General features: G+C 70.6%; 51 protein-coding genes and 1 pseudogene (1 of these 52 only partly in view). 25 read left to right on the top strand and 27 right to left on the bottom strand.

The genetic code is table 11. From position 1 onward, the window contains the following. A protein-coding gene (locus VNT59_RS03935; RefSeq protein ID WP_325496827.1) for a hypothetical protein crosses the window boundary here: on the top strand, positions 1-233 show its 3' portion. It extends 298 nt beyond the left edge of the window; the window shows 233 of its 531 coding nt (coding positions 299-531); its start codon lies beyond the left edge, outside the window; the stop codon is at positions 231-233. Between the two features lie 52 nt (positions 234-285). On the opposite strand, the gene VNT59_RS03940 is transcribed toward VNT59_RS03935, so the two are convergent. The 5 genes from VNT59_RS03940 to VNT59_RS03960 form a co-directional block, all read right to left on the bottom strand. Then, positions 286-738 carry a hypothetical protein gene (locus tag VNT59_RS03940; RefSeq protein ID WP_325496829.1) on the bottom strand — a complete coding sequence of 151 codons (453 nt, stop codon included), beginning with the start codon at positions 736-738 and terminating at the stop codon, positions 286-288. 90 nt (positions 739-828) lie between these two features. Further along, on the bottom strand, positions 829-1,200 hold the full coding sequence (locus VNT59_RS03945) for a chaperone modulator CbpM (RefSeq protein ID WP_325496831.1): 372 nt from the start codon (positions 1,198-1,200) through the stop codon (positions 829-831). After that, positions 1,197-2,108 (bottom strand): DnaJ C-terminal domain-containing protein, encoded by a 912-nt coding sequence (locus VNT59_RS03950; protein WP_325496833.1) that lies wholly within the window; start codon positions 2,106-2,108, stop codon positions 1,197-1,199. The genes VNT59_RS03945 and VNT59_RS03950 overlap by 4 nt, the downstream gene beginning before the upstream one ends. A 22-nt stretch (positions 2,109-2,130) precedes the next feature. After that, positions 2,131-2,925 (bottom strand): fumarate/nitrate reduction transcriptional regulator Fnr, encoded by a 795-nt coding sequence (fnr, locus tag VNT59_RS03955; RefSeq protein WP_325496835.1) that lies wholly within the window; start codon positions 2,923-2,925, stop codon positions 2,131-2,133. 21 nt (positions 2,926-2,946) lie between these two features. Beyond that, positions 2,947-3,330 (bottom strand): response regulator transcription factor, encoded by a 384-nt coding sequence (locus VNT59_RS03960; protein WP_325496837.1) that lies wholly within the window; start codon positions 3,328-3,330, stop codon positions 2,947-2,949. A 157-nt stretch (positions 3,331-3,487) separates the two neighbouring features. On the opposite strand from VNT59_RS03960, the gene VNT59_RS03965 reads away from it, so the two are divergent. Together VNT59_RS03965 and VNT59_RS03970 are read left to right on the top strand one after the other, a co-directional pair. Further along, on the top strand, positions 3,488-4,618 hold the full coding sequence (locus tag VNT59_RS03965; protein WP_325496839.1) for a YeeE/YedE family protein: 1,131 nt from the start codon (positions 3,488-3,490) through the stop codon (positions 4,616-4,618). Between the two features lie 128 nt (positions 4,619-4,746). Further along, complete coding sequence (locus VNT59_RS03970) at positions 4,747-5,088, top strand: metalloregulator ArsR/SmtB family transcription factor (protein WP_325496841.1); 342 nt, start codon at positions 4,747-4,749, stop codon at positions 5,086-5,088. A 9-nt stretch (positions 5,089-5,097) separates the two neighbouring features. Here the strand turns inward: VNT59_RS03970 and VNT59_RS03975 are convergent, their stop codons facing one another. Then, the gene (locus tag VNT59_RS03975) at positions 5,098-6,204 is read right to left on the bottom strand and encodes a YeeE/YedE family protein (RefSeq protein WP_325496843.1); all 1,107 of its coding nucleotides are present in this window, start codon (positions 6,202-6,204) and stop codon (positions 5,098-5,100) included. Positions 6,205-6,323: 119 nt separating this feature from the next. Here VNT59_RS03975 and VNT59_RS03980 point away from each other — a divergent pair, with 119 nt between their 5' ends. From VNT59_RS03980 to VNT59_RS04025, 10 genes are all read left to right on the top strand, one after another. Beyond that, a complete protein-coding gene (locus VNT59_RS03980; protein WP_325496845.1) occupies positions 6,324-7,292 on the top strand; it encodes an MBL fold metallo-hydrolase in 969 nt (322 codons plus the stop codon). Further along, positions 7,289-7,789 carry a hypothetical protein gene (locus VNT59_RS03985; RefSeq protein WP_325496847.1) on the top strand — a complete coding sequence of 167 codons (501 nt, stop codon included), beginning with the start codon at positions 7,289-7,291 and terminating at the stop codon, positions 7,787-7,789. Before VNT59_RS03980 ends, VNT59_RS03985 begins: the two co-directional genes overlap by 4 nt. A gap of 105 nt (positions 7,790-7,894) precedes the next feature. Next, positions 7,895-9,241, top strand: coding sequence for a sulfite dehydrogenase (gene soxC, locus VNT59_RS03990; protein WP_325496849.1), 1,347 nt, complete (start codon positions 7,895-7,897; stop codon positions 9,239-9,241). After that, a complete protein-coding gene (locus VNT59_RS03995; protein WP_325496851.1) occupies positions 9,225-10,307 on the top strand; it encodes a c-type cytochrome in 1,083 nt (360 codons plus the stop codon). Before soxC ends, VNT59_RS03995 begins: the two co-directional genes overlap by 17 nt. 122 nt (positions 10,308-10,429) lie before the next feature. Next, complete coding sequence (gene soxY, locus VNT59_RS04000; RefSeq protein ID WP_325496853.1) at positions 10,430-10,888, top strand: thiosulfate oxidation carrier protein SoxY; 459 nt, start codon at positions 10,430-10,432, stop codon at positions 10,886-10,888. Between the two features lie 53 nt (positions 10,889-10,941). Beyond that, entirely contained in the window at positions 10,942-11,253 is a 312-nt protein-coding gene (gene soxZ / locus VNT59_RS04005) for a thiosulfate oxidation carrier complex protein SoxZ (RefSeq protein ID WP_325496855.1), read from the top strand. 40 nt (positions 11,254-11,293) lie between these two features. After that, positions 11,294-12,085, top strand: a complete 792-nt coding sequence (gene soxA, locus VNT59_RS04010) for a sulfur oxidation c-type cytochrome SoxA (protein WP_325496930.1) — start codon at positions 11,294-11,296, stop codon at positions 12,083-12,085. Positions 12,086-12,100: 15 nt separating this feature from the next. Then, positions 12,101-12,778, top strand: coding sequence for a sulfur oxidation c-type cytochrome SoxX (gene soxX / locus VNT59_RS04015; RefSeq protein WP_325496857.1), 678 nt, complete (start codon positions 12,101-12,103; stop codon positions 12,776-12,778). Positions 12,779-12,857: 79 nt separating this feature from the next. Further along, complete coding sequence (gene soxB, locus VNT59_RS04020) at positions 12,858-14,600, top strand: thiosulfohydrolase SoxB (protein WP_325496859.1); 1,743 nt, start codon at positions 12,858-12,860, stop codon at positions 14,598-14,600. Continuing rightward, positions 14,597-15,109: a heme-binding protein gene (locus VNT59_RS04025; protein ID WP_325496861.1), complete on the top strand. Its 513-nt coding sequence runs from the start codon at positions 14,597-14,599 to the stop codon at positions 15,107-15,109. Before soxB ends, VNT59_RS04025 begins: the two co-directional genes overlap by 4 nt. Positions 15,110-15,119: 10 nt before the next feature. On the opposite strand, the gene VNT59_RS04030 is transcribed toward VNT59_RS04025, so the two are convergent. From VNT59_RS04030 to VNT59_RS04045, 4 genes are all read right to left on the bottom strand, one after another. Further along, positions 15,120-15,509 carry a DUF302 domain-containing protein gene (locus VNT59_RS04030; protein ID WP_325496863.1) on the bottom strand — a complete coding sequence of 130 codons (390 nt, stop codon included), beginning with the start codon at positions 15,507-15,509 and terminating at the stop codon, positions 15,120-15,122. Positions 15,510-15,543: 34 nt separating this feature from the next. Continuing rightward, positions 15,544-16,053: an aspartate carbamoyltransferase gene (locus VNT59_RS04035; protein WP_325496865.1), complete on the bottom strand. Its 510-nt coding sequence runs from the start codon at positions 16,051-16,053 to the stop codon at positions 15,544-15,546. A gap of 76 nt (positions 16,054-16,129) precedes the next feature. Then, the gene (locus VNT59_RS04040; protein WP_325496867.1) at positions 16,130-17,527 is read right to left on the bottom strand and encodes an ATP-binding protein; all 1,398 of its coding nucleotides are present in this window, start codon (positions 17,525-17,527) and stop codon (positions 16,130-16,132) included. After that, the gene (locus tag VNT59_RS04045) at positions 17,527-18,252 is read right to left on the bottom strand and encodes a response regulator (RefSeq protein WP_325496869.1); all 726 of its coding nucleotides are present in this window, start codon (positions 18,250-18,252) and stop codon (positions 17,527-17,529) included. Before VNT59_RS04045 ends, VNT59_RS04040 begins: the two co-directional genes overlap by 1 nt. 203 nt (positions 18,253-18,455) lie before the next feature. Here VNT59_RS04045 and VNT59_RS04050 point away from each other — a divergent pair, with 203 nt between their 5' ends. From VNT59_RS04050 to VNT59_RS04065, 4 genes are all read left to right on the top strand, one after another. After that, positions 18,456-19,040 carry a Spy/CpxP family protein refolding chaperone gene (locus VNT59_RS04050; protein WP_325496870.1) on the top strand — a complete coding sequence of 195 codons (585 nt, stop codon included), beginning with the start codon at positions 18,456-18,458 and terminating at the stop codon, positions 19,038-19,040. Between the two features lie 380 nt (positions 19,041-19,420). Next, on the top strand, positions 19,421-19,936 hold the full coding sequence (locus VNT59_RS04055; RefSeq protein WP_325496872.1) for a general secretion pathway protein GspB: 516 nt from the start codon (positions 19,421-19,423) through the stop codon (positions 19,934-19,936). A gap of 140 nt (positions 19,937-20,076) precedes the next feature. Further along, a complete protein-coding gene (locus VNT59_RS04060) occupies positions 20,077-20,505 on the top strand; it encodes a DsrE family protein (protein WP_325496874.1) in 429 nt (142 codons plus the stop codon). 97 nt (positions 20,506-20,602) lie between these two features. Beyond that, the gene (locus tag VNT59_RS04065) at positions 20,603-20,905 is read left to right on the top strand and encodes a c-type cytochrome (RefSeq protein ID WP_325496876.1); all 303 of its coding nucleotides are present in this window, start codon (positions 20,603-20,605) and stop codon (positions 20,903-20,905) included. 266 nt (positions 20,906-21,171) lie between these two features. On the opposite strand, the gene VNT59_RS04070 is transcribed toward VNT59_RS04065, so the two are convergent. From VNT59_RS04070 to VNT59_RS04105, 8 genes are all read right to left on the bottom strand, one after another. After that, entirely contained in the window at positions 21,172-21,582 is a 411-nt protein-coding gene (locus VNT59_RS04070; RefSeq protein WP_325496878.1) for a host attachment protein, read from the bottom strand. A gap of 68 nt (positions 21,583-21,650) precedes the next feature. Then, positions 21,651-24,236, bottom strand: a complete 2,586-nt coding sequence (gene mgtA / locus VNT59_RS04075; protein WP_325496880.1) for a magnesium-translocating P-type ATPase — start codon at positions 24,234-24,236, stop codon at positions 21,651-21,653. Between the two features lie 9 nt (positions 24,237-24,245). Further along, positions 24,246-25,088, bottom strand: coding sequence for a universal stress protein (locus VNT59_RS04080; RefSeq protein ID WP_325496882.1), 843 nt, complete (start codon positions 25,086-25,088; stop codon positions 24,246-24,248). Between the two features lie 93 nt (positions 25,089-25,181). Continuing rightward, the gene (locus VNT59_RS04085; RefSeq protein WP_325496884.1) at positions 25,182-25,826 is read right to left on the bottom strand and encodes a response regulator transcription factor; all 645 of its coding nucleotides are present in this window, start codon (positions 25,824-25,826) and stop codon (positions 25,182-25,184) included. Beyond that, positions 25,823-27,304, bottom strand: a complete 1,482-nt coding sequence (locus VNT59_RS04090; RefSeq protein ID WP_325496886.1) for a PAS domain S-box protein — start codon at positions 27,302-27,304, stop codon at positions 25,823-25,825. Before VNT59_RS04090 ends, VNT59_RS04085 begins: the two co-directional genes overlap by 4 nt. 61 nt (positions 27,305-27,365) lie before the next feature. Next, positions 27,366-27,953 (bottom strand): hypothetical protein, encoded by a 588-nt coding sequence (locus tag VNT59_RS04095; RefSeq protein ID WP_325496888.1) that lies wholly within the window; start codon positions 27,951-27,953, stop codon positions 27,366-27,368. A 76-nt stretch (positions 27,954-28,029) separates the two neighbouring features. After that, entirely contained in the window at positions 28,030-28,689 is a 660-nt protein-coding gene (locus VNT59_RS04100; protein ID WP_325496890.1) for a phosphoribosyltransferase, read from the bottom strand. 63 nt (positions 28,690-28,752) lie between these two features. Continuing rightward, the gene (locus tag VNT59_RS04105; protein ID WP_325496892.1) at positions 28,753-31,293 is read right to left on the bottom strand and encodes an HAD-IC family P-type ATPase; all 2,541 of its coding nucleotides are present in this window, start codon (positions 31,291-31,293) and stop codon (positions 28,753-28,755) included. Between the two features lie 137 nt (positions 31,294-31,430). On the opposite strand from VNT59_RS04105, the gene VNT59_RS04110 reads away from it, so the two are divergent. Next, a complete protein-coding gene (locus VNT59_RS04110) occupies positions 31,431-31,754 on the top strand; it encodes a DUF883 family protein (protein WP_325496894.1) in 324 nt (107 codons plus the stop codon). A 67-nt stretch (positions 31,755-31,821) separates the two neighbouring features. Further along, the gene (locus VNT59_RS04115) at positions 31,822-32,301 is read left to right on the top strand and encodes a universal stress protein (RefSeq protein WP_325496896.1); all 480 of its coding nucleotides are present in this window, start codon (positions 31,822-31,824) and stop codon (positions 32,299-32,301) included. Positions 32,302-32,317: 16 nt separating this feature from the next. Here the strand turns inward: VNT59_RS04115 and VNT59_RS04120 are convergent, their stop codons facing one another. The 9 genes from VNT59_RS04120 to VNT59_RS04160 form a co-directional block, all read right to left on the bottom strand. Further along, positions 32,318-32,599 carry a hypothetical protein gene (locus tag VNT59_RS04120; RefSeq protein WP_325496897.1) on the bottom strand — a complete coding sequence of 94 codons (282 nt, stop codon included), beginning with the start codon at positions 32,597-32,599 and terminating at the stop codon, positions 32,318-32,320. A 35-nt stretch (positions 32,600-32,634) separates the two neighbouring features. Next, positions 32,635-32,892: a FixH family protein gene (locus tag VNT59_RS04125; protein WP_325496899.1), complete on the bottom strand. Its 258-nt coding sequence runs from the start codon at positions 32,890-32,892 to the stop codon at positions 32,635-32,637. A gap of 9 nt (positions 32,893-32,901) precedes the next feature. After that, positions 32,902-34,338 carry a cytochrome c oxidase accessory protein CcoG gene (gene ccoG, locus VNT59_RS04130; RefSeq protein ID WP_325496901.1) on the bottom strand — a complete coding sequence of 479 codons (1,437 nt, stop codon included), beginning with the start codon at positions 34,336-34,338 and terminating at the stop codon, positions 32,902-32,904. 9 nt (positions 34,339-34,347) lie between these two features. After that, entirely contained in the window at positions 34,348-35,265 is a 918-nt protein-coding gene (ccoP, locus tag VNT59_RS04135; RefSeq protein ID WP_325496903.1) for a cytochrome-c oxidase, cbb3-type subunit III, read from the bottom strand. Positions 35,266-35,279: 14 nt separating this feature from the next. Next, entirely contained in the window at positions 35,280-35,420 is a 141-nt protein-coding gene (locus VNT59_RS04140; protein ID WP_325496905.1) for a cbb3-type cytochrome c oxidase subunit 3, read from the bottom strand. Positions 35,421-35,438: 18 nt separating this feature from the next. Continuing rightward, positions 35,439-36,068, bottom strand: a complete 630-nt coding sequence (ccoO, locus tag VNT59_RS04145) for a cytochrome-c oxidase, cbb3-type subunit II (RefSeq protein ID WP_325496907.1) — start codon at positions 36,066-36,068, stop codon at positions 35,439-35,441. A gap of 13 nt (positions 36,069-36,081) precedes the next feature. Next, entirely contained in the window at positions 36,082-37,515 is a 1,434-nt protein-coding gene (gene ccoN / locus VNT59_RS04150; protein ID WP_325496909.1) for a cytochrome-c oxidase, cbb3-type subunit I, read from the bottom strand. A gap of 68 nt (positions 37,516-37,583) precedes the next feature. Beyond that, positions 37,584-37,721, bottom strand: a complete 138-nt coding sequence (gene ccoS, locus VNT59_RS04155; protein WP_325496911.1) for a cbb3-type cytochrome oxidase assembly protein CcoS — start codon at positions 37,719-37,721, stop codon at positions 37,584-37,586. Between the two features lie 140 nt (positions 37,722-37,861). After that, the gene (locus VNT59_RS04160) at positions 37,862-40,216 is read right to left on the bottom strand and encodes a cation-translocating P-type ATPase (RefSeq protein ID WP_325496913.1); all 2,355 of its coding nucleotides are present in this window, start codon (positions 40,214-40,216) and stop codon (positions 37,862-37,864) included. A 115-nt stretch (positions 40,217-40,331) separates the two neighbouring features. On the opposite strand from VNT59_RS04160, the gene VNT59_RS04165 reads away from it, so the two are divergent. The 6 genes and pseudogenes from VNT59_RS04165 to VNT59_RS04190 form a co-directional block, all read left to right on the top strand. Beyond that, entirely contained in the window at positions 40,332-40,775 is a 444-nt protein-coding gene (locus VNT59_RS04165) for a universal stress protein (protein WP_325496915.1), read from the top strand. 37 nt (positions 40,776-40,812) lie between these two features. Then, complete coding sequence (locus VNT59_RS04170) at positions 40,813-41,235, top strand: universal stress protein (RefSeq protein ID WP_325496917.1); 423 nt, start codon at positions 40,813-40,815, stop codon at positions 41,233-41,235. A gap of 45 nt (positions 41,236-41,280) precedes the next feature. Then, positions 41,281-43,179, top strand: a complete 1,899-nt coding sequence (locus VNT59_RS04175) for a type IV pili methyl-accepting chemotaxis transducer N-terminal domain-containing protein (RefSeq protein ID WP_325496919.1) — start codon at positions 41,281-41,283, stop codon at positions 43,177-43,179. After that, positions 43,176-43,871 carry a response regulator gene (locus VNT59_RS04180; RefSeq protein ID WP_325496921.1) on the top strand — a complete coding sequence of 232 codons (696 nt, stop codon included), beginning with the start codon at positions 43,176-43,178 and terminating at the stop codon, positions 43,869-43,871. The genes VNT59_RS04175 and VNT59_RS04180 overlap by 4 nt, the downstream gene beginning before the upstream one ends. Positions 43,872-44,076: 205 nt before the next feature. Further along, the gene (locus VNT59_RS04185; RefSeq protein WP_325496924.1) at positions 44,077-45,429 is read left to right on the top strand and encodes a nitrate/nitrite transporter; all 1,353 of its coding nucleotides are present in this window, start codon (positions 44,077-44,079) and stop codon (positions 45,427-45,429) included. A 2-nt stretch (positions 45,430-45,431) separates the two neighbouring features. Beyond that, positions 45,432-45,836 (top strand): annotated as a pseudogene (locus VNT59_RS04190) (nitrate/nitrite transporter); the annotation flags it as partial.

Raw genomic sequence — 45,836 nt, forward strand, 5'->3', positions numbered from 1 at the left:
GCACGCTGGTGGTCGGCAACGAGGGATTCACGGCGCGGCTGGCGATGCCGCTGGCGCAGTGGCTCGCGGCGCACCAGCCGCAGCGAGTCGAGGTCGAACTGCTGCGGCCGGAAGTGGCGCTGCCCAGGCTGGTGCCCGACGCCGGCTTCACGCTGCTGGCCGGCCACACGCCGGTCGGTGCCGGCCGGGTGCTGGCGGTGCGGCCGCCGGGCGCCGAAGGAAGCGCCAAGTGAATCGCGTCGCGCGCGGCGGGACGCGTTCAGCGCTTCCCGGGGCGCCCCTGCTTCAGGCGAAGCGCTTGGCGCCGCGTGCCGGGTCGTCCAGCAGCGCGTCGAGGGCGCTGGTCAGGTGCTCGGGCATCTCGGCCATCACCGCGGCCTTCTCGCGCAGCCAGGCGGTCACTTGCGGGTTCTCGATCTCCACCGGCGCATCGAAGTAGGCGCCTTCGGCGCGCTCCATCGGCCTGGCGGCGTTCTTGAACTTGAAGCGCTCGCGCCAGAGCCCGCCGCCGGCCGGCGGGTATTTCTCGAAGGCCCGGTACTTGTAGCCCAGCCAGAACGAGCGCGGGCTCTTGGGTTCGCCGCGGACCTCGATCACGTAGACGATGTTGCCCAGCGCGGCATCGCTCGCCTCCGGCTCGCAGGAGGCATAGGAGTACGGCGTGCGCCGCACGTCCTTCATGATCCGGGTGAGCAGACCCTGATCCTCGACGATGTGTTTGACGGCAAAAGCTGGCACGACATTCTCCTGGTGGTGGGCCCACGTTAGCACGGGGCGGCGGCCAGCCACCGGTCAGGGGTCAATATTTCGCCGGCCCGTGCGCTGGGGTCAGCCGTGCGGCTCGCGCCACGGTTGCGGCCCTTCGCGCGGCACCGTCGGCGCGTGGAACGGCAGGTGGGCCCGCAGGGTGCGCACCTGGCGCTCCAGTTCGTCGATGCGGTTCAGGTACTGCAGCAGTACGGCGACGGCGAACAGGTCGAGGTCGAAATCGCGCCGCACCCGGCTGGCCCGGCGCAGCGGCGACAGGCATTCGGCGCTGAAGACCGGCTCGGCGGCGCCGGCGGACAGCACCTGCAGGGCACCGTACTCCACGAGTTCGGTGATGTCGGCCTCGCTCAGGCCGCTCGCGCGGGCCAGCTCGGCCCGGGTGACGGTCTCGCGCCCGTCCAGCCAGGCGACGTCCACCGGATGCGCGGTCATGGCGCTTTCTCCCTGGCGGCCAGCGCGCGCGGGTCGAACCGCGAGGCGGCGGCCAATTCCTTGAACAGTCCCCGCTCGCGCTCGGTCAGCGTGCCCGGCACGTCGATGTGCACATGGGCGTACAGGTCGCCGTGGCCGCCGCGGCCGTTGGCCAGGCCGCGCCCGCGCAGCCGCAGCTTGCGGCCGGCACGGGTGCCGGACGGCACCGTCAGCAGCAGCGGCCCGTCGAGCGTGGGCACCTGCACTTCCGCACCGAGCGCGGCCTCCCAGGGCGCGAGGGCGAGGTCGAGGTGCAGGTCGTGCCCGTCCGCCCGGAACACCGGGTGCGGCGCCAGCGTCACATGCAGGTAGATGTCGCCATCGGCGGCGCCACCATGTCCCTTGCCGCCCTTGCCGCGCAGGCGCAGCCGCTGGCCCTCGCTGACGCCGGGCGGGATCGTCACTTCCAGCGTGCGGCCACCGTCGCCGCCATCCAGCTGCAGGTTCAGCGTCGCGCCGCGGTGCGCATCCTCGAGGCCGATGCGCACGGTGCTCTCGTAGTCGCGCCCGGGCACGGGCACCGGGCCGCGGTGGCCGCGCTGGCCGGGGCCGCGGCCGAAGGCCGCCAGCAGGTCGGCCAGGTCGAGGTCTTCGAAGGAGCCGGCGCCGAATTCGCGGGCCCACTGCGGCGGCGGGGCGAACTCCTCGCCCGCCGGGCGGCGGCCCAGCTGGTCGTAGGCCGCCCGCTTCTCCGGGTCCCTGAGGGTCTGGTAGGCCTCGGCCACGTCCTTGAAACGGGCCTCCGACGCGGGATCCGTGGAGACGTCCGGGTGGTGCTCCCGGGCCAGCTTGCGGTACGCCTTCTTGATCCGCTCGGCGTCCGCGTCGCGGGGCACGCCCAGGGCCGCGTAGTAGTCCTTGTACTTCATCGCTGCCCCGGCTGGCGCGCTCCTAGTGCACGCGGACCTCGAAGCGGCGCTTGAGCGCGTTGAGGTCGGTGATGCGGATGTGGCGCTTGTCGACTTCGAGCATGCGCTGCTGCTGGAACGCGGAGAAGGTGCGGCTCACCGTCTCCAGCTTCATGCCCAGGTAGCTGCCGATTTCCGCGCGGCTCATGCGCAGGTGGAATTCGCGCTCCGAGTAGCCGCGGGCGGCATAGCGCTGCGACAGGTTCAGCAGGAAGGCGGCCAGCCGCTCTTCCGCGTTCATGCTGCCCAGCAGCATCATCAGGCTGTGTTCGCGCAGGATCTCGCGGCTCATGAGCCGGCTGATGATGTGCTGCATGCCGGTGGCGCCGGCCGCCAGGTCGGACAGGCTGGCGTAGGGGATGGCGCACAGTTCGGTGTCCTCGAGCGCCATCGTGGCGCTGGCGTGCTGGCCCTGCGCCACGCCGTCCAGGCCAACCAGCTCGCCGGCGATGTGGAAGCCGCTCACCTGCTCGCGCCCGTCGGACAGCATCAGGCTGGACTTCAGCGTGCCGGTGCGCACCGCATGGATGTACTGGAACTTGTCGCCTTCGCGGTACAGCGTCTGGCCCGCCTTCACCTTGCGCCGGGTGAACTTCATGCTGTCGAGCCGGTCCATGTCGACGCCGTTCACGCCGCACGGCAGGCACAGGTCGCGCAGGTGGCAGGTCGAGCACTGCGTCGTGGCGGGCGCGACGGGCGCGCAGGCGGTGGCGGCGGCGGTTTCGGTCACGATGCGCACGGTGCGGTTGGCAGATTTTTCGAGTGCTGCGGCGGGCATGAGTTCCTCCGGGGATGGTTTTTAGTGTGCATGGGACGCGTGCTCGACGGCCGTCACCAGCTGGTCGAACTCGGTGGTCTTGTCGAGGAAGCGCTGCGCCCCCTCGCCCAGGTAGCGCTTGCGGTAGGCGGGGCCGGCGTTGTTGCTGAAGACGACGAAAGCGATGCCCGGTTCGAGCTGGCGCACGGCGCGCAGCACCTGCAGGCCCGTGCCGCCCTCCAGCTGCACGTCCAGCACCACGACGTCGGGGTGCATCGCCAGGATGCCGTCGATCGAGCCCTGCGGCGTCTCGGCTTCGCCGACGATGTTCATGGCCCGGGCCGACAGCATGGCCGCGACCCGCTCGCGGATCATGGCCGAGTCGTCGGCGAGGAACACCTTCACTGGAACGTGACGCTCTGTCATGCGCATCACTGTCGCAGGCCGGGGCCGCGGCGAACATCGGCAACGGCTGAATCTGGTCCTCGGACTTCGCTGAAAGGCGTGCCTCCTGCGCGCCGGGTCCCCCTAGGACGATTCCGAGCGCCGCCGCTGGCCGGGGCCCGCCGCCTAGAATCGAGCCATGAGCGCCGACGCCCTCGCCTCACTGACGCAGCAGGTGCTGTGGGCCTCCTTCCTGGTGGCCCTGGCATTCGGCGCCATCGTCCAGAAGACCGGCTTTTGCACCATGGGCGCGATCACCGACGTGGCCACCATGGGCGACTGGACGCGCTCGCGCCAGTGGGCGCTGGCGGTCGGCGTCGCCACCGTCGGATTCGGCCTGCTGGCCTGGTCCGGCCTGGTCGACCCCGAGGGCACGCTCTATTCCTCCAACCGCTGGAGCTGGCTGTCGGCGCTGGTCGGCGGCGCGATCTTCGGCTTCGGCATGGTGCTGTCGTCCGGCTGCCCCAGCAAGACCCTGGTGCGGGTCGGCGGCGGCAACCTGAAGTCGCTGGTGGTGGTGCTGGTCGTGGCGGTGTCCGCCTTCGCCACGCTCAAGGGTTTCACCGCCGTCTGGCGGGTGGCGACGGTGGATCGGGTCGCGATCGAATTCGCCACCAGCGCCCGGCTGCCGTCGTGGGCCGCGCAGGCGCTGGGCATCGCCCCGCGTGCGGCCGGGCTCGCGCTCGCGCTCGCGGTCGGCGGCGCCCTGCTGGCGTGGTCGCTGGGCGGGCGCGACTTCCGCCGCGCCAACAACCTGCTGGCCGGGGCCGGGATCGGCGCGACGGTGATCGCCATGTGGTGGGTCAGCGGCGCGCTGGGCTACCTGCCCGAACATCCCAACACGCTGGAAGCGACCTACCTCGCCACCAATTCCGGCCGGGCCGAGGCGTTCAGCTTCGTCTCGCCGATCGCCTACACCCTCGACTGGCTCCTGTTCTACAGCGACCGCAACAAGCTGCTCACCGTGGGCATCGTCTCGGTCTTCGGCGTGGTCGCCGGCTCGGCCCTGGTGGCGCTGGCCACCGGACGCTTCCGCTGGGAGGGGTTCGGCGGCACCGAGGACCTGGCCCACCACCTCGCCGGCGCCGTGCTGATGGGCGTGGGCGGCGTCACCGCCATGGGCTGCAGCATCGGCCAGGGCATCTCGGGCGCGTCGACCCTCAGCGCCACCAGCCTGGTGGCCGTGTTCGCCATGATCGCCGGCGCCCGGGCGGCCCTCAACTACCAGGGCTGGCGCCTGGAGCAGCTGGCCGCGACCAGCCATCCCTAGGAAGAACGGGTCCGGCAGCGCGCGGCGCGATCCGACCGCGCTGCGCCGGGCCGGCGCGGGTTCCGCCCTCTTCCATCGTCGGGCTGGGATCGCTTATATTGGCGAGCAACGATATTGCGGACGGCACCATGGCGAAACGTTCCCCCAAGGAAGAAGCGGCTTCCCCGATCGAATCCGACGAGGTGTTCGAGCTCGCGGCGGAAGTGTTTCGCGTGATGTCGGCGCCGATGCGGCTGAAGATCATCAGCTGTCTGTGCAACGGCGAGAAGAACGTGAGCCAGCTGCTGGGGGAGATCGACACCACCCAGCCCAACATGTCGCAGCACCTGAACACGCTGTACCAGGCCGGCGTGCTGGGCAAGCGCCGCGACGGCGTGCAGATCTACTACCGCATCATCAACGACCGGGTCGTGACGCTGTGCCGTGCCGTGTGCACGCAGATCGCGATCGAGGCCGAGGTCGCGCGCTGACCGGCGCGTTCAGGGCGCCACCAGCGCCGGGGCGCGCTCGTCCGCCGGCGCCGGCCCGCTGGCCGCGCCGCGGCGGTCCAGCCAGCGGTCGGTGAGGCCGGCGCCGGTCCACATCCCCACCAACGTCAGCCAGGACGTCAGCGCGAAGACCGCGCCGCCGGTCACGCCGGCCCCGACGGCGCAGCCGCCGGCCAGCATCGCGCCGAATCCCATCAGCACCGCCCCGGCGATGTAGCGGCGCATGCCGTAGCCGTCCTTGAAGCCTTCGAGCCGCAGGCCGCCGCCCAGCCAGGCCGCGACGAACGATCCGGCGAACACGCCGGGCAGCAGTCCGAAGTCGAATCCCGGACGCGGCGCTGGCAGCGCGAGCACTCGCATCAGCCATTCGGCGGACGGACCGCTGAAGGTGACGCCCTGCACCGGCACCACATCGAACGACTCGGCCGCCACGCTCGCGGTGAACCACCAGGCGGCGGCGATCATGAGCCCGGTCCCGACGCCGCCGACCCACTTCCACAGGCCCCAGCCGCTGCGCAGCGAATACCACAGCGCCGCGGCCAGCCACACGCCGCCGCAGGCGAGCCCGCCCCAGTGGCCCAGGCCGGTGACCGCCAGCAGATCGCGGGCCGGTCCGCCGTCGACCGTCCACCACTGGCTGATGGCGTGGCGCAGCGGCGCCAGCACCCCGCCCAGGGAAGCCTGGGCGGTGACGGCGAAGATGAGGCCGGACAGCAGGGCCCGCAGGTTGCCGTTGGCGGCCAGCACCAGCAGCCGGCTGGCGCAGCCGCGCGTCATGATCATCCCGGCGCCGAACACCAGCCCGCCCAGCAGCGCGCCCGAGAGGCTGCCGCGGGTGGCCAGTTGCCGCGCGCCGCTGACATCCATCGCACCCGACAGCACCAGCACCTGGACCGCGACCACCGCGGCGGAGAAGGCCAGCAGCCAGACGGCGAGCTTCTGCCCCGGCTGGCCGCGCCAGAACTCGATCACGGCCGCGCGCAGGCAGAATGCGGAGCGCTGCGCGAAGAAGCCGAACAGGATGCCGATCGCCGCGCCGCCCACGGCGAGCAGGGCAGGTTCTCCGAGCAGTTCGATCAGGCGGGCCAGCATCGGCATACATCCGTAATTAATAAATCGCTTATATTTATCCTACCGGAGACGCGGCCAGCTCGAGCTTGATTTTCGTCAAGGCTGCCCGCGCCCCGCACGCCACTCCAGCAAAGGTGATCACAGGTATGCGTTCCGCGCTCGTGCTGCTCCGTGTCCTCGCCGGCCTGCTGCTGGCACCGGTGGCCGCGGCCCCGGCCCTCTGCGCCGAGGCGACCGCCGCCGTCGTGCCCCTGCCGGCACGCCAGGTGTCGCCTTCCGCCTGGTACGTCGAAGGCCAGTCGGCGCTCGGCTCGCCGGCCAACCAGAACTTCATCTCCAACGCCGCCTTCGTCGTGACGCCGGCCGGCGTGGTGGTCATCGACGCGCTTGGCTCCCCGGCGCTGGCGCAGCGGCTGCTGGCCGAGATCAGGCGCCACACGGCGCTGCCGGTGACGCACGTGATCCTCACGCACTACCACGCCGACCACATCTACGGCCTGCAGACCCTGCAGGCCGCCGGCGCCACCGTCGTCGCCCACGAGGCGGCGCGCGAGTACCTCAATTCGGACACGGCCCGGCTGCGGCTGGAAGCTTCGCGCAAGGAGCTGGCCCCCTGGATCGATGCCGGCACGCGCCTGGTTCCGGCCGACCGGTGGCTGGCCGGCGACACCGACCTCGTGGTCGGCGGCGTGCTGTTCCAGATCCGGCACGTGGGCCCCTCGCACACGCCCGAGGACCTGGTGGTGTACCTGCCGCAGGAGAAGGTGCTGTTCGCCGGCGACCTGGTGTTCCGCGGCCGCATCCCCTTCGTCGGCCAGGCCGACAGCGGCCAGTGGATCAAGGCGCTCGACCGGCTGCTGGCGTTCGACGCGGCCGCGATCGTGCCGGGCCACGGCCCGATGTCGTCGCAGGCCCGCGCCGACATGGAACTCACGCGCGATTACCTTGCCTACCTGCGCCAGGTGATGGGCGGCGCCGCACGGGCGATGGAACCCTGGGAGGCCGCGTACCAGGCGGCCGACTGGAGCCGGTTCGAGCGGCTGCCGCTGTTTCGCGTGGCCAACCGCATGAACGCCTACAACACCTACCTGCTGATGGAGCGCGAGGCGCAGTGACGAGGACACGACAGCGCCGCGGCCAGCCGGCGGCCGCGGCTTCGATCGATCGCCGCGCGACCCTGCTGGCGCTTGCCGCGGGCCTGCTGCCGTCCCCGCGGGCCGCCGCCGCCACCCTGCCGGCGCCCGGATCGCTGGCCGGCGCCCTCGCCGCCGCGCTGGGCCGCGGCCAGCCGCTGGTCGTGCTGGCCAGCCTCCAAGGCTGCCCCTTCTGCCAGCTGGTGCGCGACAACTACCTCGCGCCCCTGCGTCGCGACAGCGGCCTGCCGGTGGTCCAGCTCGACCTCGGCAGCCGCGCCGCGCTGGTCGACTTCCAGGGCGGCGCCGGCACCCACGACGAGCTGCTGCGGCGCTGGCGCGTCGACGTCGCGCCCACGGTGCTCTTCTTCGGCCGCGACGGCCGCGAAGCGGCGCCGCGCCTGGTCGGCATGGCGCCCGACTTCTACAGCGCCTACCTCGAGCAGCGGCTCGCCGCAGCGCGCCGCGGCCTCGGCTGAACGGTCGCGCCGGCCTTCTCGTAAACCCCAGCTCGCGCCAAGGCCCGGACCTGATACATTCGCGCATTCGCATATAACCATCTTCTTGTTTCGAACGCTGTCACCATGAACGCCGGCCGCTTGCGCAAAGCACCTGAACACTTCATCGACCGCGACGGCGTCGCCCAGGTCTTCGCCCAGGCCAGGCAGGGCCGGCGCGACTTCCTGCGCGGGGCGTTCGCGGCCGCCGCCGCAGGCGCGGCCGCCCTGCCCGCGGCGCGCGCCCAGTCGCCCGCGCCGAACGACGGCGATCCGAACATCCTGAACCTGCCGGAGCACTCGAAGGGGCTGGGCCAGGCCGTGATCACCGACGGCTACGGCAAGCCGTCGAAGTACGAGGCCAACGTGCAGCGCCGGCGCAGCCCGGGCCTGACGCAGACGACGCAGGCGTCGGTGTCGTTCGCGCCGCTGCAGTCGCTGTTCGGCATCGTCACGCCCAGCGGCCTGCATTTCGAGCGGCACCACCAGGGCTGGTGGGACATCGACCCGTCCAAGCACCGCTTCATGGTCAACGGCATGGTGAAGAACCCCAAGGTCTTCACCATGGACGAACTGATGCGCCTGCCGTCGGTGTCGCGCTTCCATTTCATCGAATGCGGCGCCAACACCGGCATGGAATGGGGCAACGTCGCGGTGCCGACCTGCCAGTACACCCACGGCATGCTGTCGTGCAGCGAGTTCACCGGCGTGCCGCTGATCACGCTGCTGGAGCTGGCCGGCGCCGACCTGAAGAACGGCAAGTTCGTGCTGGCCGAGGGCGGCGACGGCTCGTCGATGACGCGCACCATCCCGATGAGCCTGATCCGCTCCGGCGAGGTGCTCGTCGCCTACGGCCAGAACGGCGAGATGCTGCGCCCCGAGCAGGGCTACCCGCTGCGCCTGGTGGTGCCCGGCGTGCAGGGCGTGAGCTGGGTCAAGTACCTGCGCCGCGTCGAGCTGGGCGACCAGCCCTACGGCACCAAGGACGAGACGGTGCACTACGTCGACCTGATGCCGGACGGCCAGCATCGGCAGTACACCAGCATCCAGGAATGCAAGAGCGTCGTGACGACGCCGTCGGGCGGCCAGCAGCTGCTGGACAAGGGCTTCTACAACGTCACCGGCCTGGCCTGGTCGGGGCGCGGCAAGGTCAAGAAGGTCGACGTGTCGGTGGACGGCGGCCGCAACTGGCGCCCGGCCCGGCTCGAGGGGCCGGTGCTGAGCAAGTGCCTCACCCGCTTCAACATCGACTGGGTGTGGGACGGCAAGCCCGCGATCATCCAGAGCCGCGCCACCGACGAGACCGGCTACGTGCAGCCGACGTACCGCCAGCTGCGCGCCGTGCGCGGCACGCGCTCGATCTACCACAACAACGCCATCCAGTCCTGGCTCGTCGAGGAGAGCGGGGAGGTCAAGAATGTCCAGCTTTCCTAAGTTCGCCACGGCCTTCGTGCTGACCGCCGCCGCGGCGGCTTGCTTCGCCGCCCCGGGCGCGACCTATCCGGGCATCGGCCGCGACGCCACGCCGCGCGAAGTCGCGGCCTGGGACATCGACGTGCGCCCGGACTTCAAGGGCCTGCCCGCCGGCGCCGGCAGCGTCGACAAGGGCCAGGAGGTGTGGGAGGCCAAGTGCGCGTCCTGCCACGGCGTGTTCGGCGAGTCCAACCAGGTGTTCAACCCGATCGTCGGCGGCACCACCAAGGAGGACATCAAGAGCGGCCATGTCGCGATGCTCAACCGCAAGGACTACCCCGGCCGCACCACCTTCATGAAGCTGGCGAACCTGTCGACGCTGTGGGACTACATCAACCGGGCGATGCCGTGGAATGCGCCCAAGTCGCTCAGCACCGACGAGGTCTATGCCGTCACGGCCTACCTGCTCAATCTGGCCGAAATTGTGCCCGGCGACTTCACGCTGTCGGACAAGAACATCCGCGACGTGCAGCGCAAGCTGCCGAACCGCGACGGCCTGACGACGGCGCACGGCATGTGGCCGGGCACCGAGTTCACGGCCAGGCCGCGGCCGGACGTCGCGGCTGCCGCCTGCATGAGCAACTGCGACGTCGAGCCCAAGGTCGCTTCCATGCTGCCGGCGTTCGCCCGCAACGCCCACGGCAACCTCGCCGAACAGAACCGGCTGGTCGGCGCCCAGCGCGGCGTCAATACCGCCGGTCCGGCCACCGCCGCAGCCGCCGGCAGCGCGCCCGCCGCCGCGCCCGCCAAGGCGCAGCCGACGGCGGCGGCGAAGGACAGCGCCGCGGCCCAGTCGCTCACGCAGAAGAACAACTGCACCGCCTGCCACGCCGCCACGACCCGCATCGTCGGCCCGAGCTGGGCCGAGATCGCGCAGAAGCACCAGGGCAAGGCGGACTACCTGGTCGGCAAGATCCGCTCCGGCGGGTCCGGGGTCTGGGGCGCGATCCCCATGCCGCCGCAGACGCTGGCCGACGAGGACATCAAGCGCATCGCGGGCTGGCTGGCCGCCGGCGCAGGGCGCTGAATGACAGCCCGGCGCCGGCGCCGACTTCCCCCGGGATATCCCCCATTCCGGGCGCGAGCGAAGGCTCGCACCGGCCGTTAATATCAGTGGTTGCTTACAGATTTTTCAGGGAGCACTTTTTCATGCATACGCGTCGAGAGATTCTCAAGCGCAGTGCCACCGTGGCCGGCCTGCTGGCCGCCACCGGCCTGTTTCCCCAACACGCCCTGGCCGCCTTCAACAAGGGCGCCTTTGACGCCAAGAGCGTGGCGGACGCCGTCAAGGCCTACGGCGGCAGCGCGCCGACCGAGAGCAAGGACGTGACGCTGACGGCGCCGGACATCGCCGAGAACGGCGCCGTGGTGCCGATGGGGGTGGCGACCACGCTGCCCAACGTCAAGCAGATGCTGATCCTGGTCGAGAAGAACCCGAGCGCCCTGGTCGCCAAGTTCGACGTGACCGACGCCGTCGACGCCAACTTCTCGACCCGCGCCAAGATGGGCCAGTCGTCCGACGTCTATGCCGTGGCGATCACGGCCGACGGCAAGGCGCACTTCGCCAAGAAGGAAGTGAAGGTCACCCTCGGCGGCTGCGGCGGCTGAGACCGGCCGCCCTTCCCCGCTTCCAACGTTCACCCCAGATCCAGGAGTCCGACATGGCAGACCCGATGCGCATCCGCGCGCAAGCAGCAGGTGGCAACGCCACCGTTCGTGTGCTCATGAGCCACGAAATGGAAACCGGCCAGCGCAAGGATGGCGCCGGCAAGATCATCCCCGCCTGGCACATCACCGAAGTGACGGCCAGCCACAACGGCAAGCCCGTGATGACGGCCGAGTGGGGCCCCGCCGTTGCCAAGAACCCGTTCCTGCAGTTCACCGTGAAGGGTGCCAAGGCCGGCGACAAGATCGCGATCACGTGGAAGGACAACCGCGGCGACACGCGCACCGACGAAGCCACCGTGTCCTGAGCCGGCGAATCTCGAACAACAAAAGGAGGCAACCGTGAGGATGAAGACCGTCTTGCTGGCGCTGGCCGGCGTGGCAGCGACCGCAGCCATGGCCCAGAAGTCCGCCACCCAATCCATCGAGGAGTACCGCGCGATGCTGGCGGACGGCAATCCGGCCGAGCTCTTCGAGGCCAAGGGCGAAGACTTGTGGAAGCAAAAGCGCGGGCCGAAGAACGCGTCGCTGGAAAGCTGCGACCTGGGCAAGGGCCCGGGCGTGGTCAAGGGCGCGTTCGTCGAGCTGCCCCGCTACTTCGCCGACACCGGCAAGGTGCAGGACCTCGAGTCGCGGCTGGTGACCTGCATGGAGCGCCTCCAGGGCCTGAACGCCGCCGAGATCGCCAAGACGCCCTTCGGCAAGGGCGAGCAGAACAACGTGACGGCGCTGGCCACCTGGATCGCCGCCGAATCGAAGGGCCTGAAGTTCAACCTGCCGCAGTCGCACCAGCAGGAGAAGGTGGCCTACGAGGTGGGCAAGCGCCTGTTCTTCATGCACAGCGGGCCGCACGACTTCGCCTGCGCGTCCTGCCACGGCGAGGAAGGCAAGCGGATCCGGCTGCAGGACCTGCCCAACCTGACGAAGAACCCCGGCGACGGCATCGGCTTTGCCGCCTGGCCGGCGTACCGCGTGTCCAACGGCCAGATGTGGGGCATGCAGCAGCGCCTGAACGACTGCTACCGGCAGCAACGCTTCCCGTACCCGACGTTCGGCAGCGACGCCCTGACGGCCTTGTCCACCTACCTGGGCGTCAACGCCCAGGGCGCGAAGTCGATCGCGCCCGCCATCAAGCGCTGACGCGAGGAAGTCCCCATGAACAAGACCGCAATCACGACCTTTGCCGCCGCGCTGGCCGCCGCCCTGGTGGTGGGCTGCGCCACCGGCGGCAGCGCCTCCGGCACGGCGATGCCCAGCGACAGCGAGCTCGATCGCCTGGCGATGACCATGGCCAAGGCCTCGTTCCGCGACCAGGGCCTGGTGAAAGTCGACCGGCTGCAGCAGGACGACACCAACCGCGAATGCAGCGCCGCGCAGGCGGCCGGCCGGCCCCTGACCGAGGCGCGCGCCAAGGCGATCGAGGCCGCCAACATGAAGACCATCAAGTGGCCGGCGGACGGCAAGTTCCTCGGCGACTGGAAGGAAGGCGAGAAGATCGCCCAGAACGGCCGCGGCCTGACCTGGACCGACGACGCGAAGGTCACACCGGGCGGCAACTGCTACAACTGCCACCAGATCACCAAGGAGGAGATCTCCTTCGGCACGATCGGCCCCAGCCTGTACAACTACGGCAAGCTGCGCGGCGTCACCGATCCGAACAGCCCGGCCGCCAAGCCGATGGTGGAATACACCTGGGGCAAGATCTGGAACGCCAAGGCGTACAACGCCTGCTCCAACATGCCGCGCGCCGGCCATGGCGGCGTCCTCAACGAACAGCAGATCCGCCACATCGTCGCGCTGCTGCTCGATCCGAAGTCGCCGGTCAACCAGTGACGCGCGCCCGACGGCGCCAGCGGCTCCAGCCCGGCCCCGGCCGGGCTTTTTTCCCCCCGAACACGAGTCTTCGTCGATCATGAACCTCAGCAAGCGCGAATTCCTGCAGGTGCTTTCGGCCGCGTCCGTCGCCGGCATGGGCCTGGGCCGCTGGTCGCAGGCCGATGCCGCCACGGCCGCCGACGGCCTGTACGACCTCCCCCGCTTCGGCAACGTGTCGTTCCTGCACATGACGGACTGCCACGCGCAGCTGCAGCCGATCCACTTTCGCGAGCCCAGCGTGAACCTGGGCGTCGCCGGCATGACCGGCAAGCTGCCGCACCTGGTGGGCGAGCACCTGCTGCAGGTCGCCAAGGTGCCGGCCGGCTCGGCCAGCGCGCACGCCCTCACCTGCCTCGATTTCGAACAGGCCGCGCGGCGCTACGGCAAGGTGGGGGGCTTCGCGCACCTGGCGACGCTGGTCAAGCGCATGAAAGCCAGCCGGCCCGGCGCGCTGCTGCTGGACGGCGGCGACACCTGGCAGGGTTCGGCGACGTCGCTGTGGACCAAGGGCCAGGACATGGTCGACGCCTGCAAGCTGCTGGGCGTTGACGTGATGACCGGGCACTGGGAATTCACGTACGGCATGGACCGGGTGAAGGAGATCGTCGAGAAGGAACTGGCCGGCCGGATCGAGTTCGTGGCGCAGAACGTGAAGACCACCGACTTCGGCGATCCGGTCTTCAAACCCTACGTGATGCGCACGATCAACGGCGTGCCGTGCGCGATCGTCGGCCAGGCGTTCCCCTACACGCCGATCGCCAATCCGCGCTACATGGTGGCCGACTGGGAATTCGGCATCCAGGACCAGCACATGCAGAAGGTGGTGGACGAGGCCCGCGCCAAGGGCGCGCAGGTCGTCGTGGTCCTCAGCCACAACGGGATGGACGTCGACCTGAAGATGGCCAGCCGCGTGAGCGGCATCGACGCCATCCTGGGCGGCCACACGCACGACGGCATGCCGGTGGCCACCGTGGTGGGCAACCGGGGCGGCCAGACGCTGGTGACCAACGCCGGCTCCAACGGCAAGTTCCTGGCGGTGATGGACTTCGACGTGAAGGGCGGCAAGATCGCCGATTACCGCTACCGCCTGCTGCCGGTATTCGCCAACATGCTGCCGGCCGACCGCGAGATGGAAGCGCTGATCACGAAGGTCCGCGCCCCGTACGAGGCCAGGCTGGCCGAGAAACTGGCGGTGACCGAAGGCACGCTGTATCGCCGCGGCAACTTCAACGGCAGCGGCGACCAGCTGCTGCTCGATGCGCTGATGGACGTGCAGGGCGCCGAGATCGCGTTTTCGCCGGGCTTTCGCTGGGGCACCAGCCTGCTGCCCGGCCAGGCGATCACCCGCGAGTGGCTGATGGACATGACCGCCACCACCTATTCGTACGCAACGGTCGCCCCGATGAGCGGCGAGATGATCAAGACGGTGCTGGAAGACGTCTGCGACAACCTGTTCAACCCCGACCCCTACTACCAGCAGGGCGGCGACATGGTGCGCGTGGGCGGCCTCGAGTACAGCTGCAATCCGCTGGAAAAGATGGGCAGGCGCATCTCGGACATGCGGCTGAACGGCAAGCCGATCGAAGCGGCCAAGCAGTACAAGGTGGCGGGCTGGGCGCCGGTCGCCGAGGAAGCGGCCAAGGCCGGCAACAAGCCGGTGTGGGAGCTGGTCGAGCAGTGGCTGAGGGCCCAGGGCGGCACCGTGAAAGCCCGCAAGGTCAACATGCCCAGGCTCACCGGCGCCGTGCCCAACCCCGGCCTCGCGCAGGTGCCGGCGTGAAGCTGCCCTGCCCGTCCGCCAGGCGCTGCGCCATCGCCGTCGGCGCGCTCGCCGCGGCGACGCTGGCGATCGCGCAGCAGGCCACCTACGAAGCGCGATCGATCACCCCCGAGGCGGCGCTGAAGGCGGCGCGGGCGGCGCTCGCCGCGTGCGGCAGGAACGGGCACCAGGTCGCGGTGGCCGTGACCGATCGGGCCGGCCATCCCTTGGTGATGCTGCGCGACCGCCATGCCGGGCCGCACACGCCGCAGACGGCGGTCGGCAAGGCCTACACCGCCCTGAGCTTCAAGCTGGACACGACGTCGTTCTCGCGCGTGACGCAGGCCGGCCAGCCGGCCTCGGGCATCCGGCAGCTGCCGGGCGTCGTGGCGATCGGCGGCGGCTGGCCGCTCGAGGCGGCCGGCTCGCTGGTCGGCGCCATCGGGGTGTCGGGTGCGCCCAACGGCGACGCCGACGACGTCTGCGCCAAGGCCGGCATCGCCGAGATCCGGGACGACCTGGACCTCTGAGCGGCGCCGGTCAGACGGCGGCGAGCGCCTGCTCGAGCTTCTGCCGCACTTCGCCGGCCAGCGCCGGCACCGCCGGATGGTCCACCAGCTGCAGCACCGCGTTGGGGTCCATCACGTCGACGTGGACCTGGCCGCCGGCGTCCTGCCGCACCACCACGTTGCACGGCAGCAGCGCGCCGATCTGCGGGTCGGCCGCGATCGCCTGGCTCGCGTACCGCGGATTGCAGGCGCCGAGGATGCGGTACGGCGGCATTTCCAGCCCGATCTTCTTCTTCATGGTGGCCTGCACGTCGATGTCGCTCAGGACGCCGAAGCCGACCTTGCCGAGTTCCTCGGTGACGCGCTGCACCGCCTGCTCGAATCCCATTGCCACTGCCTTGCCGAACACGTACTTGCTCATGGTTTCCCTTGGTGGTCGATGATGAAGAACGGCGTCACTGGCCGTGCATGCCGTGCTGCCCGTGCTGCCCGGCCATCGCGTCGCGGCCGTGGTCCGACAGCTGGGCGTCGAACCAGGAATGCAGCGCGGCGACCAGCGCCGGATCGTCGGTGCGGTAGGCCAGCTCGGCCCCGCCCGGAACATCCTTGTAGCCGATCGCCACCGCGCCGGGTCGCGCGGCCCCGAGTTGCGCCAGCCCCGGCATGTCCTCGCCGTGGATGTGGGCCGGCCCCGAGAAGTCGCCCTGGCGGAAGCGGGCCTCGATCTCGCGCAGGTGCGCGCGCACCAGCTGCACCTGCTGCGCGTCCGAAGCGCGGCGCGCCACCACCCGCTGCAAGCCGCCCGCCGCCGTCTTGGTGAAGACGTGCCGGGTCGCGGCCAGGCTGAAGGGCATCACGTCGGCGCCACGGCGCGCCACGTCCGCCTGCCGCGCCGCATCGGCAGCGTGGACGGCGCCGACGGCCGCGAGCAGGGTCAGGGAGAGGATCAGGGCTGGTTTCTTCATGCGGGTGGCGCCTGTCGTTCTGGTTGGCTCCTTGGATGCGCGTGCCGGCCGGAGGTTCAACGCTGCCGCTGCGGACTCAGGACCGGCGCGGCAAGGTCAGCACCGCTTCGAGGCCCCTCGTCGCCCGGTTGCGCAGCGCGATGTCGCCGCCGTGCATGTGCGCGATGTTGCGCGCGATCGCCAGCCCCAGGCCGGAGCCGCCGGTTTCGCGGCTGCGCGACTGCTCCAGCCGGTAGAACGGCTCGAACACCTTTTCCAGCTCGGCGGCCGGGATGCCGGGGCCCTCGTCCTCGACCCGGATCGTCAGCAGCTGGGGCGTGTCGTCCACCCGGACCGTCGCGCGCTCGCCGTAGAGCACGGCGTTGTCGATCAGGTTGCCCAGGCAGCGCCTGAGCAGCGCCACGCGGGCCGGGTACGGCGCCAGCGCCCGGCCCACGATGCGCACCGTCCGGCCCATCGCCTCGTTGTCGGACTGCAGGCTCTCCAGCAGCGCCGTCACGTCGACCTCCTGGCACGCCTCGCCGCCGCCCATGCCGCGCATGAACTCCAGCGTGTGGCTGACCATCGTCTCCATCTCCTTCAGGTCGGATTCCATGCGCCCGCGCAGTTCCTCGTCGTCCAGCAGGTCGGCGCGCAGCCGCAGGCGCGTGAGCGGCGTCTTCAGGTCGTGCGACATCGCCGCGAAGATCCGCGTCCGGTCCTCGATGAAGCGCGCCAGCCGCTGCTGCATGGTGTTGAAGGCCCGCGCGGCCTGCCGGATCTCGAGCGGCCCCTCCTCGGCCAGCGGCGGCCGGTTGATGTCGCGGCCCAGCGCCTCGGCTGCGTCGGCCAGCACATGCAGCGGCCGCGTCACCCAGCGCACGGCCACGTACGACAGCAGCAGCACCGCGGCCAGCAGCACGGCGAGCGTCAGCGCGAGCCGCCACGGCAGCGTCCCGTCGGCGGCCGGCAGCGCGCTGTCGAAGCGGGCCCAGCGGCCGTCCTGCAGCTGCACCTGCGTGCGCAGCACCGGCCCCGGCGGTCCGGCGGTCCGGGCGAACCCGGGCCCGCCGCCCATCATGCGGTGGTGGCCGGCGCCCGGCGGCCAGGGCCGATCCGGCGCGGCGGCGGGATCGACCCGCACCTCGCGGCCGGCGCCGAGCGACGCGCGCAGCATCGCGGTGAACATCGCGGCACGCGGGCCGGGCTGCGCGCCGCCCAGCGGCGCCCGCGGCGCGTCCTGCAACGAGAGCACCAGCGGCGGCACGTTCAGCACCGCGGCGATGCGCTCGCGCTCGGACGGGCCGAGCGAGTCGAGGAGCCTGACCACGTCGGCGATGCGCTGCGCCTGCTGCATGCCGCTTGCGTTGAGCAGCAGCCGGTCGCGTTCGGCGAAGTTGATCGCCGCGCTGAGCAGCTGCGCCACGAGCAGGCCGCCGGCCAGCACCAGCAGCAGGCGCCCGAACAGCGATCGCGGCAGCAGCCGGGCCGGCATCAGCGCCGCTCCTGGGCGACCGGGACCGTGAGCACGTAGCCCTCGCCGCGCACGGTCTTGATCATCGCCGCGTCGCGCGGGCCGTCGCCCAGGCGCCGGCGCAGGCGGCTCACCTGGACGTCGATGCTGCGATCGAGCGCGTCGGCTTCGCGGCCCTGCGTCATTTCCATCAGCTGGTCGCGGCTCAGGACGCGGTTCGGGTGGCCGAGGAAGATGCGCAGCAGCCGGTATTCGGCGCCGCCGATCGGCGTCACCACGCCCTGGGGAGACATCAGATGGCGGTGCACCGTGTCCAGGCTCCAGTCGCCGAAGCGGATCGTGCGCTCCTCCTGCGGCTGCAGGTTGGGCGGCAGGCTGCGGACGCGGCGCAGGATCACCTTGATGCGCGCCAGCAGCTCGCGGGCGCTGAACGGCTTGGGCAGGTAGTCGTCGGCGCCCATTTCGAGGCCGACGATGCGGTCGGTTTCCTCGCCGCGCGCGGTCAACATGATGACGGGAAGGTCCGAGCGGGCGCGCAGCGTCCGGCACAGCGTCAGGCCGTCGTCGCCGGGCAGCATGACGTCGAGCATGACCAGGTCGAACGCGCCGCGGTCGAGCGCCTGCCACATGGCGCGCCCGTCGGCCACCGTGGTCGCGCGCAGCCCGTTCTTTTCGAGGTAGCGGCCCAGGAGCGTGCGGATCTCGGCGTCGTCGTCGACGATGAGGATGTGGTCCGGGCGATCCATGGCCGTATTACATCCGCTCCCGCCGGGGGGCGGCCGGTCCAAGGTAACACAGCATGTCACGCGCGGCCCTTGTCGCACTGGGCGACAAATCGGCCGGCGTTTGACATCCGCTGCACACGCGCGCGCGCTTCAATGCATGCATGGCAGCACGGTGCTGCCACCCGGCGCGCGGCGCCGGCCCTCGCCACCGACAGGAGTTGATCATGAAGACCACCACCACGATTCTCGCGGCGCTCGCCGCCACGGCGTCCCTCGCCCTCTCCGGTGCGGTCTGGGCCCACCCCGGCGCCGGCATGGGCGGCTGGGGCATGGGGCCCGGGTCCGGGATGGGCCCCGGCTTCGGGATGGGCCCCGGCTTCGGCCCGGGCATGATGGGCGGCATGGGACCCGGCATGGGGCCGGGCGGGCGCGGCGGCTGGGGCCCGGGTGGCGGCGGCTTCGACATGGCCGCAGCGGCGGCAGGCCACCTCGCCGCGCTGAAGGCCCAGCTGAAGATCACGCCGGCGCAGGAATCCGCCTGGAAGGCCTACGAGTCGGCGGTCACGCAGCAAGCGGCCGCGATGCAGGCCCAGCACGAGCAGTTCCGCGCGCAATGGCAGAGCGTCAAGCCCGGCGACCCCGCGCCCGACATGACGGCCCAGCACGAGGCGATGACCAAGCTGCGCGCATCCAGCTGGCAGGCGCGCAGCGCGGCGCTGAAGGAGCTCTCGGCCGTCCTCACGCCCGAGCAGCGCGCGATCGCCGACCGCAGCGGCCCGATGGCCGGCCGGCGCTTCGGCCCGCGCTGAAGCGCGGCGCGCTCTGCAGTCATGGGGCGGCTAGGATGGGGGCCATTGCCGCGGCGCGCCACGGCCGGCGCGCCCCATGAGAGGATCACGAGATGCAGTCTCCCCCGAGCCGCCCACCTCGAACCGCCGCCGCGCGCCGCCCGGCGACCGGGCCCGGCCGCCGCCGGCATCCAGCCGTCATTGCCGCCTGGCTGAGCGCCGCCCTGCTTGCGACGCCCCTGGCCGGCGCGCAGGCGCCGGCCGCGGGCCTGCCGGGCGCCGTCGCGCCCGCCGCACCGGCCGCCTCGGGCACCGTGGCCCCAGGCGGGGTCATCCCCGGTGGGGTCGTGCCGGGTGGAGTCGCCCCTGGCGGGACGGTCCCCGACAGCGCCACCCAAGGCATGGGTGCGCCCGCCGCGGCGCCGGCGACGGTGCCGGGCGCCGCGCCGGCGGTGCCGCCACCGGGCGCCACCGGCCGTGTCGAGCGCTCGATCGGCAGCACGCCGCCGCCGGTGCCCGGCAGCCCGCTCGGCGGTCAGCCGGGGACGATGCCGGCCCCGCGCGGCTTCGCCGTCCCGCCGGCCACTGCGCCCTCACCCGTGCCCGCGCCGGCGCCCGTGCCGGTGCCGCCCGGCGTGCCGCCCATGACCGTGCCCCCGGCGCCGCCGGCAGCGGCTCGGGTCCCGGTCCTGCCCACCGTGCCCACGCCCCCGGTCACCGGCCTGCCGCCCGATGCGCCCAAGCTGGTGATCAACGGCGGCGTCTATTCGCCCCGGCGCGAGCACCGGATCGTGATCGTCAACGGCCAGATCGTGCGCGAGGGCGCGGACCTGGGCTCGGGGGTCCTGCTCGAGCAGATCCGCCCGACCAGCGTCGTGCTCGCCTTCCGCGGCACCCGCTACAACGTCAACTACTGAGCGCACCGGTCGCGGCGGATGCAGGCAAACCCTGAGCCAGCATATTTGTCAGTGGTGATGTAATGATTCATGGACAGGGCCGGCCGTGCCGCCGCACGCGCCGCCTTTTTTTTGACGACAACGCCGGGAGGGAATCCATCGTGAACCGCATCGCCACCTTCATCGCCGCGCTGGCGGCCAGCTTCCTGCTCTGGGGCACCGCCTTCGCGCAGGACAAGGTCGTCTACCACATCGACAACGCGGAGGCGCAGGCGACCAAGGGCTTGCGAAACATCCGCAACCACCTCGACGTCGCACCCGACACCAAGATCGTCGTGGTGACGCATGCCGAGGGCGTGGACTTCCTGATGGAGGGCGCCAAGGACAGGAAGAATCCCAACATCGACTACGCCTCGCTGGTGAGCGCCCTGAAGGCGCGCGGCGTGCGCTTCGAGGTGTGCGAGATCACGCTGCGCAACCGCAACCTGAAGAAGGACCAGTTCTCCATGGACGCGGAGTTCACGCCCTCCGGCGTGGTCCGCATCGGCCAGCTGCAGACGCGCGAGGGCTACGCCTACATCAAGCCCTGAAGGCCTGCGGCACGCTGTGCGCCGGCGCCCGCGTGGGCTCTGTTATATTGCCGTACGCTTATATCTAGGCGTATTCAACACACACAGGGAGTGATGCATGAAGTTGGTTGTTCTCGCCGCCGCCGCGCTCGTCGCCGTGCCGGCCTTCGCCAGCAAGGAACTGGCGCAAAAGCACGCCTGCCTGGCCTGCCATGCGGCCGACAAGAAGATCGTCGGCCCGGCCTTCCAGGACGTCAGCAAGAAGTACAGCGGCCAGCCGGAAGCGCAGGCCATGCTCATGAAGAACATCAAGGCCGGCGGCGCCGGCAAGTGGGGCCCGGTGCCCATGCCGGCCCAGGCCGCGCTCAGCGACGCCGACGCCAAGGCCCTGGCCGCCTGGGTGCTGGCCGGCGCCCAGTGAGGAGGGTCGCCGCGGCGGCGAGCGCCTGACGCAGATCAAGGAAATACGGGTCCCGGCGCCTAGAGTTTGCTGGCACCGGGGGCGAAATCCTTCGGTGCAGGCTGCGGGACAAAAGTCCCGAAAGCCGGGTTCCGGCGTCCTGATCCGCCGGGATGGATGGAGACGACATCAGACTGCAAGCTCTCCCTCAAGGCTTGCCGGGTCTCCGCCCAGCCCGCCGACCGCGTCATGCGGCGGCGGGCTTTGCTTTTCGGGCGTCGCCCGCGTCAGTGATGCGCCGCGAGCTCGTTGGCGATGCGCTCTTCGATTTCGCTGACGGTGCAGCGCGTGAGATCGGCCTCGTGGATGGCCGCCAGCCGCTGCCGCGTGGCCTTGCCGAGTTCCTGCTCGAGGTGGGCCAGGAAGGGGCTGGCAGCGAAGACCGTCAGTGCGTGGAAGTGGTCCAGCTGCGCCTCCTGCTCCAGCAGGTGCGCCAGCTCGCGGGCAAAGTCGGTGTGCTGGTGCGCGACGGTCCAGTCGGCCTCGAGGCGGCCGAACACGCCGGGGCCGGAGGCCGACTCATCGGCCTGCTGCAGGGGATGGATGAAGCTCTCGAGAATCACCATGGGCGCGCCCGGCTCCTGCTGCAGCAGCCGGGCCCGCGTGCCGTTCGCGACCAGGGTCCAGTCGGGTTTCATGATGGTCCCGCCATGAGGTCGACAAGGATAGACGAAGCCCCCGACGGCCGCGTTGACCCGGGTCAAGGTCAGCCGGGTGTGGCCTGCTCCGGCGTCTTGCTGGCCCGGCGCGCCCGCCACGGGTTCGATGCACCCGGCCAGAACCGGCGCTTGACCAGCTCCAGCACCGCCAGGTAGCCGAGCGTCATGGCCGCCAGGGCCGCGTAGAACGGTGCGGGCAGCGCGACCAGCCCGAACAGCGGCGCCAGGGGGGTCCACGGCAGCAGCGCGGCGAACAACAGCACGGCGGCGGCGGCGGCGGCCAGCGCCGGGTGCGGGCGCCCGGCCAGGGCCGCCCCGCGGGTGCGGATCACGAACACGGCCAGCACCTGGGTCGCCAACGACTCGATGAACCAGCCCGAGCGGAACTGCGCGGTAGTCGCCCCGAGCCCGTACAGCAGCAGGCCGAACGTGGCGAAGTCGAACAGCGAACTGAGCGGACCGAAGGTGAACATGAACCGGCGCAGCTGCCCCATGTCCCAGCGCTGGGGCACCAGGGCCTCGGCCGGTTCGACCCGATCGAGCGGCAGCGCCGCCGACACGCCGTCGTACAGCAGGTTGTTCAACAGGATCTGCACCGGCAACATCGGCAGGAACGGCAGGAACAGCGCCGCCGCCGCCATGCTGGCCATGTTGCCGAAATTCGAGCTGGTGCCCAGCAGCAGGTACTTGCGCGTGTTGACGCAGGTGCGGCGGCCCTCGGTCACCGCGGCATCGAGGACGGCCAGGCTGTGGTTCAGCATGATCAGGTCGGCGGCGGCGCGCGCCGTGTCGGCCGCGCTGTCGACGGAGATGCCCACGTCGGCGCTGTGCAGGGCCGGCGCATCGTTGACGCCGTCGCCGACGTAGCCGACGACGTGCCCGCGCGCGCGCAGTGCCTGGATGATGCGGTTCTTCTGGATCGGGTTGACGCGGCAGAACAGGTTGGCCCGACTGGCGCGCCGGGCGAGCGCGCGCACGTCGAGCCGGTCGATCTCGGTGCCCAGCACCACGCCTTTGATCCGCAGGCCCAGCGCCCGGCAGACGTGCTGCGTGACCAGTTCGCTGTCGCCGGTGAGCACCTTGACCTCCACGCCCTTGGTCAGGAGGTCGGCGATGGCCGCGTGGGCGTCGGCCTTCGGCGGGTCGAGAAAGGCCGCATAGCCCAGAAAGACCAGCTCGTTCTCGTCGTCCAGGCCGGCATCGACCAGGCTGGCCGGCACCGCCTTGGAGGCGATCCCCAGCACCCGGAAGCCCTCGGCCTCGAGCCGCTGCAAGGTGGCGTCGGCCAGCGCGCGGGCCTCCGCGGTCCAGGCGGGCGCGACCGCACCGTCCTGGAAGCGGTCGCAATGCACCAGCACGTCGTGCGGCGCGCCCTTGACGATCAGGCGCCGGTCGCCGTCCCGGTCCGCCAGCACCGACAGCCGCCGCCGCTCGAAGTCGAACGGGATCTCGTCGATCTTGCGCCAGCCGGCGGGGTCGACCTGGCCGTGCGCCAGGATGGCCTCCTCCAGCGGCGTGTGGATGCCCGATTCGAAGAAGCTGTTCAGGAACGCGGCCTCGACCACCGGCCCGCTGTCGCGGCCGGCGATGTCAACGTGCCGCACCAGTTCGATCTTGGCTTCGGTGAGCGTGCCGGTCTTGTCGGTGCACAGCACGTCGACGGCGCCGAGGTTGTGGATGGCCGACAGCCGCTTGACGATCACCTGCTCGCGCGCCAGCCGGAGCGCGCCGCGCGACAGGCTGATGGTCACCACCATCGGCAGCAGTTCCGGCGTGAGCCCCACGGCCAGCGCCACCGCGAACAGGAACGACTCGACCCACGAGCGATGCGCCAGGCTGCTGACGAACAGCACCAGCAGCACCAGGAACAGCGTGATGCGCAGGATGAAGTGGCCGAACTGGCGCAGGTCGTGCTCGAAGGCCAGGTCTTCGCGTCCGCCCGCCAGCACGCCCGACATGCCGCCGATCTGCGTCGCCGCGCCGGTGCGGCACACCACCATCGTCGCCGCGCCCGAGAGCACGCTGCTGCCCATGAACAGCGCCCCGTCCTGGCCGGCGCCGGCAACCCGCTTTTCCGCCGGGAACGATTCGCCGGTGAGGGTGGACTCGCGCACGAACAGGTCCTGCGCCGCCAGCAGCAGGCCGTCGGCCGGCACCAGGCAGCCGGCGGCCAGCCGCACCACGTCGCCGGGAACCAGCGCCGCGACGTCGATGTCCTGCTCGCGGCCGTCGCGCAGCACGCGGGCGCGCACCGCGACACTCTCGCGCAGCCGCCGCGCCGCCGATTCGGCCTGGCCCTGCTGGATCTGGTCGAGCGCGACGCTCAGCAGCACGACGACGGCGATGATCCCGGCGCTGGCCGGCTCGCCGGTGGCCAGCGAGACCGCCCCCGCCACCAGCAGCACCAGCACCAGCGGGTCGCGCAGCCGCCGCGCCAGCTGATCGAACAGGCGCCACCGCGGCGGCGGCGCCAGCCGGTTCGGACCGTGCCGCTGCAGGCGCGCGCGCGCCTCGTCCTCGGTCAGGCCCTGGGCCGACCCGGCGAGCGCCGCGACCGCGGCTTCCGGCGGCTGGCGCCACCAGGCGTCGGCCCCCGCTGGCGCCGCGGCCGCAGGCGGGGACGACCGGGCCATGGCGGCGCCTCAGTGCGCCATCAGGACCGGCAGCGTCATCGAGCGCAGGATGGTGCGGGACGTGCCGCCCAGCACCCATTCGCGCGCCCGGCCGTGGCCATAGCAGCCCATCACCAGCAGGTCGGCGTCGAGGTCGAAGGCACGCGACAGCAGCAGGTCGCCCAGGGCCGACGGCTCGGGACCGCCCTCGCGATGCCACACGGCCTCCACCCCCCGCAGCTTCAGGTAGTCGTCGAGGCCCAGCTTGGCGCCGACCACGCCCTCGGACGCCTCGCCCCAGCTCACGACATGGACCCGCCGGGCCCGCTGCAGCAAAGGCACCGCCGCGCTGACGGCGCGGGCCGCCTCGCGGGTCGGCTTCCACGCGATCACGATCGTCTGGCCGACGCTGGGCATGGCGCCGGCATACGGCAGCACCAGCGCGGGCTTGCCGCTGCCGGCCATCACCAGTTCGGGAAAATCGAAGGGAACGCCGGCCGATTCGCTGTCCTCCGGGTCGTACTGGCCCAGCACCAGCAGGTCGGCATACAGCGCCTGGCGCACGAACGCCGGCACGATCGGGTAGTCCTCCACCTCGGCCCAGGCTGCATGCACGCCGGGCACGGCCGGGGCCCGATCGAACACGGCGCGGGCCCGCGCCCGCCGCTCGGCATCGATCTCGCCCAGCGCGGCGGCGACGCTCGGCCCGGCCTCGGGCGCGAAGGGCACCACCAGCAACGCCGGGGTCACGGCGTACAGCGCCGTGACGGCGGCCCCATGGGTCTGGGCGATGGCACGGGCGACCTCGAGTCGCCGGCTGGCGTGCGGCGAAGCATCCAGGTGCACCAGCAGTTGGGTCAGGGATTCCTTCACGGCACCACTCCTTGGGTTGCGGTGCAGGAACGTTAGGTCGCGCCGCAGGCCCGCGCGTTGATGCCCGTCAAGCCGCCACCCGGCGGCGCCGGCTCAGGGATCGAGCGAGTCGGCGAGGCCGTGCTTGATCGCGTAACGGATCAGCTCGCTGGCGTTGTTCAGGCCCATCTTCTGCATCAGGTTGGCCTTGTGCGTGCTCACGGTCTTGACCGAGAGCTTCAGCCGGGCGGCGATGTCGGTCACCGAGACGCCGGCCGCCAGCAGGCGGAAGACCTCGAACTCGCGGTCCGACAGCGACGAGTGCGGATCGACCTCGCTGCCCGGCATCGCGCCCAGCGCCAGCTGCTCGGCCACCTCCGCCGAGACGTAGGCACCGCCGGCGGCGATCTTGCGGATCGCCTGCTCCAGCTGCGACGGCGCGCTTTCCTTGGTCAGGTAGCCGCTGGCGCCGGACTTGATGGCGCGCACGGCGTACTGCAGTTCCTGGTGCATGCTCAGCACGAGGATGCGCAGGCGCGGCTTCTCGGCCCGCACCACCTTGATCAGTTCCATGCCGCTGCGCCCAGGCATCGACAGGTCCAGCACCAGCACGTCGAATTCGAGTTCGCGCACCCGCTGCATCACCTGCGTCCCGTCGGCGGCCTCGCCGACCACCTGCATGTCCTGGATCTCGGAGACGATCCGCTTCAGGCCCTCGCGCACGATGGCGTGGTCGTCGGCAATCAGGATGCGGATCACTGCGCCTCTCCCTCGTCGCGCACCGGGATGCGCACCTCGATGCGGGTGCCGCGGCCCGGGTCGCTTTCGATGTTGGCCGTTCCTTTGAGCAGGTGCGCGCGCTCGCGCAGCCCCATCAGCCCCAGCGACAGCGGCTTGCGCGGCGCGTCGGTGTCGAAGCCGCGGCCGTTGTCGGCGACTTCGAGCACCACCGCCTGCGGCGTGCGCGCGACCAGCACGCTCACCTCGGTGGCGGCGGCGTGCTTGGCCACGTTGGCCAGCGACTCCTGCACGATGCGGAACACCGCCGTGGCGTAGGGCTCCTGCAGCTCGATGTCTTCGTCCACGTTCACTTCGCAAGGCACCCCGCTGCGCTGGGTGAAGTTGTTGGCCAGCCACTCGATCGCCGGCTGCAGCCCGAGGTCATCGAGCAGCAGCGGCCGCAGGTCGGCGGCGATGCGGCGGGTGGCCGCGACGGTGGTGTCCAGCATCGCCACCATCTGGGTCAGCTTGGCCACCGCGCTCGCCGGCTCTTCGGCGGCGTGGTCGCGCAGCCAGATGGTATCCATCTTCAGCGCGGTCAAGGACTGGGCCAGCTCGTCGTGCAGCTCGCGCGCGATGCGGCTCTTCTCGCCTTCGCGGATCGCATGGGCCTCGGCCGCGAACTGGCTCAATTCCTCCTGCGCCCGCACCCGCTCGGAGATGTCGCGCAGGATCACGGTGAAGAGCGTGCCCTCGCCGGTGTCCAGCTGGGAGATCGACGCTTCCATCGGAAACTCTTCGCCCGACGAGCGCTTGCCGTACAGCACGGTGCCGTCGCCCATGCGACGCGACGTGATGCCGGTGGTGGCGAAGCGCCGCACGTGCTCGGCGTGACCCGCGCGAAACCGGTCGGGCATCAGGAATTCCAGCGTGCGGCCCAGCGCCTGCTGGCTCGGCCAGCCGAACGTCTTCTCGGCGGCTCGGTTGTACAGCACGATCCGCTGCGACTCGTCCACCGTGATGATGGCGTCCATGGCCGAGTCGAGCAGTCCGGCCAGGCGGGCCGCCAGCCGCGCCTGCTCCTGCTCGGCCCGCAGCCGCTCGGTGATGTCGCGCAGGATCACCGTGTACAGCTTGCCGCGCGGGGTATCGAGCTGGGAGATCGACGCATCCATCGGGAATTCTTCGCCGCTGGCGCGCACCCCGTAGACCACGTTCAGCGCGCCCATCTTGCGCGAGGTGACGCGGGCCTGGCCGAAGCGCCGCACCTGGCCGGGATGCGCCGCGCGGAACCGGGCGGGAATCAGCTTTTCCAGCGGCTGGCGCAGGATTTCGTGGCGCGGCCAGCCGAAAATCTTCTCCGCGGCCCGGTTGAACAGCACGATGTTCTGCTGCTCGTCGGTCGTGATGACCGCGTCCATGGCCGAATCCAGCACGCCCGCCAGGAGTGCGGCGACGTCGTCGGGGCTGCCACCAAGGGAGGCGAGATCAAGAGTGCTGATCGAGGGAAGGGGCACAACTTCGGTATGACAAGCGCGGCAAGCCCCGAATTTACCCCAGACTGGCCGCCCGGGTGCTTCAGTGGATGAGCTTGTAACCGGCCGACTCGCCCGCCGGCTGGAGCGGCCCCAGCGGATTGACCTGCTTTTCCTCGCGGTCGGTGCTGGCCTGGCCGCCGTAGTTGCGGAACAGCACCGTGCCGTCGCTGACCACGATCAGCGCGTCGAACCACCAGCCCTTGATCGACGTGTGGCGGCGCACATTGAGGAAATCCAGCCAGAAGCCGCCATCGCGCCGGCGGCTCTGCCACTCGAAATGGAACACGTAGCCGCGGCACGCCTGCTGCGCCTCGATGCACTGGCGCACCCCGGCATCGAGCTGGTCGATCGGCACGCCCGGGTACGGCGCCAGCCGCGCGACGATGTCCGGATACGGGATCAGCGTGACGTTGGTGCCGGCCACCAGGTCGAACCCGAGGTCCTTGAGTTCGTCGGTGCGGGTCTTGCGCCCCTCCACCCGCCTGATCGCCGCTTCGGCCGCCTCGAAGCTCGCGAAGCCCTGCGGCGTCTCGGTGCTGCCGCGCGGCAGCATCCCGGTGCACCCGCCGAGTGCCAGGGCGCCGAGCAGCGTCAGGGCGAGGGGCGCGAGAACAGGACGGCAACGCATCGGCGCGCAGCGCCGGCGTGGCGCCGCCGCTGCCTCCTGAATATAGGCAGCGCCCCCCCGACTTCGTTGACCCGCGTCAAGCGGCTGGCGGCGGCTCGCCGCCGCGCCTGGCCAGCAACTGCCGCACCTCCTCGTCCGTGACCGGCGTGAAGTCGCCGTAATACCGGCCCGCGTTCGCGAAGTCGGTCGGGTTGAGCACGGACACGAATTCGTCGGCGACGGTGCCGATGCGGTCCTCGCTGTCGCACGGCCCCACCGGAACGGCGGCCACGACCCAGGCCGGCTTGGCGCTGCGCAGCGTCTTCAGGGCCGCGCACATCGACGCGCCGGTCACCAGGCAATCGTCGACGACGATCACGGTGCGACCTTCGGGAACGACGGTCGGCATCGCCGAATACATCGCGTGGCGGCGGATCAACTCCACGCTCTCGGCCGCCACGATGCCTTCGAGCTGGGCCGGCGCCACGCCGGCCTCGGCGATGGCCTGCGGATCGACGTACATCGCCCCGCCGCCGGCGAGCGCGCCCAGCGGCAGTTCGGGGCGGCCGGGCGCCAGGAGCTTGCGCACGATCAGCAGTTCGAGCGGCGCCCGCAGCGCGCGCGCCACCTCCGCAGCCACCGGCACCCCGCCGCGCAGCAGCGCCATCACCACGACGTCGTCGCGGCCCGCGTAGCCCTGGAGCCGGCCGGCCAGGGCCCGGCCCGCCGCGCTGCGGTCGGAAAAAGGAACGGTCATGGGGTGTGTTGCGGTGCGGGTGCCCACGTTATTGCACCCGCGCCCGATCACCGTTGATACACGTCAACGCGACCGTGGACGTCGGGCCGGCCGGCCCGGCGAGGTCGCCAGGCGCACCAGTCCCAGCCACAGCACCGTCGCCGCGACCATGGCGGCGGCGACGGCGAGCCCCGCGCCGCCGGGCACGGTGAACCCCATCACGGCGCGCAACCAGGGCACGCCCAGCACCAGCAGCAGCATCGCCGCGACGGCGACCGCGAGCCGCGCGAGCCAGGGGTTGTGCCCGCGCAGCGCGCGGGCGCGCGTCCGCGCGGCGGCAACCAGCGCCAGCAGCCCGCACAGCAGGCCCAGGAACACCGCCGTGCGCACCGCGGCGTCGGCCCAGCCCGCTCCCACCATCCACCAGCAACCGGCCGTCAGCGCCCCGGCGAAGCCCAGCCCCTGCACGCCGCCGATCGCGACATTGCGCGGCGCGAACGGCGAAGCGCGAGCCTGGCGCGGCGGGCGCGCCATCACGTCGGCCGCCTCCGGTTCCGCCTCGAACAGGATCGAGCAGGCCGGATCGATGATCAGCTCCAGCAGCACGATCTGCGCCGGCAGCAGCAGCAGCGGCCAGTGCAGCAGGACCGGCAGCAGCGCCAACGCGATGATCGGCACGTGCACCGCGAAGATGAACCGCACGGCGAGCCGGATGTTGTCGTCGATGTGCCGACCCTGCCGGATCGCGGCCGTGATGCTGGCGAAGCTGTCGTCCAGCAGCACCAGCGCCGCCGCCTCGCGCGCCACGTCGGTGCCGCGTTCGCCCATCGCGATCCCCACTTCGGCCGCCTTCAGCGCCGGCGCGTCGTTGACGCCGTCGCCGGTCATGCCCACGCGCTCGCCGGCGGCCTGCAGTGCGCGCACCAGCCGCAGCTTCTGCTCGGGCAGCACGCGCGCGCAGATGTCGACGCTCGCCAGCGCCCGCTGCAATGCCGCGTCGTCCATGGCCGCGATCTGCGGGCCGGTGAGCATGTCCGGCCGCGGGTTCAGACCGATCTCCCGCGCGATCGCCCGGGCCGTGCCGGCATGGTCGCCAGTGAGCACCAGGAGGCGGATGCCGGCCGCGCGGCAGGCGGCCACGGCCGCCGGGACCTCCGGCCGCGGCGGGTCGACCAGGCCCACCAGGCCGAGGTAGCGGAACGTGAACTCGTGCTGGCTGGACGGCCACTGCTCGCCGTCCCATTCGCCGCGGGCCACGCCCAGCACGCGCAGCCCGGCCCTCGCCATCTCCTGCACCTGCCGCTGGATCTGCTCCCGGGCCGCGGCATCGAGGTGACAGAGGTCGGCCACCGCCTCCGGCGCGCCCTTGGTGGCCAGCAGGTGTCGCGCCGGCCGGGCGGCGGGAAAGACGTGCGTCATCGCCAGGATCTCGCGCGACAGCGGGTACTGCTGTTCCGGCGTCCAGTCGCCGTGCAGGTGCTGGGTGCCGCGCAAGTGCATCGCCGCGAACCGGCGGATCGCCTTTTCCATCGGGTCGAACGGGTCCGCCGGCGTGGCCAGCAGGGCGAACTCGGCAACTTCGTGCAGCGATTCGGGCAGCGGGGCCCTGGCATTGGCCTCGAACACGGCGTCGCCGCCGCGGACCTGCGCGACCGTCATCCGGTTCTGCGTGAGCGTGCCGGTCTTGTCGACCGCCAGCACGGTGATCGCGCCGAGCGCTTCCACGGCCTGCACCCGGCGCGTGAGGACCTGCTGGCGCGACAGCCGCCACGCACCCAGCGCGAGAAAGACCGTGAGCACCACCGGAATCTCTTCCGGCAGGATCGACATCGCCAGTCCGATGCCGAGCAGCAGGCTCTCGAGCAGCGGCCGCCCGTCCCACCGCCAGGCCAGCAACACCACCGCCGCGGCCACCGCGAGGCCGACCGCGGCCATCGCGCGGACCACCCGGCGCGAGTCGCGCTGCAGGGCCGAATCCGCCACCTGGGTGCGCGCCAGCGCCGAGCCGATGCGGCCCACCTGGGTCCGCCCGCCGGTCGCTTCCACCCGCGCCAGCGCCACGCCCTGCGTGACCATGGTGCTGGCGAAGACGAACGGCCCGCCTTCCTGCCCCGGCATGAACGGCGGCAGTTCGCCGGCCGCCGGCAGCCGCACCTGCGGCGCGGGCTCGCCGGTCAGGAGCGACTCGTCCGTGCTCACCTGCCCCTGCAGCAGCACCGCGTCGGCGACGATGCGGTCGCCTTCGTGCAGCACCAGCACGTCGCCGCACACGACCTCGCGGCTCGCGATGCGGCGCTCCTGGCCGTCGCGCAGCACCAGCGCCCGCGGCGCCGCCAGCTCGCGCAGCGCCTCCAGGGCGCGCTGGGACTTGCGCTCCTGCACCAGCGTGAGGCCGATCACGGCGAACACGGCCAACAGCAGGAACAGCGCCTCCGCCGTGTCGCCGATCAGCAGGTAGATGCCGCCGGCCGCCAGCAGCATCAGGAACATCGGCTCGGCCAGCACCTCGAAGACGATGCGCGCCAGCGGCTTGACTTCGGTGCCGGGCAACGCGTTCGGTCCGTCGGCGGCGAGCCGCCGCGCCGCCTCGCGCGCCGAGAGACCGGTGATCGACGAGGCGTCCATCCGCCAAGCGTAGAACGCGGCGCCGCTGCTGCCTTGAGCATGGACAAGGCGGGCCCGGTCGCGCCGCGCGGTTTGATCGCGGTCAACGAATCACAGCGGTCGCGTCCTAGACTCGATTCAGACTTTGGAGCGACAGCATGGACGAAGCGATGCAACCTCTCGGGCAAGACAGCAGCAGCCGTTTGGCGGACGACTTCCGCACCGTGGTCAGCGACGCCGAACAACTGCTTCGGCATGCGGCGAACCAGGCCGGAGAGGGCTACGTCGAGGCGCGCCAGCGCCTCGAATCGAGCCTGAAGACGGCGCGCCGGGGGCTCGACCAGCTCGAGCACACGGTGGCCGATAGCAGCCGCCGCGCCGCCCGCGCCACGGATGGCTACGTGCGCAACCACCCTTGGGAGTCGATCGCCGTCGGCGCCGGCATCGGCATGCTGGTCGGGCTGCTGGTCGGCCGCAGGTAATCGGCGGCGCTCGGCGCCTTCGCCCTCTCGCCTGCCCGGGCCGACGATAATCGCCGCAGGAGGTCCCATGTACCAGCGCATCATCGTCCCCATCGACGGCAGCGACACCTCGACCCAGGCGCTCGCCTCCGCGATCGGCCTCGCCAAGGAAAGCGGCGGCCGGGTCCGGCTGGTGCACGTGGTCGAGGAGCTGGCCTACCTCACCGGCTACGACCAGTTCGGCGGCTATGCCGGCGACCTGCTCAAGATCATGCGTGAGACCGGCGCCAAGATCCTGGACAACGGCCTTGCCACCGCCGCGGCCGCGGGCGTGGCGGCGGACCAGGTGCTGTACGACAACCTCGGCGAGCGGCTGCCTGAAGTCGTGGCCGAGGAAGCCAGGCGCTGGAACGCGGACCTGATCGTCGTCGGCACCCATGGCCGCCGCGGCGTGGGCCGCATGCTGCTGGGCAGCGGCGCCGAGCAGATCGTGCGCACCGCGCCGGTGCCGGTGCTCGTGATCCGCTCCGCGGCTGCGGCCCAGCCGGCGTCAGGCAAGCCGCCCTGAGGCGGCCGGCGGCGCGCTACTGCTGGGGGCAGCCCTGCGGCCGCTCTTGCGGCTGGAACGGGCACACGTTCACTTCGGCCGCCGACTTGCACAGCAGGACGGTGATCGCGTTCGACACGCTGCTGACCAGCCAGAACACGAAGAAGCTGGCGGTGTACACGCTCTGCCGCGAGAACGGCAGCGGATGGCCGGACCACGCCAGTTCGCTCGGGTCGACCAGCGCGAACACGATGAGCTCCAGGGCGCAGGCCGCGAGGAACGCGGGCCACACCACTCGCAGCATCTTCAGTCTTTCCATCGCCCGGCTCCTTGTGGTTGCGCAAAAGCGCGACTCTACCGTGATTGCGGCGTGGGCGTCGCGGCGTGGTTGCGGCCCTGCAGCGCGGGCAGCAGCGCCTTCTCGGCGGCCAGTTGCTTGTTGATCTCCAGTCCACGCCGGTAGTAGTCGGCGTCAACCACCGGGTCGGGCGTGCTCACGGCCAGCCAAGCGGTCACGACCCCGGCCACGATCACGATCGCCGGGCCGGCGATGAGCAGCCACACGTGGCCGAAAGTCCACCAGGGCGCGCTGGGCGAAACGGGTGTGGTCAATGGAACTCCTCAGCGCGGCACCAGGAACGCGGACTTCTCGCTCACGTGAGCGTCCCCCGCGGCCGTGCCGATGTTGAAATGGATCGGATGCGAGCCCGCCGGAGCCGAGCCGTAGGGAACCTGCAACCGCACCGCCACCCAGCGGGCTTCGGCCGGGCCGACCTGCACTTCGGCCTCGGACGCCACCACCAGCCCGGGCAGCCCTTCCACGCCGATGCGATAGCGCTGCGGCTCCTCGGTCGCGTTCATGATCTGCAACCGGTAGACGTTCTCGAGCTTGCCGCCGGCAACGATGCGCGAGAGCGCCGCGCGATCGCGCACCACGTCCACCTTGAGCGGCGTGCGCGCCACCAGGCTGACCACCAGCGCCAGGCACAGCGCCGCCAGCACCGCGCCATAGACCAGCACCCGCGGCCGCAGCACGCGCCGCCAGATGTCGGGCTTGGACCAGCCGTTGGCGATCGCGTTCTGGGTGGTGAAGCGGATCAGCCCCTTGGGGTAGTTCATCTTCTCCATCACGCCGTCGCACACGTCGACGCAGGCCGCGCAGCCGATGCACTCGTACTGCAGCCCGTTGCGGATGTCGATGCCGGTCGGGCACACCTGCACGCACAGGCTGCAGTCGACGCAGGAGCCGAGCGACAGCGCGGCCGGGTCGGCCTTGCGCGAGCGCGAGCCGCGCGGCTCGCCGCGGGCGGCGTCGTAGCTCACGATCAGCGTGTCGGGATCGAACATCGCGCTCTGGAAGCGCGCGTACGGGCACATGTACTTGCACACCTGCTCGCGCAGGAAACCGGCGTTGCCGTAGGTGGCGAAACCGTAGAACAGCACCCAGAACACTTCCCACGACGTCATGTGGAAGTTCAGCAGGTCGGCGCCGAGTTCGCGGATGGAAGAGAAGTAGCCGACGAAGGTGAAGCCGGTCCAGAACGCGAACGCGATCCAGATGAAATGCTTGAGCGCCTTGCGTCCGAACTTCCGGACGCTCATCGGCCCGGCATCGAGCCGCATGCGCGCCACGCGGCTGCCTTCCACCTGGCGCTCGATCCACAGGAAGATCTCGGTGTAGACCGTCTGCGGGCAGGAGAAGCCGCACCACAGGCGGCCGGCGACCGCCGTGAACAGGAACAGCGACAGCGCGCTGATGACCAGCAGGGCCGTCAGGTAGATGAAGTCCTGCGGATACAGGACGATGCCGAACAGGTAGAAGCGGCGCGCGCCCAGGTCGAACAGCACCGCCTGGCGCTGGCCCCACTCCAGCCACGGCAGGCCGTAGAACACGAGCTGCGTGATGAAGACGAAATACCAGCGCCAGCGGGCGAACAGGCCGTTGACCTCGCGCGGGTAGATCTTCTTCTGCGCCTCGTAGAGCGAGGTGCCTTCGCCGCCGGAGTCGACCGGTACCGAGGCGATCGGGATCACCTTGCGCGCTGCCTGCGATTGCACCGGAACTCCTTACGGCTTGGCCAGCGCGGGCTTGTTGCTCAGGCCCCAGACGTAGGCCGTCAGCACGTGGATCTGGGCGTCCGTCAGCTTGCCGCCCTGGGCCGGCATCTCGTTGGTCTTGCCGCCGTTCACCATGTTGATGACGGCCTGCTCGCCCCAGCCGTGCAGCCACACGTCGTCGCTCAAGTTGGGCGCGCCGACGGCCTGGTTGCCCTTGCCGTCCATGCCGTGGCAGGCGGCGCAGGCGGTGAACTTCGCCTTGCCCAGCTGGGCGCGCACCGAGTCGTGCGGGCTGTTGGACAGGCTCAACACGTAGTTGGCGACGTTCTTGACGTCCTCGGGCGACCCGACGGCGGCGGCCATCGGCGGCATCTGGCCGCGTCGGCCCTGGGTGATGGTTTCCTTGATCTTGTCGGGCGTGCCGCCGTGCAGCCAGTCACCGTCGGCGAGGTTCGGGAAGCCCTTGCTGCCGCGCGCGTCCGAACCGTGGCACTGCGAGCAGTTGTTCATGAACAGGCGCTCGCCGATCGCCATCGCGTTGGCGTCGCCGGCCAGCTCCTCGGTCTTCTTGGCCGTGAACTGCGCGTACAGCGGCGTCAGCTCCTTGGTGGCCTGCTGCACTTCGGCGTCGTATTCGCCGCGCGTGCTCCAGCCGAGCTTGCCCTGGAAGCTGCCCAGGCCGGGGTAGGCGGCGAGGTAGGCGAAGCCGAAGACGATGGTGATGACGAACAGCCACATCCACCAGCGCGGCATCGGGTTGTTCATTTCGCGCAGGTCGTCGTCCCACACGTGTCCGGTGGTGTTGTCCGCCTGCGACGTGACCTTCTTGCGGGCGGTGATCCACAGCAGCAGCAGGCACGCGATGATGCTCACCACGCTGATCGCGGCCACGTAGACGGACCAGAATTCGGTTTTGAAATCGCTCATGTCGGCACCGGGGCTCAGTCGTGGTCAAACGGGATCAGCGCTGCGGCCTGCAGCCGCTCGCGGTTGCTGCGGGCGTAGGCCCACCAGACGATGCCGAGGAACGTGATGAAGCTCGCGACGGTGGCGCCGACGCGCCAGAGAGTGAGGTCGTCCATGTGTGCTGCTCCCTGTCGTTATTTCAGCGTCCGGCCCATGCCCTGCAGGTAGGCGACGATCGCCTCCATCTCGGTCTTGCCCTTCACGGCATCGGCGGCCGCGGCGATCTCCGCGTCGCTGTAGGGCACGCCGACGCTGCGCAGCGCCCGCATGCGCGGCGCCATGTCGGCGGCGTCCACCGTGTTCTTCTCGAGCCACGGGTACGAGGGCATGTTGGACTCGGGCACCACGTCGCGCGGGTTGTTGAGGTGGATGCGGTGCCACTCGTCGCTGTACTTGCCGCCAACCCGGTGCAGGTCCGGGCCGGTGCGCTTGCTGCCCCACTGGAACGGATGGTCGTAGACGAATTCGCCGGCCACCGAGTAGTGGCCGTAGCGCAGCGTCTCGGCGCGGAACGGCCGGATCATCTGCGAATGGCAGTTGTAGCAGCCTTCGCGCTGGTAGATGTCGCGGCCCGCGAGCTGCAGCGCCGTGTACGGCTTGAGGCCCTCGATGGGCTGGGTGGTGGTCTTCTGGAAGAAGAGCGGCACGATCTCGACCAGGCCGCCGACGGCGATCACCAGCAGGATCAGCACGATCATCAGGAAATTGCTGGTCTCGACCTTCTCGTGCGAGAAACCGGCTTCGGTGTGCGTGGTATTGCTCATTTTTTCTGCTCCCTCAGGCGGCGGCCGGCACGGCGACGGCCACGCGCACGGAACGGCCACGCGCCACGGTCATCCAGGTGTTCCAGGCCATCACCACCATGCCGGTGAGGTACAGCAGGCCGCCCAGCATGCGGATCACGTAGAAGGGATAGGTCGCCTTCACGGATTCGACGAAGGTATAGGTCAGCGTGCCGTCGGTGTTCACGGCCCGCCACATCAGACCCTGCATCACGCCGGCGATCCACATCGCGGCGATGTACAGCACGATGCCGATGGTGGCGATCCAGAAGTGCAGCTCGATGGCCCGCACCGAGTACATCTTCTTCTGGCCGTACAGGCGCGGCACCAGGTAGTACAGCGAGCCCATGGTGATCAGGCCCACCCAGCCCAGCGCGCCGGAATGCACGTGGCCGATGGTCCAGTCGGTGTAGTGGGAGAGCGCGTTGACGGTCTTGATCGACATCATCGGGCCCTCGAAGGTGCTCATGCCGTAGAACGACAGCGACACGATCAGGAAGCGCAGCACCGGGTCGTCGCGCAGCTTGTGCCAGGCGCCCGACAGCGTCATCATGCCGTTGATCATGCCGCCCCAGCTCGGCGCCAGCAGGATCAGCGAGAACACCATGCCCAGCGACTGGGTCCAGTCCGGCAGCGCGGTGTAGTGCAGGTGGTGCGGGCCGGCCCACATGTAGGTGAAGATCAGCGCCCAGAAGTGGACGATCGACAGCCGGTAGCTGTACACGGGCCGCTCGGCCTGCTTCGGAATGAAGTAGTACATCATCCCGAGGAAGCCCGCGGTGAGGAAGAATCCGACCGCGTTATGGCCGTACCACCACTGGATCATCGCGTCCTGGACGCCCGCGTAGGCGGAGTACGACTTCATCCAGCCGGCCGGGACTTCGGCGCTGTTGACCAGGTGCAGGATCGCGATCGCCAAAATGAACGCGCCGTAGAACCAGTTGGCGACGTAGATGTGGCGCACCTTGCGCACGGCGATGGTGCCGAAGAAGACGACGGCATACGCCACCCACACGAGCGTGATCAGGATGTCGATCGGCCATTCGAGCTCGGCGTATTCCTTGCTCGTGGTGTAGCCGAGCGGCAGGCTGACCGCCGCGGCGACGATCACCGCCTGCCAGCCCCAGAAGCTGAAGGCGGCCAGCTTGTCGCCGAACAGGCGCACGTGACAGGTGCGCTGGACCACGTAGTAGCTGGTGCCGATCAGGGCGCAACCGCCGAAGGCGAAGATCACCGCGTTGGTGTGCAGCGGCCGCAGCCGGCCGTAGCTGAGCCAGGGAATGCCGAAATTCAATTCGGGCCAGGCCAGCTGCGCGGCGATGAACACGCCCACCAGCATCCCGACCACGCCCCAGACCACCGCCATCAGCGAGAACTGGCGTACAACGGTGTCGTTGTAGATCGCCGTCCCGGCTCCCTGTTTTTCCATGGTTTTTCCACCCGTTTTCGTGACCGCCGAAGTTTCCTTGCACCTTGGGCGCGAGCCCTTGATGCAAGTCAATCGGACCGGAGAATGCGCTCGCCTTCGGCCTCGACGCCTTCGAACTGGCCGCGCCACACGGCCCAGCCGAGCGCACCGAGAATCAGCAGCGCCAGGCCCACCGACAGCGGAATGAGGATGAAAAGTATATCCATTACTACTAATATATTCGGTTCGATTTTCAGCGTCTTATGCGCTGGCTTCCCAACGGCTGATGCCGTGATGGAGGGTCGATTCACCGCGGCACATATCCACGTCGAATGATGAAATTATCGGACCCGCCGCAGCGCCGGTGCTACGGGGTGGCGCCGAGCGCGAGCGCGCTGGCGGCAGCGGCCGCGCCAGAACCGGATGGGTCCGTGCCGCGAACGCGGGCGAGCCGCGCCGAATTGGCGACCACCAGCAGCGAGCTCGCCGCCATGCCGATACCCGCCAGCCAAGGCGGCATCCAGCCGATCACCGCCAGCGGCACGCACACGGCGTTGTAGGCGGCCGCCCAGGCCAGGTTCTGCCGAACGATGCGCTGCGTGCGCTGCGCATGGCCGATCAGCGAACGCACGGCCTGCAGTTGCCCGCCCAGCACGACGAAGTCGGACTTCGCCTGCGCCAGCGGGACCGCATCACCCATCGCGATCGACACATCGGCCCGCGCCAGCACCGGGGCGTCGTTGACGCCGTCGCCCACCATGGCGACGCGGTGCCCGTGCAGCTGGGCGAGCGCCACGCCGGTCAGCTTGTCTTCGGGCGTGCAATCGCCCTGGGCCACGTCGATGCCCGCGCGCTGCGCCAGGCGCCGCACCGCCACCGTCCGATCGCCCGAGAGCAGTTGCACCTGCAGGCCCGCGTCGCGCAGCCCGCGCACGGCCGGCAGCGCGTCGGGCCGCAGCGCTTCATCGAGTTCGAACGTGGCCAGCCAGCCGCTGTCGTCGGCGAGATGGACCGACAGGTTCCCGCCGTCCTGCGGCGGTTCCGGCGCCGCGCAGAACGCGGCCGAGCCCAGCCGCAGCTGCTGTGCCTGGCCGCCGCCGCGCTGGGGCAGCCATCCCTGCACGCCGCGGCCGGCCACTTCGACGACGCCGCTGGCGGCGGGGCCCGCCGCCGCGCCGGCCGCGGCGGCGATCGCGCGCGACGCCGGGTGCAGCGAATGCCGGGCTAGCGCGGCCGCCAGCGTCAAGGCCGCTTCTGGCTCGATGCCGCCGCGCGCGCGCAGGGCCACGACCCCCATCCGGTCCTGGGTCAGGGTGCCGGTCTTGTCGAAGACGACGGTGTCCACCGAGGCGCAGGATTCAAGCGCCTGCAGCCGCCGCACCAGCACCCCTTGCCGCGCCAGCGCGCCGGCGGCCGCCAGCGTGGCCGCCGGCGTGGCCAGCGACAGCGCGCAGGGACAGGTCACGATCAGCACGGCCACGGCGACGCCCAGGGCCTGCGAGGGATCGACGGCCCACCACCAGGCGCCGGCCGCCGCCGCGGCCACCAGCACGGCGCCCAGGAACGGCGTCGCGACACGGTCGGCCAGGCGCGCCAGCCGCGGCTTCTCGATGGACGCCTGCTCCATCAGGGCGACGATGCCGGCATAGCGGGTCTGCGAACCGGTGCGGTCGACATGCACCAGGACGACGCCGCTCAGGTTCTGGCTGCCGGCAATGACCGGCTCGCCGGCCGAGCGCCACAAGGGCCTGGACTCGCCGGTCAGCAGTGCCTCATCGACCCGCGTCTCGCCTTCGAGCACGTGGCCGTCGGCCGGGAACACCTCGCCGGGCAGGACGCGGATCACGTCGGCGACGGCCAGCCGGCGCACCGGCACCCGTTCGAACGCCGTCGCCTCGGGCCTGCGCCGTTCGATGGTCTGCGGCAGCCGGCGCATCAGCGCCTGCAGCGAGCCGGCGGTGCGATCGCGCAGCCGCTGCTCCAGCAGGCGGCCCGACAGCAGGAAGAAGACGAACATCGTCACCGAGTCGTACCAGACCTCGCGGCCCAGGATGCCGCCGGCGTCGAACGTCGCCGCGGTGCTCGCGCCGAACGCGATCGCGATGCCCAGCGCCACCGGCACGTCCATCCCCAGCGTGCGATGGCGCAGGTCGCGCAGCGCCGCCGCGAAAAAAGGCCAGCAGGAAAACAGGACGACCGGCAGCGTGAGCACCCAGGAGGCCCAGCGCAGCAGCGATTCGATGTCGGGCGTGATCTCGCCGGGCGCCGCCACGTACGCGGGCACCGCGTACATCATCACCTGCATCATGCAGAAGCCGGCGACCAGCCAGCGCCAGAGCAGCAGCCGCTGCTCCTTCACGCGCGCCGCCGCATCCAGCAGATCGCCCGCCGGCAGCGCGCCGTAGCCCGCCTGCCGCAGCGCGGTCATCCACTGCGAGGGCCGGCTCAGCTGCGGCGACCAGGCGATGCGGGCCGTGGCGCTGGCGCCGTTGACCTGGACCCGCTCGACGCCTGGCAGTTGCGCCAGCGCGTGCTCCACGGTCAGCGCGCACGACGCGCAATGCATGCCCTGGATGGCGAGGTAGGACTCGTGCCAGCCCGCGCGATCGGGCAGCGGCCGGCTAAAACTTTCCCATTCCTGCGGCTCGTCGAGCGCGCGCCAGGCATCGGCCGTCGTGTCGTCCGGGCTGACGGGCGTTCGCGCAGGGGAGCCAGATTGCATGCGGCAAGGCTATTCGGGCGGCGGAGCCACCCCGTTGACATGGATCAAGCGGGACCGCCCACCCGGTCCTAAGCTCAGAGTGCGGCGCTCGACAACTGCCGTGGGAGAAAAACAAATGTACCGGAAACTGCTGGTCGCGACAGATGGCTCGCCACTGTCCAAGAAGGCCGTGCGCAGCGCGATCGAACTCGCCGGCGCCGTGGGAGCGGAACTGGTGGCGCTGTACGTCGTGCCGCGTTATCCCGTGAGCTATTTCGAGGGCGGCGTGAGCATCGCGCCCCAGGAGATCGCGCGCATCGAGCAGCAATGGTCCGACAAGGGCCAGGCGGTGGTCGACGCGGTGCGCGACACCGCGCAGGCGGCCGGCGTCAAGGCCAGGGCCGTGGTCTCGCGCTCCGACCTGGTCGCGGAATCGATCCTGTCGGCCGCCAAGAAGTACAAGTGCGACCTGGTCGTGATGGCGTCGCATGGCCGGCGCGGGCTCAAGCGGATCCTGCTGGGCAGCGAGACGCAGCATGTGCTGACGCACAGCACCGTGCCGGTGCTGGTGCTGCGTTGACCGTCGCGATTCGAGATTCCAAGACAGAAAGACCCGTATGAAGATCCTGTTCGCCGCCGACGGCAGCACCTACACCAAGAAGGCCCTCGCCTTTCTCGCCACGCACGACAACTTCGGCGGCGAGGCGGACGAGATCGTCGTGCTGCATGTGCAGCCGCCCGTCCCGCCGCGCGTGAAGACCATGGTCGGCGCCGGGGTCGTCAACGACTACCACAGCGACGAGGCCAAGAAGGTGCTCGATCCGATCGAGCGCTTCCTCAAGCGCCATCCGGCGTCGTTCCGCTCGAAGTGGGTGGTCGGCTCGCCTTCCGACGAGATCCTGAAGGCCGCCAAGCGCGAGAAGGCCCACATGATCGTGATGGGCACCCATGGCCACGGCCTGATCAGCCGGGCCCTCATGGGCAGCGTCGCCCAGAAGGTGGTCGCGGACGCCGACATCCCGGTGCTGCTGGTCAAGTAGCGGCGGGTGGGCGGCGATCCGCGCGGTTGGCGTCCGGGAGCACCGATGAAGAGCTGGACGCTGACCGCCAAGCTGTACACCAGCGGCCTCACCTTCCTGGTGCTGGCGCTGACGTCGATCGGCGTCACGCTGCTGGTCACCTGGAACCTCGAAGGGGGCGCGGCCGCCGTCAACGAGGCCGGCCGGATGCGCATGCAGACCTACCGCCTCGCGCTGGAGGCGTCCAGCAAGGGCCCGACGCGCGAGACCCTGGCGCTGGTCCAGAGCTTCGACGCCAGCGTCTCCCTGCTGCGCACCGGCGATCCGTCGCGGCCGCTGTTCGTGCCGTGGTCGCGCGATTCGCGCCAGCGCTTCCAGCTGGTCACCCACACCTGGTACGAGCTGCGCGCGCGCTGGAGCGCGGGGCAGCCGTCGCCGCACGAAGCCGCGCAGGATGCGGCGCGCTTCGTCGCCCTGATCGACGGCTTCGTCGCGGCGATCGAGACCCAGATGTCGCGCTCGACCACCCTGCTGCAGGGGGTCCAGCTCGCGATGATGGGATTCGCCATCGCCGGCGTGGTGGCGATGCTCTACGCCGGCTACCTGTTCGTGCTCAATCCGCTGGCGCGCCTCAGGCGCGGCCTGATCTCGGTGCAGCAGGGCGACCTGTCGACGCGCGTCGAGGTGGACAGCCGGGACGAGTTCGGCCAGCTGTCGGCCGGCTTCAACGACATGGCGCAGACCCTGCAGTCGCTGTACGGCAGCCTGGAAGACAAGGTGCGCGAGAAGACGGCCCGGCTCGAGGTCAAGCGCCAGCGCCTGGCCGACCTCTACGAAACCAGCGCGTTCCTGGCCGAGGCGCCGAGCCTGGACGCGCTGGCGCGCGGCTTCGTGCGGCAGGTTCGGGCCATCGCCCGGGCCGACGCCGCCGCCGTGCGCTGGTCGGACGAAGGCAACCAGCGCTACCTGCTGCTCGCCACCGACGGGCTGCCGGCTGCCATCGTCGAATCGGAAGCCTGCCTGGACACCGGCGCCTGCTTCTGCGGCCAGCCGCGCAAGGACGCGACGATCCGGATCATCCCGATCCAGCAGGAGCGCGCGATGGCCATGGGCTACTGCCGGCGGGCCGGCTATCGCACCCTGGTGTCGGTGCCCGTGAAGCTGCACGAGCGGGTGCTGGGCGAGGTCGATCTGTTCTTCTTCGCCGACGTGACGCTGGAGGACGAGGAGCGCGAGTTGCTGGACACCCTGGCCACCCACCTGGCCAGCGCCATGGAGAGCCTGCGCGCCTCGGCGCTGGAGCGCGAGGCCGCGGTGGCACAGGAACGCGCGCTGCTGGCCCAGGAGCTGCACGACTCGATCGCGCAGTCGCTCGCGTTCCTGAAGATCCAGGTGCAGCTGCTGCGCGACGCCATGCGGCGGCAGGACACGCAGGCCATGGAGCGGGTGATCGGCGAACTCGACGCGGGCGTGCGCGAGAGCTATGCCGACGTGCGCGAGCTGCTGGTGCATTTCCGCACCCGCACTACCGCGGAGGACATCGAACCGGCGCTGCGCACCACCCTGTCGAAGTTCGAACACCAGACCGGCCTGGCCGTGCGGCTCGAGATGCAGGGCCACGGCGTGCCGCTGGCGCCGGACGTGCAGGTCCAGGTGCTCCACATCCTGCAGGAGGCCCTCTCCAACGTCCGCAAGCACGCCGGCGCGCACCAGGTGCTGCTGCGCGTTTCGCACCGGCCGCACTGGCGCTTCGAGGTGCGGGACGACGGCGTCGGGTTCGATCCCGCCGCCGGCGGCGCCGACCAGACCCACGTCGGGCTGCGCATCATGCAGGAGCGGGCGCAGCGCATCGGCGCGGCGGTGGCCGTCGTCTCGACGCCGGGGCGCGGCTGCACGGTGACGCTGGACCTGCCGCCGACCAGCGAGCTGGACGCCGCCGCCCCCTCCGAGAAAGTCCTGTCATGACGGCATCCGCTGCGGCGCCCGTGCGCCTGATGGTGGTCGACGACCACACCCTCTTCCGGCGCGGCCTGGTCGCGCTGCTCGCCTCGGACGCGAGCCTGGCGGTGGTCGGGGAGGCCTCGGACGCCGGCGAGGCGGTACGCCATGCCGCCGCGCTCCAACCGGACGTGATCCTGCTGGACAACCACCTGCCGGGCGTCACCGGCATCCAGGCCCTGCCGGGCCTGAAGGACGCGGCGCCCAGGGCGCGCATCATCCTGCTCACGGTGAGCGAGGACGAGCAGGACCTGCAGGCGGCGTTGCGCGGCGGCGCGCACGGCTACCTGCTCAAGACGATCGAGGGCGACCTGCTGGCGCAGGCCATCCATCGGTCCATGCGCGGCGAGCCCGTGATCAGCTCGGAGCTGACCGGCAAGCTGGTGTCGGCGTTCCAGACTTCCGCGCACGCGCCGAGCGCGCCCGCCGCCGCGGACCCGCTCGCGCAGCTGTCGGCGCGCGAGCAGCAGGTGCTCGAGCAGATCGCGCTTGGCGCCAGCAACAAGGAGATCGCGCGAACCCTCTCCATCGCGGAGACGACGGTGAAGATCCACGTGCAGCACATCCTGCGCAAGCTCGACCTCACCTCGCGCGTGCAGGCCGCGGTGTTCGCCGCCGGCATGCTCAAGACCGGGCGCAACGCCGCCCCGGACGCCTGAGCCCACGCCGGGCCGCCGGCCTCATCCGTTGCCGGCCTCCGGCCGGCTGGTGCCGCTCGCAGCTCCCATAGTTCGAAAGAACGATGGCGGCGCCGTCCGACCTCCTCCTTCCGGCTGGCGCCACATGCACCACCGAAGGATGTTCCGCAAGGCCTGGGCCGACCATAGTTCGAGCCAAGCCAAAAGCCCTTACGGAGCCTCTGACATGCACCCCTCGCCCCGCGCGCACGCCAAGGAAGTCGTGGTCGGCCGCCAGTCCTGGTCGGTCCTGATCGTCAGCACCCTGGCCTTCACCGTCTGCTTCATGGTCTGGATGATGTTCGGCGTCATCGGCATCCCGATCAAGAAGCAGCTGAACCTCAACTCGACCGAATTCGGCCTGCTCACCGCCATGCCGGTGCTGGCCGGCTCGCTGATCCGCGTGCCACTGGGCATCTGGACCGACCGCTACGGCGGCCGCATCGTGATGACGCTGCTGATGGCCGCCACGGTGCCGGCGATCTGGCTGATGGCCTACGCGACGCAGTTCTGGCACTTCCTGGCGATCGGCCTGTTCGTCGGCCTGGCCGGGGGTTCCTTCTCGGTGGGCACGCCCTATGTCGCGCGCTGGTTCCCGAAGAGCCGCCAGGGCTTCGCGATGGGCGTCTACGGCGCCGGCAACTCGGGCGCCGCGGTCAACAAGTTCGTGGCCCCGGTGCTGCTGGTCGCCTTCGGCTGGACCGTCGTGCCGCACGTGTACGCCGCCGTGATGCTCGGCACCGTCCTGCTGTTCTGGTTCTTCAGCTACAGCGACCCGGGCCACCTGGTGCCCAGCAGCGTCAAGTTCGGCGACCAGCTCAAGGCCCTGAAGGACCCGAAGGTGCTGCGCTACTGCCAGTACTACAGCATCGTGTTCGGCGGCTATGTCGCGCTGTCGCTGTGGATGGTGCAGTACTACGTCGGCGAGTTCGGCCTGGACATCCGCGTCGCCGCGTTGCTGGCGGCCTGCTTCTCGCTGCCCGGCGGCGTGCTGCGCGCCATCGGCGGCTGGCTCTCCGACAAGTACGGCGCCCACAGCGTCACCTGGTGGGTGATGTGGGTCAGCTGGATCTGCCTGTTCCTGCTGTCCTATCCGCAGTTCGACCTGACGGTGATGACCACCAACGGCCCCAAGAGCTTCAGCCTGGGCCTGAACGTGTACGCCTTCACCGCGCTGATGTTCGTGCTGGGCATCGCCTGGGCCTTCGGCAAGGCCAGCACCTTCAAGTACATCAGCGACGACTACCCGCACAACATCGGCACCATCTCGGGAATCGTCGGCCTCGCCGGCGGCCTGGGCGGGTTCGTGCTGCCGATCATGTTCGGCGCCCTGATGGACCTCACCGGCATGCGCTCCAGCGCCTTCATGCTGATGTACGGCATCGTCTGGGTGTCGCTCATCTGGATGTACTTCACCGAAGTGCGCCGCACCGAAGTCATGGGTCCCGAAGCCCCCGAGGCCCCCTCCCTGCCGCACCTGCACCTGCCGTCGCTGTCGCCCGACATGCCGGCCTCCCTCCAGAACCTTCAGAAGGCCTGATCATGAGCACTTCCACCCTACCCGTCCGGCACGGTCGCGTGCTGAACATCTGGACGCCAGAGGACAAGGCGTTCTGGGAGCGCGAGGGCGAAGCCGTCGCCAAGCTCAATCTGTGGATCAGCGTGCCGGCGCTGTTCCTGGCGTTCGCCGTCTGGCAGGTCTGGAGCGTGGTCGCGGTCGGCCTGCCGGCGCTGGGCTTCAAGTATTCGACCAACCAGCTGTTCTGGCTCGCCGCGGCCCCGGCGCTGTCGGGTGCCACGCTGCGTATCTTCTACTCCTTCATCGTGCCGGTCGTCGGCGGCCGGCGCTGGACCGCGATCTCGACCGCCAGCCTGCTGATCCCGGCGCTGGGGATCGGCTTCGCGGTGCAGGACAACACGACCAGCTATCCGACCATGCTGATGCTG

The sequence above is a fragment of the Ramlibacter sp. genome (assembly GCF_035554825.1).
Lineage (GTDB): Bacteria > Pseudomonadota > Gammaproteobacteria > Burkholderiales > Burkholderiaceae_C > Ramlibacter.

Bases quoted from the DNA above. Each gene is read 5' to 3' on its own strand.
- VNT59_RS03945 (WP_325496831.1), bottom strand. From the start codon at position 1,200: ATGACCGCGCATCCGGTGGACGTCGCCTGGCTGGACGGGCGCGAGACC.
- VNT59_RS03950 (WP_325496833.1), bottom strand. From the start codon at position 2,108: ATGAAGTACAAGGACTACTACGCGGCCCTGGGCGTGCCCCGCGACGCG.
- fnr (WP_325496835.1), bottom strand. From the start codon at position 2,925: ATGCCCGCCGCAGCACTCGAAAAATCTGCCAACCGCACCGTGCGCATC.
- VNT59_RS03960 (WP_325496837.1), bottom strand. From the start codon at position 3,330: ATGACAGAGCGTCACGTTCCAGTGAAGGTGTTCCTCGCCGACGACTCG.
- VNT59_RS03965 (WP_325496839.1), top strand. From the start codon at position 3,488: ATGAGCGCCGACGCCCTCGCCTCACTGACGCAGCAGGTGCTGTGGGCC.
- VNT59_RS03970 (WP_325496841.1), top strand. From the start codon at position 4,747: ATGGCGAAACGTTCCCCCAAGGAAGAAGCGGCTTCCCCGATCGAATCC.
- VNT59_RS03975 (WP_325496843.1), bottom strand. From the start codon at position 6,204: ATGCCGATGCTGGCCCGCCTGATCGAACTGCTCGGAGAACCTGCCCTG.
- VNT59_RS03980 (WP_325496845.1), top strand. From the start codon at position 6,324: ATGCGTTCCGCGCTCGTGCTGCTCCGTGTCCTCGCCGGCCTGCTGCTG.
- soxC (WP_325496849.1), top strand. From the start codon at position 7,895: ATGAACGCCGGCCGCTTGCGCAAAGCACCTGAACACTTCATCGACCGC.
- VNT59_RS03995 (WP_325496851.1), top strand. From the start codon at position 9,225: ATGTCCAGCTTTCCTAAGTTCGCCACGGCCTTCGTGCTGACCGCCGCC.
- soxY (WP_325496853.1), top strand. From the start codon at position 10,430: ATGCATACGCGTCGAGAGATTCTCAAGCGCAGTGCCACCGTGGCCGGC.
- soxZ (WP_325496855.1), top strand. From the start codon at position 10,942: ATGGCAGACCCGATGCGCATCCGCGCGCAAGCAGCAGGTGGCAACGCC.
- soxA (WP_325496930.1), top strand. From the start codon at position 11,294: ATGAAGACCGTCTTGCTGGCGCTGGCCGGCGTGGCAGCGACCGCAGCC.
- soxX (WP_325496857.1), top strand. From the start codon at position 12,101: ATGAACAAGACCGCAATCACGACCTTTGCCGCCGCGCTGGCCGCCGCC.
- soxB (WP_325496859.1), top strand. From the start codon at position 12,858: ATGAACCTCAGCAAGCGCGAATTCCTGCAGGTGCTTTCGGCCGCGTCC.
- VNT59_RS04030 (WP_325496863.1), bottom strand. From the start codon at position 15,509: ATGAGCAAGTACGTGTTCGGCAAGGCAGTGGCAATGGGATTCGAGCAG.
- VNT59_RS04035 (WP_325496865.1), bottom strand. From the start codon at position 16,053: ATGAAGAAACCAGCCCTGATCCTCTCCCTGACCCTGCTCGCGGCCGTC.
- VNT59_RS04040 (WP_325496867.1), bottom strand. From the start codon at position 17,527: ATGCCGGCCCGGCTGCTGCCGCGATCGCTGTTCGGGCGCCTGCTGCTG.
- VNT59_RS04045 (WP_325496869.1), bottom strand. From the start codon at position 18,252: ATGGATCGCCCGGACCACATCCTCATCGTCGACGACGACGCCGAGATC.
- VNT59_RS04050 (WP_325496870.1), top strand. From the start codon at position 18,456: ATGAAGACCACCACCACGATTCTCGCGGCGCTCGCCGCCACGGCGTCC.
- VNT59_RS04055 (WP_325496872.1), top strand. From the start codon at position 19,421: ATGGGTGCGCCCGCCGCGGCGCCGGCGACGGTGCCGGGCGCCGCGCCG.
- VNT59_RS04065 (WP_325496876.1), top strand. From the start codon at position 20,603: ATGAAGTTGGTTGTTCTCGCCGCCGCCGCGCTCGTCGCCGTGCCGGCC.
- VNT59_RS04070 (WP_325496878.1), bottom strand. From the start codon at position 21,582: ATGAAACCCGACTGGACCCTGGTCGCGAACGGCACGCGGGCCCGGCTG.
- mgtA (WP_325496880.1), bottom strand. From the start codon at position 24,236: ATGGCCCGGTCGTCCCCGCCTGCGGCCGCGGCGCCAGCGGGGGCCGAC.
- VNT59_RS04095 (WP_325496888.1), bottom strand. From the start codon at position 27,953: ATGCGTTGCCGTCCTGTTCTCGCGCCCCTCGCCCTGACGCTGCTCGGC.
- VNT59_RS04100 (WP_325496890.1), bottom strand. From the start codon at position 28,689: ATGACCGTTCCTTTTTCCGACCGCAGCGCGGCGGGCCGGGCCCTGGCC.
- VNT59_RS04105 (WP_325496892.1), bottom strand. From the start codon at position 31,293: ATGGACGCCTCGTCGATCACCGGTCTCTCGGCGCGCGAGGCGGCGCGG.
- VNT59_RS04110 (WP_325496894.1), top strand. From the start codon at position 31,431: ATGGACGAAGCGATGCAACCTCTCGGGCAAGACAGCAGCAGCCGTTTG.
- VNT59_RS04115 (WP_325496896.1), top strand. From the start codon at position 31,822: ATGTACCAGCGCATCATCGTCCCCATCGACGGCAGCGACACCTCGACC.
- VNT59_RS04120 (WP_325496897.1), bottom strand. From the start codon at position 32,599: ATGGAAAGACTGAAGATGCTGCGAGTGGTGTGGCCCGCGTTCCTCGCG.
- ccoP (WP_325496903.1), bottom strand. From the start codon at position 35,265: ATGAGCGATTTCAAAACCGAATTCTGGTCCGTCTACGTGGCCGCGATC.
- VNT59_RS04140 (WP_325496905.1), bottom strand. From the start codon at position 35,420: ATGGACGACCTCACTCTCTGGCGCGTCGGCGCCACCGTCGCGAGCTTC.
- ccoO (WP_325496907.1), bottom strand. From the start codon at position 36,068: ATGAGCAATACCACGCACACCGAAGCCGGTTTCTCGCACGAGAAGGTC.
- ccoN (WP_325496909.1), bottom strand. From the start codon at position 37,515: ATGGAAAAACAGGGAGCCGGGACGGCGATCTACAACGACACCGTTGTA.
- ccoS (WP_325496911.1), bottom strand. From the start codon at position 37,721: ATGGATATACTTTTCATCCTCATTCCGCTGTCGGTGGGCCTGGCGCTG.
- VNT59_RS04160 (WP_325496913.1), bottom strand. From the start codon at position 40,216: ATGCAATCTGGCTCCCCTGCGCGAACGCCCGTCAGCCCGGACGACACG.
- VNT59_RS04165 (WP_325496915.1), top strand. From the start codon at position 40,332: ATGTACCGGAAACTGCTGGTCGCGACAGATGGCTCGCCACTGTCCAAG.
- VNT59_RS04170 (WP_325496917.1), top strand. From the start codon at position 40,813: ATGAAGATCCTGTTCGCCGCCGACGGCAGCACCTACACCAAGAAGGCC.
- VNT59_RS04175 (WP_325496919.1), top strand. From the start codon at position 41,281: ATGAAGAGCTGGACGCTGACCGCCAAGCTGTACACCAGCGGCCTCACC.
- VNT59_RS04180 (WP_325496921.1), top strand. From the start codon at position 43,176: ATGACGGCATCCGCTGCGGCGCCCGTGCGCCTGATGGTGGTCGACGAC.
- VNT59_RS04185 (WP_325496924.1), top strand. From the start codon at position 44,077: ATGCACCCCTCGCCCCGCGCGCACGCCAAGGAAGTCGTGGTCGGCCGC.